Origin of the sequence: Flavobacterium commune (assembly GCF_001857965.1) — a bacterium.
Classification (GTDB): Bacteria; Bacteroidota; Bacteroidia; order Flavobacteriales; family Flavobacteriaceae; genus Flavobacterium; species Flavobacterium commune.
The window spans coordinates 1,384,116-1,441,786 of the sequence record NZ_CP017774.1 but is presented as its reverse complement, the minus strand read 5'-3'; the positions used below and the strand labels follow the sequence as shown (position 1 = coordinate 1,441,786).

Annotated in this window: 53 protein-coding genes (2 of these 53 cut by a window edge); 14 read left to right on the top strand and 39 right to left on the bottom strand. The window is 33.9% G+C overall.

The genetic code is table 11. From position 1 onward, the window contains the following. A protein-coding gene (locus BIW12_RS06045; RefSeq protein WP_232227184.1) for a glycoside hydrolase family 13 protein crosses the window boundary here: on the bottom strand, positions 1-938 show its 5' portion. The gene continues 751 nt to the left of window position 1, outside the view; only the first 938 of its 1,689 coding nucleotides appear in the window; its start codon is at positions 936-938; its stop codon lies beyond the left edge, outside the window. A gap of 441 nt (positions 939-1,379) precedes the next feature. Here BIW12_RS06045 and hflX point away from each other — a divergent pair, with 441 nt between their 5' ends. Further along, positions 1,380-2,606, top strand: a complete 1,227-nt coding sequence (gene hflX / locus BIW12_RS06040; protein ID WP_071184276.1) for a GTPase HflX — start codon at positions 1,380-1,382, stop codon at positions 2,604-2,606. Between the two features lie 73 nt (positions 2,607-2,679). On the opposite strand, the gene BIW12_RS06035 is transcribed toward hflX, so the two are convergent. The 11 genes from BIW12_RS06035 to BIW12_RS05985 all read right to left on the bottom strand — a co-directional run bounded on the left by BIW12_RS06035 (position 2,680) and on the right by BIW12_RS05985 (position 11,447). Continuing rightward, positions 2,680-3,531 (bottom strand): DUF3078 domain-containing protein, encoded by an 852-nt coding sequence (locus BIW12_RS06035; RefSeq protein ID WP_071184275.1) that lies wholly within the window; start codon positions 3,529-3,531, stop codon positions 2,680-2,682. A 78-nt stretch (positions 3,532-3,609) separates the two neighbouring features. Continuing rightward, a complete protein-coding gene (locus tag BIW12_RS06030) occupies positions 3,610-4,122 on the bottom strand; it encodes a DUF2480 family protein (RefSeq protein WP_071184274.1) in 513 nt (170 codons plus the stop codon). Between the two features lie 77 nt (positions 4,123-4,199). Continuing rightward, positions 4,200-4,523: an SUF system Fe-S cluster assembly protein gene (locus BIW12_RS06025; RefSeq protein ID WP_071184273.1), complete on the bottom strand. Its 324-nt coding sequence runs from the start codon at positions 4,521-4,523 to the stop codon at positions 4,200-4,202. 210 nt (positions 4,524-4,733) lie between these two features. After that, positions 4,734-5,081: a GxxExxY protein gene (locus tag BIW12_RS06020; RefSeq protein WP_232227158.1), complete on the bottom strand. Its 348-nt coding sequence runs from the start codon at positions 5,079-5,081 to the stop codon at positions 4,734-4,736. 43 nt (positions 5,082-5,124) lie between these two features. Then, positions 5,125-5,544, bottom strand: a complete 420-nt coding sequence (locus tag BIW12_RS06015) for a SufE family protein (RefSeq protein WP_071184272.1) — start codon at positions 5,542-5,544, stop codon at positions 5,125-5,127. Then, on the bottom strand, positions 5,534-5,971 hold the full coding sequence (locus BIW12_RS06010) for a hypothetical protein (RefSeq protein WP_071184271.1): 438 nt from the start codon (positions 5,969-5,971) through the stop codon (positions 5,534-5,536). The genes BIW12_RS06015 and BIW12_RS06010 overlap by 11 nt, the downstream gene beginning before the upstream one ends. Before the next feature lie 9 nt (positions 5,972-5,980). Then, complete coding sequence (locus tag BIW12_RS06005; protein ID WP_071184270.1) at positions 5,981-7,195, bottom strand: aminotransferase class V-fold PLP-dependent enzyme; 1,215 nt, start codon at positions 7,193-7,195, stop codon at positions 5,981-5,983. 228 nt (positions 7,196-7,423) lie between these two features. Further along, positions 7,424-8,740, bottom strand: a complete 1,317-nt coding sequence (gene sufD, locus BIW12_RS06000; RefSeq protein WP_071184269.1) for a Fe-S cluster assembly protein SufD — start codon at positions 8,738-8,740, stop codon at positions 7,424-7,426. A 77-nt stretch (positions 8,741-8,817) separates the two neighbouring features. After that, entirely contained in the window at positions 8,818-9,564 is a 747-nt protein-coding gene (gene sufC / locus BIW12_RS05995; protein ID WP_071184268.1) for a Fe-S cluster assembly ATPase SufC, read from the bottom strand. A gap of 34 nt (positions 9,565-9,598) precedes the next feature. Next, on the bottom strand, positions 9,599-11,047 hold the full coding sequence (gene sufB, locus BIW12_RS05990; RefSeq protein WP_071184267.1) for a Fe-S cluster assembly protein SufB: 1,449 nt from the start codon (positions 11,045-11,047) through the stop codon (positions 9,599-9,601). Between the two features lie 70 nt (positions 11,048-11,117). Beyond that, on the bottom strand, positions 11,118-11,447 hold the full coding sequence (locus BIW12_RS05985; protein ID WP_071184266.1) for a HesB/IscA family protein: 330 nt from the start codon (positions 11,445-11,447) through the stop codon (positions 11,118-11,120). Between the two features lie 175 nt (positions 11,448-11,622). On the opposite strand from BIW12_RS05985, the gene BIW12_RS05980 reads away from it, so the two are divergent. From BIW12_RS05980 to BIW12_RS05970, 3 genes are all read left to right on the top strand, one after another. Beyond that, positions 11,623-12,582: a YjgN family protein gene (locus tag BIW12_RS05980; protein ID WP_071184265.1), complete on the top strand. Its 960-nt coding sequence runs from the start codon at positions 11,623-11,625 to the stop codon at positions 12,580-12,582. A 4-nt stretch (positions 12,583-12,586) separates the two neighbouring features. Further along, the gene (locus BIW12_RS05975; protein WP_071184264.1) at positions 12,587-13,651 is read left to right on the top strand and encodes a M48 family metallopeptidase; all 1,065 of its coding nucleotides are present in this window, start codon (positions 12,587-12,589) and stop codon (positions 13,649-13,651) included. Positions 13,652-13,749: 98 nt separating this feature from the next. Further along, positions 13,750-14,622, top strand: coding sequence for an MBL fold metallo-hydrolase (locus BIW12_RS05970; RefSeq protein ID WP_071184263.1), 873 nt, complete (start codon positions 13,750-13,752; stop codon positions 14,620-14,622). A gap of 18 nt (positions 14,623-14,640) precedes the next feature. Here the strand turns inward: BIW12_RS05970 and BIW12_RS05965 are convergent, their stop codons facing one another. The 4 genes from BIW12_RS05965 to BIW12_RS05950 are packed head-to-tail and all read right to left on the bottom strand — an operon-like array spanning position 14,641 to position 19,509. Further along, entirely contained in the window at positions 14,641-17,043 is a 2,403-nt protein-coding gene (locus BIW12_RS05965) for a M20/M25/M40 family metallo-hydrolase (protein WP_083382055.1), read from the bottom strand. Positions 17,044-17,068: 25 nt separating this feature from the next. Continuing rightward, positions 17,069-17,419 carry a hypothetical protein gene (locus BIW12_RS05960; protein WP_071184262.1) on the bottom strand — a complete coding sequence of 117 codons (351 nt, stop codon included), beginning with the start codon at positions 17,417-17,419 and terminating at the stop codon, positions 17,069-17,071. Positions 17,420-17,425: 6 nt separating this feature from the next. Beyond that, the gene (locus tag BIW12_RS05955; protein WP_071184261.1) at positions 17,426-17,977 is read right to left on the bottom strand and encodes a YfiT family bacillithiol transferase; all 552 of its coding nucleotides are present in this window, start codon (positions 17,975-17,977) and stop codon (positions 17,426-17,428) included. A gap of 2 nt (positions 17,978-17,979) precedes the next feature. Then, positions 17,980-19,509 carry a carbon-nitrogen hydrolase family protein gene (locus tag BIW12_RS05950; RefSeq protein ID WP_071184260.1) on the bottom strand — a complete coding sequence of 510 codons (1,530 nt, stop codon included), beginning with the start codon at positions 19,507-19,509 and terminating at the stop codon, positions 17,980-17,982. A 196-nt stretch (positions 19,510-19,705) separates the two neighbouring features. Between BIW12_RS05950 and BIW12_RS05945 the strand changes: the two genes are divergently transcribed. Next, positions 19,706-20,041 carry a single-stranded DNA-binding protein gene (locus BIW12_RS05945; protein ID WP_071184259.1) on the top strand — a complete coding sequence of 112 codons (336 nt, stop codon included), beginning with the start codon at positions 19,706-19,708 and terminating at the stop codon, positions 20,039-20,041. Between the two features lie 143 nt (positions 20,042-20,184). Here BIW12_RS05945 and BIW12_RS05940 read toward each other — a convergent pair whose 3' ends face one another. Both BIW12_RS05940 and BIW12_RS05935 read right to left on the bottom strand, forming a co-directional pair. After that, positions 20,185-20,466, bottom strand: coding sequence for a TM2 domain-containing protein (locus BIW12_RS05940; protein ID WP_071186174.1), 282 nt, complete (start codon positions 20,464-20,466; stop codon positions 20,185-20,187). 81 nt (positions 20,467-20,547) lie between these two features. Further along, positions 20,548-21,495 (bottom strand): 2-hydroxyacid dehydrogenase, encoded by a 948-nt coding sequence (locus BIW12_RS05935; RefSeq protein ID WP_071184258.1) that lies wholly within the window; start codon positions 21,493-21,495, stop codon positions 20,548-20,550. 603 nt (positions 21,496-22,098) lie between these two features. Between BIW12_RS05935 and BIW12_RS05925 the strand changes: the two genes are divergently transcribed. After that, a complete protein-coding gene (locus BIW12_RS05925; protein WP_071186173.1) occupies positions 22,099-23,148 on the top strand; it encodes a glycoside hydrolase family 43 protein in 1,050 nt (349 codons plus the stop codon). Positions 23,149-23,231: 83 nt separating this feature from the next. Here BIW12_RS05925 and proC read toward each other — a convergent pair whose 3' ends face one another. The 9 genes from proC to BIW12_RS05880 form a co-directional block, all read right to left on the bottom strand. Beyond that, complete coding sequence (gene proC, locus BIW12_RS05920; protein WP_071184256.1) at positions 23,232-24,011, bottom strand: pyrroline-5-carboxylate reductase; 780 nt, start codon at positions 24,009-24,011, stop codon at positions 23,232-23,234. Positions 24,012-24,041: 30 nt separating this feature from the next. Next, entirely contained in the window at positions 24,042-25,394 is a 1,353-nt protein-coding gene (gene mgtE, locus BIW12_RS05915; protein ID WP_071184255.1) for a magnesium transporter, read from the bottom strand. Next, entirely contained in the window at positions 25,384-26,163 is a 780-nt protein-coding gene (gene rsmA / locus BIW12_RS05910) for a 16S rRNA (adenine(1518)-N(6)/adenine(1519)-N(6))-dimethyltransferase RsmA (protein WP_071184254.1), read from the bottom strand. The genes mgtE and rsmA overlap by 11 nt, the downstream gene beginning before the upstream one ends. Before the next feature lie 82 nt (positions 26,164-26,245). Continuing rightward, entirely contained in the window at positions 26,246-26,566 is a 321-nt protein-coding gene (locus BIW12_RS05905) for a hypothetical protein (RefSeq protein WP_071184253.1), read from the bottom strand. A 56-nt stretch (positions 26,567-26,622) separates the two neighbouring features. Then, entirely contained in the window at positions 26,623-26,934 is a 312-nt protein-coding gene (locus tag BIW12_RS05900) for a DUF4286 family protein (RefSeq protein WP_071184252.1), read from the bottom strand. Between the two features lie 127 nt (positions 26,935-27,061). Next, on the bottom strand, positions 27,062-28,840 hold the full coding sequence (locus BIW12_RS05895) for a tetratricopeptide repeat protein (RefSeq protein WP_071184251.1): 1,779 nt from the start codon (positions 28,838-28,840) through the stop codon (positions 27,062-27,064). 134 nt (positions 28,841-28,974) lie between these two features. Further along, complete coding sequence (serS, locus tag BIW12_RS05890) at positions 28,975-30,246, bottom strand: serine--tRNA ligase (protein WP_071184250.1); 1,272 nt, start codon at positions 30,244-30,246, stop codon at positions 28,975-28,977. A gap of 206 nt (positions 30,247-30,452) precedes the next feature. Further along, entirely contained in the window at positions 30,453-31,844 is a 1,392-nt protein-coding gene (locus tag BIW12_RS05885) for a sensor histidine kinase (RefSeq protein ID WP_071184249.1), read from the bottom strand. Positions 31,845-31,967: 123 nt separating this feature from the next. Next, positions 31,968-32,519 carry a DMP19 family protein gene (locus tag BIW12_RS05880; RefSeq protein WP_071184248.1) on the bottom strand — a complete coding sequence of 184 codons (552 nt, stop codon included), beginning with the start codon at positions 32,517-32,519 and terminating at the stop codon, positions 31,968-31,970. Positions 32,520-32,741: 222 nt separating this feature from the next. Here BIW12_RS05880 and BIW12_RS05875 point away from each other — a divergent pair, with 222 nt between their 5' ends. The 4 genes from BIW12_RS05875 (at position 32,742) to BIW12_RS05860 (ending at position 39,898) form a co-directional block, all read left to right on the top strand. Continuing rightward, positions 32,742-33,395, top strand: coding sequence for a hypothetical protein (locus tag BIW12_RS05875; RefSeq protein WP_071184247.1), 654 nt, complete (start codon positions 32,742-32,744; stop codon positions 33,393-33,395). After that, positions 33,388-36,762 (top strand): transcription-repair coupling factor, encoded by a 3,375-nt coding sequence (gene mfd / locus BIW12_RS05870; RefSeq protein WP_071184246.1) that lies wholly within the window; start codon positions 33,388-33,390, stop codon positions 36,760-36,762. Before BIW12_RS05875 ends, mfd begins: the two co-directional genes overlap by 8 nt. 150 nt (positions 36,763-36,912) lie before the next feature. Then, positions 36,913-38,997, top strand: coding sequence for an ATP-binding protein (locus BIW12_RS05865; RefSeq protein WP_071184245.1), 2,085 nt, complete (start codon positions 36,913-36,915; stop codon positions 38,995-38,997). A 28-nt stretch (positions 38,998-39,025) separates the two neighbouring features. Continuing rightward, on the top strand, positions 39,026-39,898 hold the full coding sequence (locus BIW12_RS05860; protein WP_157499491.1) for a hypothetical protein: 873 nt from the start codon (positions 39,026-39,028) through the stop codon (positions 39,896-39,898). 69 nt (positions 39,899-39,967) lie between these two features. On the opposite strand, the gene BIW12_RS05855 is transcribed toward BIW12_RS05860, so the two are convergent. The 3 genes from BIW12_RS05855 to BIW12_RS05845 form a co-directional block, all read right to left on the bottom strand. Continuing rightward, a complete protein-coding gene (locus BIW12_RS05855; RefSeq protein ID WP_071184243.1) occupies positions 39,968-40,624 on the bottom strand; it encodes an aspartate kinase in 657 nt (218 codons plus the stop codon). A gap of 118 nt (positions 40,625-40,742) precedes the next feature. Continuing rightward, a complete protein-coding gene (locus BIW12_RS05850; protein WP_071184242.1) occupies positions 40,743-41,102 on the bottom strand; it encodes a YraN family protein in 360 nt (119 codons plus the stop codon). A 137-nt stretch (positions 41,103-41,239) separates the two neighbouring features. Further along, a complete protein-coding gene (locus BIW12_RS05845) occupies positions 41,240-42,139 on the bottom strand; it encodes a S66 peptidase family protein (RefSeq protein WP_140485698.1) in 900 nt (299 codons plus the stop codon). Positions 42,140-42,373: 234 nt separating this feature from the next. Between BIW12_RS05845 and BIW12_RS05840 the strand changes: the two genes are divergently transcribed. Next, positions 42,374-43,477 carry an endonuclease/exonuclease/phosphatase family protein gene (locus tag BIW12_RS05840; protein ID WP_071184240.1) on the top strand — a complete coding sequence of 368 codons (1,104 nt, stop codon included), beginning with the start codon at positions 42,374-42,376 and terminating at the stop codon, positions 43,475-43,477. 215 nt (positions 43,478-43,692) lie between these two features. After that, positions 43,693-44,232 carry a 3-hydroxyanthranilate 3,4-dioxygenase gene (locus BIW12_RS05835; RefSeq protein WP_071184239.1) on the top strand — a complete coding sequence of 180 codons (540 nt, stop codon included), beginning with the start codon at positions 43,693-43,695 and terminating at the stop codon, positions 44,230-44,232. A gap of 150 nt (positions 44,233-44,382) precedes the next feature. On the opposite strand, the gene BIW12_RS05830 is transcribed toward BIW12_RS05835, so the two are convergent. After that, positions 44,383-45,015 carry a hypothetical protein gene (locus tag BIW12_RS05830; protein WP_071184238.1) on the bottom strand — a complete coding sequence of 211 codons (633 nt, stop codon included), beginning with the start codon at positions 45,013-45,015 and terminating at the stop codon, positions 44,383-44,385. Further along, the gene (locus BIW12_RS05825; RefSeq protein ID WP_071184237.1) at positions 45,008-48,073 is read right to left on the bottom strand and encodes an Eco57I restriction-modification methylase domain-containing protein; all 3,066 of its coding nucleotides are present in this window, start codon (positions 48,071-48,073) and stop codon (positions 45,008-45,010) included. The genes BIW12_RS05830 and BIW12_RS05825 overlap by 8 nt, the downstream gene beginning before the upstream one ends. Before the next feature lie 160 nt (positions 48,074-48,233). Between BIW12_RS05825 and amaB the strand changes: the two genes are divergently transcribed. Further along, positions 48,234-49,787 (top strand): L-piperidine-6-carboxylate dehydrogenase, encoded by a 1,554-nt coding sequence (gene amaB / locus BIW12_RS05820; RefSeq protein WP_071184236.1) that lies wholly within the window; start codon positions 48,234-48,236, stop codon positions 49,785-49,787. A 2-nt stretch (positions 49,788-49,789) separates the two neighbouring features. Here amaB and BIW12_RS05815 read toward each other — a convergent pair whose 3' ends face one another. The 7 genes from BIW12_RS05815 to BIW12_RS05785 all read right to left on the bottom strand — a co-directional run bounded on the left by BIW12_RS05815 (position 49,790) and on the right by BIW12_RS05785 (position 56,375). Beyond that, complete coding sequence (locus tag BIW12_RS05815) at positions 49,790-50,155, bottom strand: YegP family protein (RefSeq protein WP_071184235.1); 366 nt, start codon at positions 50,153-50,155, stop codon at positions 49,790-49,792. Between the two features lie 19 nt (positions 50,156-50,174). Further along, complete coding sequence (locus BIW12_RS05810) at positions 50,175-51,359, bottom strand: sensor histidine kinase (RefSeq protein ID WP_083382166.1); 1,185 nt, start codon at positions 51,357-51,359, stop codon at positions 50,175-50,177. 182 nt (positions 51,360-51,541) lie between these two features. After that, positions 51,542-52,045: an outer membrane beta-barrel protein gene (locus BIW12_RS05805; RefSeq protein WP_071184233.1), complete on the bottom strand. Its 504-nt coding sequence runs from the start codon at positions 52,043-52,045 to the stop codon at positions 51,542-51,544. Positions 52,046-52,329: 284 nt separating this feature from the next. Next, positions 52,330-52,980, bottom strand: coding sequence for a response regulator (locus BIW12_RS05800; RefSeq protein WP_071184232.1), 651 nt, complete (start codon positions 52,978-52,980; stop codon positions 52,330-52,332). 12 nt (positions 52,981-52,992) lie between these two features. Beyond that, the gene (locus BIW12_RS05795; protein WP_198033453.1) at positions 52,993-54,708 is read right to left on the bottom strand and encodes a sensor histidine kinase; all 1,716 of its coding nucleotides are present in this window, start codon (positions 54,706-54,708) and stop codon (positions 52,993-52,995) included. 416 nt (positions 54,709-55,124) lie between these two features. After that, the gene (locus BIW12_RS05790; RefSeq protein WP_071184230.1) at positions 55,125-55,622 is read right to left on the bottom strand and encodes a DUF6646 family protein; all 498 of its coding nucleotides are present in this window, start codon (positions 55,620-55,622) and stop codon (positions 55,125-55,127) included. A gap of 27 nt (positions 55,623-55,649) precedes the next feature. Then, positions 55,650-56,375 carry a metallophosphoesterase gene (locus tag BIW12_RS05785; protein WP_071184229.1) on the bottom strand — a complete coding sequence of 242 codons (726 nt, stop codon included), beginning with the start codon at positions 56,373-56,375 and terminating at the stop codon, positions 55,650-55,652. A 333-nt stretch (positions 56,376-56,708) separates the two neighbouring features. Here BIW12_RS05785 and BIW12_RS05780 point away from each other — a divergent pair, with 333 nt between their 5' ends. Then, a protein-coding gene (locus tag BIW12_RS05780; RefSeq protein ID WP_071184228.1) for a PAS domain-containing sensor histidine kinase crosses the window boundary here: on the top strand, positions 56,709-57,671 show its 5' portion. 120 nt of this gene lie beyond the right edge of the window; 963 of the gene's 1,083 nt are visible here — the first part of the coding sequence; it begins with the start codon at positions 56,709-56,711; its stop codon lies off the right edge, out of view.

The window sequence follows — 57,671 nt, the reverse complement described above, 5'->3', positions numbered from 1 at the left end:
TTTACTAAACCAAAATCTTTTACATGTTTTCCAATATCTACACTTTCAAAGTGATAAGCCATGTTTAATTCTTTACGGTTAGGATCAACAAAAAGCAACGCATCTTCCGGGGAACTTCCGGCACCTTCTGCAACGGTCATGATGTCGTATTTGCTAAAAACTTCCCGGTTCATTTCTTGCAAATATTCATGCAAATGTGGGCCTACACCATAATATTTGATGATGTTTTTTTCAAAACCTTTTGGGAGCTCTGGCCAGCTGGTGTCTTTAGAAGCAAATTGAAAAGCATCCATTCGGAATCCGTCGATTCCCTTGTCAAGCCAAAAACGCATAATGTCATAGACTTCGTTTCGCACTTTTGGGTTTTCCCAATTTAAGTCCGGTTGTTTTTGCGAAAAATAATGCAGGTAATAGGAATTAGTTTGGGCATCGTATTTCCAGGCATCACTGTTTACATCAAAAAAACTCCATCGGTAAGGCGGTTTTCCTTTTTCGGCAGGCCACCAATGGTAATAATCTCTATACGGATTGTCTCTGGAACTTCTGGATTGTTTGAACCATTCGTGTTCGTCACTACTATGATTGACTACTAAGTCCATGATAAGTTTGATGTTGCGTTTGTGCATTTCTTTTAGCAACAAATCAAAATCTTCCATGGTGCCAAAATCGGCCATGATTTCACGATAATTACTAATGTCGTAACCATTGTCGTCATTTGGTGAAGTATAAATTGGATTCAGCCATACCGCATCAATTCCCAGACTTTTAACATAATCCAGTTTGGAAATAATTCCTTTTAAATCGCCAATGCCGTCGCCATCGCTGTCCTTGAAACTTCTTGGGTAAATCTGGTACACTACGGCTTCTTTCCACCATTTAGAATCTGTCGCTGCCTTGTTTTCTTGTGCTGTGATTGGATTTGTTGACAACAATCCCATAAAAAGGATAGGAATTGCCATGCACTTTGGAAATTGTAATTTCATTTGGTTGGTTTTTAGTTTTCGTTTTTAATGAAAGCAACTCATCAAAAAGGCAAAAACGGGTTAGAGGTGTTTTATAGTTTCAAAAAAGTAAAGTTAGCGGCTTTATTCTTCTTGGTTTTTTGTTGTTGAAAAAAAGTAGAATGAAAATCGGTTTTTTAATAATAAAGTTAAGAAAATCAATGGTTTGAGATAGGGGTTTAGCTAAAAAAAGTAGTGCTTTTAGAATATAAAAAAGGTGCATTTGTATCTAATTTGAGTAATCTGTCTGTCGGCAGACAGCTTAGTTGTTTACAAAACAGCTTTTGATAGTTATAAGGGTTAACGATAAATTTTTATGAACACATAAATTCTATTCCTAACGGGCAAATCATTAAATTTGTAGCCTTATTTAGAGACATGTTAGAAAAAGAAGTAATAAATTTCGAAAAAACAGCCATCGTTGGTATTGTAACTCAAAATCAAAGCGAAGAGAAACTTAATGAATATCTTGATGAATTAGAGTTTTTAACCTTTACAGCAGGTGGTCAGGTGGTGAAACGTTTTTCGCAAAAAATGGACAAACCCAATCCTAAAACTTTTTTAGGTACAGGAAAAATAGACGAAATTCATCATTATGTAAAAGAAAACGGAATTTCGACCATCATATTTGATGACGAATTAACGCCTTCGCAACAAAAAAATATTTCCAAAATTATCGATTGTAAGATTCTCGACAGAACCAATCTTATCTTAGATATTTTTGCCCAAAGAGCCGAAACTTCTTACGCCAGAACCCAAGTTGAACTGGCGCAATGTATTTATTTGCTGCCAAGACTTTCAGGATTGTGGACACACTTAGAACGTCAAAAAGGGGGTATCGGGATGCGTGGTCCGGGGGAAACTGAGATTGAAACCGACCGTCGTATTGTGCGTGATCGAATTTCGTTGTTGAAAGATAAAATCAAAGCTATCGACAAGCAAATGGGGACTCAACGCAGCAATCGCGGTGCGATGGTTCGTGTGGCTTTAGTAGGTTATACCAATGTGGGAAAATCAACGTTGATGAACGCTATTGGGAAAAGTGATGTTTTTGTTGAAAATAAATTGTTTGCTACGTTAGACACGACTGTTCGAAAAGTGGTAATCAAGAATTTACCTTTCTTGCTTTCGGACACCGTAGGTTTTATCAGGAAATTGCCAACACAATTGGTAGATTCATTCAAGAGTACGCTTGATGAGGTTCGTGAAGCCGATTTATTATTGCATGTGGTGGATATTTCGCATCCGGATTTTGAAGATCATATTGCTTCGGTAAACCAAATTTTATTAGACATCAAAGCAGGGGACAAACCGGTAATTATGGTTTTTAATAAAATAGATGCTTACAGGCACTTGACTATTGATGAAGATGATTTAATGACCGAAAAAACTACTAAACATTATACATTGGAAGAGTGGAAATCGACCTGGATGAGTCGTGTAGGAGAGCAAAACGCCTTGTTTATTTCGGCTACCAATAAAGAGAATTTTGAAGAGTTTAGGGAAAGAGTTTACGAAGCCGTGCGCCAAATTCACATTACGCGTTTTCCTTATAATAAGTTCTTGTATCCCGATTATAAGGATGCAATGGAGAAAGAAGAATAGCATTTCTAAAATATAAATTGTATTAAATCCCTTTTGAATTTTCGAAAGGGATTTTTTTTGGATTAGTTCGAAATTAAAAACCATAATTAATGCCTAATCCAAATATCTCTCTTACCTGAACCGCTTTGATAGCATTGTGATCATAGATGGTTTGCAAAGCAATGTTTGCCGAAAGGTATTTGTTGATTTTCATTACCACATTCATTTGGTAATCGATATCAACATTTTGTGGGTCGTCTAAATAGTTCGAATATAAATTCAATCGATTTTCGATGGAAACATTGGTGATAGCATTGAATTTAAAATAGCCCGAAATGCTTGCTCCAAATTCTACACGGGAATTATCGCCTTGCAGGACTCCAAAAGAAGATCCCAGTTCGGTAAAATGTTTGTGAACCAAAATTAATTTTCCAGCTGCCGGAGCAATGTTGATGCTTACATTGTCGTCTTTTTTCCACAAAAAACCAGGTCCAAACTGGAAGTAAGCAGGCGAGAAAAAATGAGATATTTTTAAGTTGTTTTTGTCAACACCAGTATCCATTTGGGATCTAAAGTTAAAATACACGGAGTAATACCAATTTTTGACCGTCGATTTTTTACCCCAAAGTGAGTTTAATTCAAGGCGGTCATCGGTTTTTGCGGTGTTTTCGTTTCCTTTTATTTTACTTAGTCCGTAAGCCAGAATAAATTTGTTGTCCCAAACCACATCTCCTTTTTTGTAATTGAAATCGTAATTTAAATTAAAATTTCCTGCTACGTTAGAAGTTCCACCGCCAAGCCATTGTCTGTTATAGGCCGATTGACTTAATAATAATGACATATTGCCTTTTTTAGTCCAAAGTTTTGTAGTGTCTTTGATGGTTTCTTGGGCTTTTATCGAAAAAACAGAAAATGTAAACACAAAGAGTAGAAGCAGTTTTTTCATATTTGAAGTAGTTTTTGAATAGTAAATATAAAAAAAATGCTACTGGAAAAGTAGCATTTGATTTAATAAATATAGCATTTAAGCTTTTTTAGGTGCTTTGTATAGCGGAACTGCTGAACAGGCTTCTCCATACATAATACTTCTGGCAAATGGCTGCAAATTGTGTGCTGCCAAAACATAAGCACGCATAGGCACAGGTTTCTTAGAACAACCTTTAATAATCACCGATTTATTTTCATAAGTCGTATAATCCAGTTTAGGAAGTAATTCTTCATATAGTGCTGCATCCAAATCTTCGATACTTCCATTGATGATTTTCTTGGCAAAAGGAGCTAATTGTATAGCAACTAAAATGGATGCCCAGGCCGGAACTATAGCATCGGTACTGCAATAGATAGCGACATAATGATCCTGGTATTGCGACCAATCATGATTTTTTAGCTGTTCCCTAAAGTCTTTTTCTTTTAATAAAAATCCTTCGAGTAACCATTGCGAAATATCAATTTGCGTACGAATGCCCTTTGGATAGTAATCTTCTAAATCGAATACTTCCAAGGCACTATTAGCTACTTTGTTAATTATCTCTTCCATTTTAAAAGTTTATAGTTTTTAGTTTATAGTTTGAGGTTCTAAAACAGCCAACCATAAACCATAAACAAATTAACGGATTAAAGCATTCCTAGCTCTAGTTTAGCTTCTTCACTCATTAAATCTTTGCTCCAAGGTGGATCAAAAGTGATTTCTACTTCGGCACCTTTTACATGCTCAATCGATTTTATTTTTTCTTCAACTTCTCTCGGTAAACTCTCGGCTACCGGACAGTTTGGAGAAGTAAGCGTCATAAGGATCTTTACTTCGTAATCAGTGTTTACCATTACATCATAAATCAATCCCAGTTCGTAAATATCTACAGGAATTTCCGGATCGTAAATGGTTTTTAACTTCTTTACAATCGCTTCTCCTAATTCGTTGGTGTCTATTTCTTGTTCCATTTTATTTCGTTTTTTTGTTAAATTATATGACTTATTTTTTTAACATATAAGTCATATAAGTTTTTTGTTTTCTATTTTTAAGTTAAATATAAGTTCATATTAGCTTTTTGGCTTAGATGATTTATATGTTAAGTTTATTCTTCAAGTCTGCTGTAAAAATCATTCACCAATGTTTTTTGACCTTCATAGAAAATATTTTTTACATTAAAGTTAATAAGCAAACCAATTGGTGCGTTTAATAAGTTCATATAAGTTCATATAAGTTAGTAATTGTGCTTCATAAATCGGGTTGATTTCATTCACCGATTTTAATTCAACAACTAGCTTGTTTTCTATAAATAAATCACATCTGAGTTTAGATTCTAATTCATGTCCTTTGTACTTTAAAGGAATCAAAAGTTCTGAAGAATAATTAATTTTTCGTAATTCTAATTCTTTTTTAAAGCATTGGTGATATATACTTTCTAAAAGTCCTGGACCTAAACTTTTATGAACTTCAATAGCTGCGCCATTAACCTGATAAACTAAATCTTTGAGATAACTTTTTGTTACATTCATAATCTTAAAGAGTTTGCTTATATGACTTATATGTTTAAAAAACCTATCCTTTAGTATTGAATGCCAAAGCATACATTTTAATATTCTTAATCATAGATACCAGTCCGTTAGCTCTTGTAGGCGATAAATGTTCTTTTAAGCCTATTTCGTCAATAAACCCCATATCGGCATCAATAATGTCTTTTGGTGTTTGATTTGAAAAAACACGGATTAATATAGCAATTATTCCTTTGGTTAGTATGGCGTCACTATCGGCAGTGAAGACTATTTTGTCTTCGTTTTGTTCTCCTTGTAACCAAACTTTAGATTGACAACCTTTGATTAAATTTTCATCAACTTTGAATTCTTCTTTGATTAAAGGAAGATTTTTTCCTAACTCGATGATGTATTCATAACGTTGCATCCAATCGTCAAACATCGAGAACTCGTCAACAATTTCTTCTTGTATATCTTTAATTTTCATTATTCTGTTTTGCAAATGAATTTATTTTAGTCACTATTTTTTTTATTTCAACAGGAGGAAATCCGTGATCAAAACTTTGTGATTCATAGTTTCTTCCTTTGTAATTTATTTTCAAATTAGCTATCGCTGCACCATCATAGAAACGTTTTTCAGTAGGCGATTTTAAATTTTTGATTTCTTCTAAATCGACTTTCTTAAAAAGAGTAATTAGCTCTTTCCAGTCAGCATCTGAGATTTTAGTTTGGATAGTTTTTTCTTTTCTGTCTTTTTTTATAATTGCAATATGATTTTCAATTACTATTTCCTGATGAAATCCTCTGGAGTTTGCGGTGTAAATTAACTGAGCTGCTTCCAATTTTTTTTGTGCATCTCCATCACAGCCTTTGCTTAGAAAAATGGTCAGGAATAATAAAGATAGTAATTTCATATTTTAGCTTTAGGATAACATTAACTGCGCCTTTTTAACAGCATCAACTAAGGCATCAATTTCTTCTTTGGTGTTGTAAAAAGAGAATGAAGCTCTTATAGTACCCGGAATTCCGAAGAAATTCATAATGGGTTGCGCACAGTGGTGTCCTGTTCTTACTGCAATTCCTAGTTTATCAATAATACTACCAATATCATATGGATGAATCCCTTCTATATTAAACGAAATTACCGAAGTTTTATTCTTAGATGTTCCATAAATACGTAAGCCTTCAATCTCTGATAAACGTTCGGTTGCGTAAGCTAATAACTCCAATTCCTGTTTTTGAATATTTTCAAAACCGACAGAATTCATATAATCAATTGCTGTTCCCAGAACAATTCCTCCTGCAATATGAGGTGTTCCTGCTTCAAATTTATGAGGCAATTCGGCATAGGTTGTTTTCTCGAAACTAACTTCCTTAATCATTTCGCCACCACCCTGATAAGGAGGTAATTTGTTTAACCAGGCTTCTTTTCCATACAAAATTCCGGTTCCTGTTGGTCCGCACATTTTATGTCCCGAAAAAGCATAAAAATCGCAATCTAAAGCCTGAACATCCGGTTTTAAATGTGGTACCGATTGGGCTCCATCAATCAGGATTGCAGCACCTACTTCGTGTGCTTTATCAATCATGTATTTGATTGGGTTGATAGTTCCCAAAGCGTTTGAAATATGATTTACTGCGACAATTTTAGTTTTCTCTGAAAGTAATTTGTCGTATTCAGTCATAACCAACTCTCCTTCTTCATTCATTGGAATGACTTTTAGAGTAGCTCCGGTTTTCTCGCACAACATTTGCCAAGGCACTATATTACTATGGTGCTCTAAATGGGAAACAATTACTTCGTCACCTGGTTTTAAAATTGAAGCAAAACCATTGGCAACCAAATTGATTCCAAAAGTAGTTCCTGAAGTAAAAAGTACTTCATGGGCGTGTTTAGCATTAATGTGGTTTTGAACTTTGCCACGGGCAATTTCGTAAGCATCAGTTGCTAATTGGCTTAGTGTGTGAACGCCACGGTGAATATTAGCATTTATTTCCTGATAATATTTTGAAATGGCATCAATAACCACTTGAGGTTTTTGCGAAGTAGCTCCGTTATCGAAATATACTAATGGTTTTCCGTTTACTTTTTGATTAAGAATAGGAAAATCGGCTCTTATTTTTTGAATGTCTAGCATAACTATTTAGAAAAATTCTATTCTACAAAAGTACTAAAACTAAAATTGTTTTTTGCTTCAATTATTTGTTTTGATTGATTGTAGTATCAGTTTAACTTATTGAGTTAAAATTAATGGTTTTTTTACCGTTTTTATATTTTTCCCGACTGATATTTAATCAGAAAGGGCACAAAGCTTATTTAACTTTGTGCCCTTAGCGTAAACCTTATTTAACTTTGCGGTTAAAACTTATAAATCAAATCCTAGTTTCACACCTAATTTATTGGCGATGATAGTAGTGATTCGTTTTTTTAATTCCGGTATTTTGATGTTTTCGATAACTGCGTTAGAGAACGCATACATCAATAAAGCTTTGGCTTCTTTCTTAGGGATTCCGCGTTGTTGCATGTAGAACAAAGCGGTTTCGTCAAGTTGCCCTACGGTACAACCGTGCGAACATTTTACATCATCTGCAAAAATTTCCAATTGCGGTTTAGCGTTGATAGTCGCTTTATCGCTTAAAAGAATGTTGTTGCTTTTTTGGAACGCATTGGTTTTTTGAGCTTCTTTTTCTACATATACTTTTCCGTTGAAAACTCCTGTTGAGCGATCAGAGAAAATTCCTTTATAATCCTGGAAACTCTCACAATTAGGTTGTGCGTGATTTACCAAGGTATAATGGTCAACGTGTTGTTTTTCGCCAATAATGGTAATTCCGTTCAAAGTACTTGTCAACCTTTCACCATAATGGTAGAAATTCAGGTTGTTTCTTGTCAGGTTTCCACCAAAAGAAAAAGTATGAACATAAGCATGACTTTCCTTTTGTTGCGAAACATACGTATTGTCGATTAAGTTAGCTTCAAGGTCGTCATTTTGGATTTTGTAATAATCTACAATAGCACGTTTTTGAGCAAAAATTTCAGTAACTGAGTTGGTAAGAACCGGATTCCCGCTTAAACTTTGGTGACGCTCAATAATTTGTACATGAGAATTCTCACCTACAATTACTAAGTTTCTAGGCTGAACCATTAATGCTGATTCGTTTCCTGTTGAGAAATACATAATCTCAATAGGTTTGTCAGCAACCTTGCTTTTAGGGATATTAATGTAAGCTCCTTCATTGGCGAAAGCCGTATTTAATGAAGTCAGACTATCGTCTTTGCTTGCAATTTTGTTAAAATAGTTATCAATAACCATTTTGTATTTTGGTTTTGTCAATGCCGAAGACATTAAACAAACATCGATTCCATCGTGTGTTGTAGAAGATAGGTGAGAGCTGAAAATACCGTCAATAAAAACAACTTTATACGTATCGATTTCGTGGATAAAATATTTTTTTACCTGATTAAATTCAATAGCGCTATCTTTTTTAGGAAAAACGGTAAAGTCATTTTTTAGAATGGCATTTAGCGAAGTATATTTCCAAGCTTCTTCTTTTTTAGTTGGGAAGCCTTTTATCTCAAAGTTTTTTATTGCTGAAGTTCTAACATCATGCAGTTGTGAATGAACATCAACACGCTCTTCAAAAGCCATAAAAGACGATAGTAATTTTTCTTTTAATTCCATTTTTATAATGTTTATGGTTTATGGTTTTTTGTTTGTTGTTCTTGCCAGAACAACAAACTATAAACTATAAACAAATTTTAATTTTCTGCTTTAATCCAGTCGTATCCTTTTTCTTCTAGCTCATGTGCCAAATCAGCTCCGCCAGATTTTACAATTTTTCCATTGTATAATACGTGAACAAAGTCAGGAACGATATAGTCTAATAATCTTTGGTAGTGTGTAATTACGATGATAGCGTTTTTGTCGCTCTTCAATTTGTTTACTCCATTGGCAACAATTCTTAAAGCATCGATATCTAAACCAGAATCGGTTTCATCAAGGATAGCTAATTTAGGTTCTAACATCGCCATTTGGAAAATCTCGTTACGTTTTTTCTCTCCACCAGAGAAGCCTTCGTTAAGAGAACGAGATAAAAATTTACGGTCGATTTCTAATAATTCTGATTTTTCACGAATTACTTTCAGCATTTCGTTTGCTGGCATTTCTTCCTGACCGTTAGCTTTACGTGTTTCGTTGATAGCCGTTTTCATGAAGTTTGTTACTGAAACACCTGGAATTTCAACCGGGTATTGGAATGAAAGAAACACTCCTTTATGTGCTCTTTCTTCAGGAGCTAATTCTGAAATGTCTTCGTTTTCTAATAGGATTTCACCTTCGGTTACTTCATAATTTTCGTTTCCTGCAATAATTGCCGAAAGTGTACTTTTTCCGGCTCCATTTGGTCCCATTATTGCATGGATTTCTCCTGCTTTTACTTCTAAATCGATTCCTTTAAGAATTTCTTTATCACCTATTGAGGCGTGTAGATTTTTTATTGATAACATAAATGTTTTGTTTTGATATAAAGTCTTAAAAAGATTATCCTACTGATCCTTCTAATGAAATTTCTAATAATTTTTGTGCTTCTACGGCAAACTCCATCGGCAACTTGTTTAATACGTCTTTACTGAAACCGTTTACGATTAAGGCAATGGCTTTTTCTGTAGGTATTCCACGTTGGTTGCAATAGAAAACCTGGTCTTCACCAATTTTAGATGTGGTTGCTTCGTGTTCTATTTTAGCAGATGGATTTTTACTTTCGATATAAGGGAAAGTATGTGCTCCACAATTGTTACCCATTAATAATGAGTCACATTGAGAGAAGTTACGGGCGTTATCAGCTCTTGGGCTAATTTGCACCAATCCTCTATAACTGTTTTGCGATTTTCCGGCCGAAATACCTTTAGAAATAATGGTCGATTTAGTGTTTTTACCCAAATGAATCATTTTAGTTCCTGTATCGGCTTGTTGGAAATTATTAGTAACAGCAATCGAATAGAATTCACCTATTGAGTTGTCTCCTTTTAAAATAACAGAAGGATATTTCCAGGTTATCGCAGATCCTGTTTCAACCTGTGTCCAGGAAATTTTAGCGTTAGTTTCGCAAAATCCTCTTTTGGTCACAAAATTGAAAACTCCACCTTTACCTTCTTTATTTCCAGGGTACCAGTTTTGCACGGTAGAATATTTAATTTCGGCATCGTCCAAGGCAATTAATTCTACCACAGCAGCGTGTAATTGATTCTCGTCGCGGGTTGGAGCTGTACATCCTTCTAAGTAAGAAACATAGCTTCCTTCGTCAGCAATTAACAGTGTTCTTTCGAATTGTCCTGTTCCCGCCTGATTGATACGGAAATAGGTAGAAAGTTCCATTGGACATTTTACGCCTTTTGGAATATAACAGAAAGAACCATCTGAGAAAACAGCTGAATTCAACGCTGCATAAAAGTTGTCTCTTTGCGGGACAACAGTTCCTAAATATTTACGAACTAATTCAGGATGTTCTTTGATGGCTTCAGAAATACTCATAAAGATTATTCCTTTTTCGCCTAATGTTTTCTTGAATGTTGTAGCTACCGAAACCGAGTCAACTACGATATCCATGGCTACATTATTCAATTTTTTTTGCTCATCAATAGAGATACCCAGCTTTTTGTACATCTCCAGTAATTCTGGATCTACATCATCTAGGGTTTTGTTTGGGTCTGCTTTTTTTGGAGCTGAGTAATAAGATATGGCTTGAAAGTCCGGTTTTTGATATTTAACGTTTGCCCATTCTGGCTCAATCATCTCCTCCCATGCCCTGAAAGCTTCGATTCGCCAATCGGTCATCCATTGTGGTTCGTCTTTTTTCTGTGAGATGGCACGAACAATGTCTTCATTTAACCCAATAGGAAACGTCTCCGATTCTAATTCGGTGTAAAATCCGTATTCGTATTCTTTGTTTTCGAGTTCGATTTTTAAATCGTCTTCTGTATATTTACTCATTTTTTTTATTTAAAGATTGGAAAATTTAAAGATTAAAAAGTCCTTAAATAGTTTTTAAATTCTAAAAGATTTAAAGAGAAAAACTTTCTCCGCATCCACAAGTTCTGGTAGCATTTGGGTTGTTGAAAACAAATCCTTTTCCGTTTAATCCACCTGAAAACTCAAGAATAGTTCCAGCCAGATATAAGAAAGATTTTTTTTCTACAGCAATAGTTATATCATTGTCTATGAAAATCTTATCATCTTCACCTTTGTTTTTGTCGAACTTTAAATCATAGGATAAGCCCGAGCATCCGCCGCTTTTAACACCTACTCTTACATAATCTGTGGCGGCATCAAAACCATCTTCTGTCATCAAGTCGATGATTTTCTTTTTGGCAGTATCAGAAACCTTTATCATTGTGTGTTGATTTTGTCTAAATTAACTGCAAAGATAAGGCATAAAAACCGTATTCTACAACAGATAACATTTTTATAACTAATAAGGAAATAGATAATAGTTATTTTTTTCGTTTAGTAAAAAAAATAGTATATTTTTATAATCTATTTTTTAATCAGAAAAACAATAAATAATTATGGAAGAATCTTTAGAAAAAAGAGTGGAATACTCGTTAAATTACAATGGTAAAGGGAGTGATTTCTTTGGAATTATAATGGTAAATTGGTTGTTAACCGTAATAACTTTAGGGTTTTATTATCCTTGGGCAAAAGCCAAACAACTGCAATATATTTATAATTCAACTTCTCTCAATGAGGATTCATTTGCTTTTCATGGTACAGGAAAAGAAATGTTTAAGGGGTTTTTAAAAGCAATTTTGATATTTTCGATATTGTATGGAGTGCTTATTTTTTGTGTTCTTCAACAAATGCCGGGAACAGGGGTGTTAATATTTTATATAGGTTTAGTAGCTATTTTACCTATCGCAATTCACGGTTCGTATCGTTATAGAATGTCCCGTAGTTCATGGAGAGGTATTCGTTTTGGGTATAGAGGAGACAGAAAAGAATTTACATTGTTATTTTTTAAATGGATTTTCTTTACTATTATAACCTTAGGAGTTTATGGGCCATGGATGGCTATGAATATGCGAAACTATTTATTGGGAAATGTTCGTTTTGGCGATGTTGAATTTCAATATGATGGCGATGGCGGAGAGTATTTTGCACTTAACATTAAAGGTTATTTATTAACGATTGTTACTTTGGGTGTTTATTCTTTTTGGTGGCAAAAAGAGTTGTTTGAATACTATGTAAATAATTTAAGTTTAAAAAGAGGCGATGCTAAAATTTATCTTAATTCTAAAGCAACAGCGGGTGGATTTTTCCAATTGATTGTAACTAATATTTTGTTGTTAGTCTTTACTTTAGGCTTAGGTTACGCCTGGGTAGCAACCCGAACTATAAAATTTATTCTTGAAAATATTGAAGCCGAAGGAAATATTAATTTAGATGCCTTAACGCAAACCGAAGAAAATTATAAAGATGCTACTGGCGAAGATTTAAGCGATTTCCTGAATCTGGATACCATAATGTAATGTTATGAACAATACAACAACTGCTGTTTTTTATGACGGAAATTCGTCTGTTCCACAACAGATAGTATTGTCATTGAACAGTTTTAACAGAACCTTAGAATTTCAATTAGCCAATGGTTCAACTTGCAAATGGCTTATTCAGGAAGTAACTTTTGATAAGCGAGCGACAGGATTGCATTTAGAACACGGATTGGATGTTTTACAGCATATCAAAATCAAAGATGCCCATTTTATTGATTTAATTCAAAATTTTAGAAAAGCAAATGGACATATTGGCTGGTATCAAAAATTGATTGATTTAGGATTTGCTACCCATTTTGGGATAGCTGTGGTTATTATGGCGCTTATTGGTTTGTGTTATGTGTATATTATTCCCTGGGCGGCAGAACAATCGGTGAGTTTAATTCCTGAAGAGTATGATAACGAATTAGGTACTTCGGCCTGGGCAGGAAATCAATATTTTATGGATGTTGATTCTGAGAAAACAAAATTACTGAATGATTTTGCAAAGGAATTGAAACTTCAAAACACCAAAAAGCTCAAATTTACGGTTGTAAACTCAAATGAAATTAATGCTTTTGCCTTACCCGATGGAAGTATTGTAGTTTTTACTGGTATTCTTAAAGAAATGAAAAATTACGATGAACTCGTGGGCTTATTAGGTCATGAAGCTTCTCATGTGAATAACCGTCATTCAATGAAAATGCTTTGTCGCAGTTTATCAGGTTATTTGTTTATTTCGGTAATTTTAGGAGATGCTAACGGAATTATGGCAACCATAGGCGACAATGTAAACAGTTTGCAATCCTTATCTTTTTCAAGAGAATTTGAACATCAGGCCGATGCAGATGGTTTTAAAATATTGTTGGAAAACAAAGTCAATCCTAAGGGAATGTCTAATTTATTCAAGCGATTACAACAACAATCGTATGCCATTCCGGAATTTTTGAGTTCGCATCCGGTGACCGAAAACCGAATAGATTTTATTGATAAAATGATTAAAGACAAAAAATTTCAAACAGTAGCGCATCCGCAACTAGAACGTTTGTTTGTTCAATTAAAGCAATAAAACGTTTAACTTACTTTTGTTATAAAAAAGCATACTAATTCAACAATGAAACTACAATTATTTAGTAGTTTTATTGTTGAATTTTTATTTTACACTGCATGAATCTTTATCCCATAGAAACAGGAAATTTTAAATTAGACGGAGGCGCTATGTTTGGCGTAGTTCCTAAAACTATTTGGAACAAAACCAATCCTGCTGATGCCAATAATTTAATTGATATTGCTGCCCGTTGTTTATTAATCGAAGACGGAAATCGTCTGATTTTGATTGATACCGGAATGGGGAATAAGCAATCGGAGAAGTTTTTTGGGTATTATTCACTTTGGGGAACACATTCTATGGATCAATCGTTGGCGCAATTTGGTTTCCATCGCGATGATATTACCGATGTGTTTTTGACCCATCTGCATTTTGATCATTGTGGAGGTGCTGTCCAATGGAATAAAGATAAAACAGGTTACGAACCCGCTTTTAAAAACGCTAAATTTTGGACAAACGAAAATCATTGGAAATGGGCAACCGAACCCAATTCCCGTGAAAAAGCGTCTTTTCTGTCCGAAAATATTTTGCCAATGCAGGAAAGCGGTCAGCTCAATTTCATCAAAAGAAATGAAACCGATTTTTTGGAAAAATCCGAATTGGATTTTGGAATTTTCTTTGTCGATGGACATACCGAAAAACAGATGATTCCGTATATTCAATACAAGGGAAAAACCATCGTTTTTTGTGCCGATTTATTACCAACAGCAGGGCATATTCCTATTCCGTATGTGATGGGATACGATACCAGACCACTTTTGACAATGGATGAAAAAACAAAATTCATGAATGCCGCCGCTGATAATAATTACTATTTGTTTATGGAACATGATGCCCATAATCCAATAATCACTGTGCAACATACCGAAAAAGGAGTGCGAATCAGTGAAGTTTTTTCTTGTGAGGATATTTTAAAAAGTAATATTTTATAGTAACTGCATCAAAATAAATTATTCAATTTTTGTACTATCGACCGGAGGAGTAACCGTTTCAGTGGGATTTGGAATTATTGATTTTTGCTCAGTAACCTTTACAGCTTCCTGAATGATTCCGGGACTTGGTTTAATGGTTTTTTTAATTGCCACGGCATCATTAAGTACAAATGGGGTTGGCATCATCCAGTCGGCTCTTTTGCGGATATTGAATAATGGATTTTGCATTAAATCAAAGGAACTTTCCAGTAGTTTCATGTCAAATACAGTAGCTGCATTGATGTTAAATTCCAAAAGTAGCGGTTCATTATCGACTACATAATAGCTGAGTAATTTTTTTCCTTCTCTTTTGAATATTTTTCCGTTTTGTTGTAAATGCGAAACACCATTTGTCTTGATATTGTAAATATCCATTTTTTCATTGGCAAAAATATCGTAACGATTGACTTTTCGATTAGGCGAAATACGAATTTTTAAATAGCGTAGATTATCAGCAATACTATCGGTTAGAAATTCGATGGTAGGTTGGGGAATCCTTTGTAATGGTGCCTGAGCTGCAAAGGTAAATTGCGAATCGTATTTGCTGAAAAGCGGAATATCACTGATGCCTTTGGGGGTTTTTGGGTCTTCACCCAAGTAGCTTTTGGTCCAGGAATCCAGATTTTTATCATAAGTTAACCATTGCGCTTGGTTGGTATCGGCATCATAAAGATAAACCAGACTGTTGGATTTTGCTTTTCCTTTTTCGTAATCAGCATTGGAATGTGCTTTGGCAAAAAAGCCAATGGAAGCCAGTAAGAAAAGGATAGACCAGGTTCCCTTTTGGACATAATTGCCTAAAGTAGGCAAGAGTAATCCAAAGGATAAGACAGTTAAAATAGCACTACCAAATAGTATTTTAAGTCCTAATCCTATTGGGAACATTTGGATAAAAGGAGCAATAATCAATAAGGCAGGAATACTAAAAATGAGGTTGAAAACAGGGCTGTATTTTTGCGTGAGAATATAAAAACCAAACATAAAAATGCCAAAATAAACCGGAATAATTAAAAATCCTGCTCCTTGTAAACTAAAAGCAATGCCGGTATTGATAAGTAGCCAAATGAATAATGGTGCTACAAAATGATTGGCTGTGATTTTATTGGGAGTAAAGAAGTGATAAAACGCAAAACTGATGGCAATACTCAATAAGACAAAAGCGGCAATGTAAGCGTGTCCGTTGTAAGTGAAGCCATTTAGTAAATCGTTGTATTGCGGATAGATTTGTAATAATGCCTTCCAACCTAGAAATGTAATTAATGCTGCTGAAAACAGCGAACCCAATAACGGAACAAATCCCTGAAGTATTTTTTGGATGGTTAGAATTCTTTTGGCAATTCCTAAGAAAATAAAGAAAAAGAAAAGACCAAAAGCGATGATTAGCATTGGAATTACCCAACTAAAAGGATAACTGATAAAACTAAAAGGAATCGAAAAATAAACATAATCTTCAACGGATTTAGTGGTATTCAAATTAGAATTAGAGAAGTGATTCAGTAAAGGCATCAGGTAAGAACCTTGATGAGTTAGCGAATTGGGGTCTAAATGATTGTAGTCGTCCTGGGCGGTGTGGTAGTTGTAATGTCCATCGATAAAAGCAAAATTAAATCCCTGAATATTGCTTTGTTCTCTGAAAATAGTCAAATCAGTATCGTTAGGCAGCATTTTGTATATGCTGTACATTAGCGAATTGGATACCGGAAAAGTAGGATTTGCAGCAGCGAAATTTTGAACCATTCCAGCATTTCCATTGTTGGTTTCCATCAACATATAACTAGGTCCGGAGCTTCCACGTGCTTCAAAGTTAAGTACTAAACCCACGTCTTTTGCCCATTGGTGTTGGGTTGCAAAAAGTGCAGCACCGTTGAGTCCTAATTCTTCGGCATCGGTAAACAGAATAATGATGTCGTTTTGATGTGGTGTTTTATTGTGTAAAAAAGTACGAACTCCCTCCAGTATGGTTGCAATTCCGGCAGCATCGTCACTTGCGCCGGGTGATGCCGAATGTGGAGCACTGTCATAATGCGACAATAATAGCAAAGCTTTAGTGTTTTTACTTCCTTCAATCCGGGCGATTATGTTTTTGGATTTTACTAAATTTCCCCAATCGGTTAGGGTAAATCCTTGCTGAATACTTGGTTTTAAGCCTAATTTAGTCAGTTCGGTTTGCAGATAATTGGCAACCTGATTGTGATTTTCTGAGCCTACATAGTGAGGTTTTTGGCTAATATTTTTTACATGAGTTAAGGCTCTTTTGGTCGAAAATTCCGTTAGTGCTTCTTCGTTAGTAAAAGTCCATCGGGGCATTATACTGAGATAAATAAAACTGAGAACAGCTATAAAAAAAAGGGTATAGATTATCGAGGTTAGGTCTTTTTTCATTTTAAGTAGGTTTGGGGTAGGGCAACTAATTGTCTTTTTTTACAAGAATATATAAATCATTTTCTAATAACATATAACCTTGGTCATACAGAAAATAGTATGTGTTTCCTGTTTTAGTTTTTAAAATATTGGTAAAAAAATCAAAATCGAAACCTTTACTTAATAATTTGCTTTTAGTAGTTTTTGATTTTCCATCGGTGTTCAGCTCGCTAAGAATGCGGTAATTCTTGCGCAATTTATTGTTGATGTTGCGCATGAAGTTGTTACTGTCCTTGTTCATTTTGTTGTTGTAGGCATTGCGACAGCCATCGCTGCAAAACTTCTTGTCTTCGCGACCTATAATTTTTTCGCCACATTCTAAACAGTTCTTTACCATAATTTTTTAAAATTGTCCCTTGTAAAACAAGGCTTGTTCAATATGTGCTAAATGATGATTACAATGCCAGGCATACACGCCAATAACTTCTTCTAAACATGAGGTTTTATGGGTTGCCGGATGGATAAATTGTCTTTTTAATTCTTTTTCGCTAAATGATTTTAATAGCAAAACCCATCGGGCATGTACTCCTTTGATTATTTGAAGGGAAGCCGTTAAGTCATCAGAAACGCCATCAATGAGTTCTGCCCATCGATCCTCTTCATACGGTTTAATGATTGGTTTTTCTTCAGTTAATGCCAATTTAAAACGGACAAAACTATTGATATGACTATCGGCACAATGGTGTACTACTTGTTTTATTTTCCAGCCGTTGGGTCTATAAATCCAATTTAATTCGTTTACCGAAAGGTTTTTGGTCAGTTCATTTATTTTGGAAGGAAAATTTTCAATAGTTTCAATCCATGTATCTAAGTAATCTGGGGTTATAGAATTAGGTTTTTGAAATTCTCCTATTGGAAATCGTAAGCTTTCTATATCATGCAATTGATGCTCCATATTTAATTTTTTAGTTTTTTAATTCGATATAAATCATGACGACGGTCTTTTAAGATTTTTACACTTCCGTGTTCATGTAATTCTTTTAAAAGATCTAAATCGACATCTACAATTAGCGTCATTTCGGTATTTGGTGTTGTTTCGGCTTTGATTCCATTGCTTGGGAAAGCAAAATCGGCGGGTGTAAATACAGCGGTTTGTGCATATTGAATGTCCATGTTGTTTACTTTTGGCAAGTTGCCTACACAGCCTGCAATGGCCACATAACATTCGTTTTCTATGGCTCTGGCCTGGGCACAATGTTTTACCCGAGTGTAGCCGTTTTGAGTATCGGTCAGGAAAGGAACAAAGAGAATGTTCATGCCTTCATCGGCCATTAATCGGGAAAGTTCGGGGAATTCCACATCATAACAAATCATAATTCCTATTTTTCCGCAATCGGTGTCAAAAGTCTGAATGGTATTTCCGCCTGTTATTCCCCAGTGAAAAACCTCGTTTGGGGTAATGTGGATTTTGGTGTAGGTTTCATAAGTACCGTCTCTTTTGCATAAAAAACCACTATTATAGAGGACTCCGTCAACTAAATTAGGCATGCTTCCGCTAATAATATTGATATTATATGAAATGGCTAATTCCTGAAAACGTTTCCTTATAGGTTCGGCGTATTTAGCCAGTTCCCGAATGGCATCGGCTTCAGACAAATGATTGTAATCGGCCATTAAAGGCGCAATAAACAATTCGGGGAAAACAGCAAAATCGCTGCCATAACCCGAAACAGCATCAATAAAAAATTCAGATTGTTCAAACAACGCTTCCAGATTTTTCAAAGGACGCATCTGCCATTGAATCAACCCCAATCGGATGACTGTTTTTTCGGTATTAATAATTGTAGGACTTTCAATGTAATAGATGTTATTCCATTCTAATAAAACAGCAAATTCTTTAGATTTTCTATCGCCTTCCAGATAGTTTTTCATCACCCGCATTACGTGAAAATCATTACTTAATTGAAAAGACAGTACGGGATCATGAATCTCTTTTCTTTTTACTTTGTCAATATAAGTTTTGGGATTGATTTCATGTGCATAGTTGGCGTAATTCGGAATTCTGCCTGCAAATACAATGGATTTTAGATTTAGTTGTTCGCAAATTTCTTTTCGGGCATCGTACAAACGGCGTCCTAAACGTAATCCACGGTATTTTGGTACTACAAAAACATCAATACCATACAAAATCTCACCTTTAGCAGTATGGGTAGAAAAGGTATAGTTGCCTGTAATTTTAGCATAATCGTGGTTTTGATCCACTAAATCTTCGTGTACAATTAGGGATAATGCGGCACCAACTACAATGTCATCAACTAAAATAACCAGCTGACCTTCGGGAAATATTTTGAGTAATTTTTTAATATCGGCTTCTCTCCAATAATCGTCAACCATTTCCGGATAAGATTCAATCATCGAATTTTTCAATTCTTTGTAGTCTTGAATTTTCAGATTTCGTAGTTCGACTTTGTTGATTTCTGCTTGCATAAAAGAATTGATTTGCTGAAAGATACGAAAAAAAGTATCCGTTTACAAACGTTTACAAATATTTATAACCGAAAGTAAATAGATACTAACCGAATAAATGTTTGCCCTGGTTGCAACTTTGTATCGTCGAAAAGCAATAAAAGCAATGACAATTTTTAAATCAAATTTATTCATTAACAATTAAATTTTATACGCCATGAATGCATTAAGAAACAAAGTACAGTTGATAGGTCATTTAGGAAATGAACCTGAAATCAAAAATTTTGACGGAGGTAAAAAGTTAGCCAATTTTACATTGGCAACTAACGAAATTTACAAAAACGATAAAGGAGAAAAAGTTGAGGAGACCCAATGGCATCGATTAATTGCCTGGGGAAAAACTGCCGAAATTATCGAAAAATACGTTACTAAAGGACGAGAAATTGCCATAGAAGGCAAATTGACTCATCGTACTTATGAAGATAAAAACGGCGAAAAACGTTATGTGACCGAAGTGGTGGTTTCTGATTTACTCTTATTAGGAAAACCATAAGCTGAGATTTGACTAGTTGTTTTTTATGTAAAAAAACAAAAGCCGAGAGTTAAAAAAAATTCCGCAAAGTTGAATGGCTTTGCGGAATTGTATTTTATAGAATAATGTATTTTAAACAGCTTTTTATTGGTTCGGATTTTTATTTAAAACCAGGGTTTTCGTCCTAATTGGTATGTTCTGTAAAATTCATCCTCTGATTTGGTCAAATAGATAATTCCTTCTATAAGTCCTAAAAGACCGGTTAATGCTCCAAAACTGATTAGACTTAGAAAAAGCCAGATGACTCCTTCTTTAGTGTAACCCAACAGAAATTTATGAATTCCCAAAGGCCCCAGAATAATAGCTAATAAACCTGCAGCCAGCCTTTTATTATCTTCTTCAAAAGGTTGTGGTTGATTCCAGTGTTCGTGTTTTGAATTTTCCATAATCATAGTATTTTGCTGATTATCAATCATTAAATTTATGAAATTTTATCTAAATACTAAAATAACACAAGCTGATTTACTTTAATTAAAGTATAAATTCTTGATTTTATCCACAATTACTTGTGCTAATCGCTCGTGACTTTCAAATGTCCAGCCAGCCACATGAGGCGACAATAACACATTATCGGCTTCTAATAAATACTGAAAAGCTTCGGGTGTAGTTTTGTCCTGAAATAAGGTCTCAAAAGACAATTTTTCATATTCTAAAACATCCAGTCCGGCACCTAAAACTTTTCCGGATTGCAAAGCAGCAACCAAATCAGCCGTTACAATGTTTTTCCCCCGAGAGGTGTTAAAAATCCAAAACGGCTTGGCAAAAGCATTTATAAAAGACGCATTAACCATTTTGTCGGTATCGGGAGTCCATGGAATATGTAAACTTAATACATCTGCTTTTTGTTGTAAATCGGCTAAAGAAACCTGCTTTGCATTGGCATCGGCCACATTTTCCTGAATATCATAACAAAGCACTTCGACATCAAAACCTCTGAGTTTTTTAGCAAACCATTTTCCCATATTTCCATAACCAATAATTCCCACGGTTTTTCCGTCTAATTCATGACCGCGATTGCTTTCTCTGTTCCAGTATCCGGAACGTATTTCTCTGTCGGCACGATTTAAATTATTAAAAAGCGACAAAATCATTCCTAAGGTGTGTTCGGCTACTGCATTTCGATTCCCTTCGGGAGCGGCAATTAAACGAATATTTTTAGCAAGAGCATAATCGCAATCGATACTTTCTAATCCGGCTCCTACACGCGCTATAAACTGCAAATTAGTTGCTTTGTCTAAAAAAGTTTTATCAATTTTAAATCGGCTACGAATGACAATTCCATGATAATCCTGAATTTTATTTTCGATTTCTTCTTTTGACGAAGTAAAGTCTTCGTGATTGATAAAACCCAATTGCTGTAATTGGCTCATCATTATTGGGTTATTACTATCTATGTGCAGAATTTTAATATCCATAAGTATTTTTATGTTGAGCTTTCAAAAATACTAAAAAAATAGGGGATTCATTTGTGTCTAAAAATGAGTATCCCGTAGCAACAAAAAACCATTTCTAAATTAAAACTAATTCAGAAATGGCTTGCTGTTGGATGACCCAAACTTAAAGTAGTGTTTTTTACATACGCTCTTTTTTTACTGATACAATTTTTCGTTAATATCTCGCCATCGTTTCGTCTCCGAATAAAAAACGGGAAATCTTGTCGTAAATCATGTTGAATAACTTTTTCATAATAAGGTATATTTAATGTTAGTTTTAACTTAAACCATTGATTAAGAAAAGTCAAGTAGCGATAGACTGGGTTTGCTTCTATAAAATTACATTTATTTTTACTTTTAGAAAAGCAACTAATTAAATATTCGATATAAAGCATTTTTATTAGATAAAATGCTTGATTTTTAGTCATTTGAATTATTTTATTTACAAAAATAGTGTTGAAAATCAATTGTTTAAGATTTTTAATCAAAATTTACAAAAACAAACAGCAAATCAACATTATTGCTATCTTTGTTAAAAATGTATATTTTACATTTAAAATGACAACTACCCAATTTTTATTAAAAATGAACAAGAATCTGAACTTTTTACGGCTGACTTTTCTGTTGGCTTTTATAGTCATTGGAATGACGGCGCATTCGCAAAAACTGAAAAAAAACCAATTTGAAAATCCTTTGGCTTTGCAACGGGCAGATCCGTTTGTAACCAAAACAGCCGATGGGACTTATTATTTTATTGCAACTGCTCCGGAGTACGACCGCATTGAAATACGCAGTTCTAAAACCATTAACGGAATTAAAGAGGCGAAGCCAGTTGTGGTATGGCGTAAACATGATAAAGGGGTTATGGGAAATCATATTTGGGCTCCTGAGTTGCATCGAATTGATGGCAAGTGGTATATTTATTTTGCTGCAGGTTCAGCAGAAGACAAATGGAAAATTCGCATTTATGCTTTATCAAATCCATCAGAAGACCCTACAAAAGGAGAGTGGAAAGAGGAAGGACAGATTGTGACTAAAAAAGATGTGTTTGCTTTAGATGCAACTACTTTTGAGCATAACGGACAACGTTACCTTATTTGGGTAGATAGAGGTCCGGGAAATGTAGTAAACACCAGTTTGTATATTGCAAAAATGACCAGCCCAACTACAGTAGATGAAAAACAGGTGGTAATTAGTCAGCCCGATTACGATTGGGAAATGCACACTTACAAAGTAAATGAAGGACCAGCTGTATTGATTAGAAATGGAAAAGTGTTTTTAACATTCTCTGCTAGTGCAACTGATGCGACTTATTGTTTGGGTTTGCTTTGGGCAAAAGAAGGAGCCGATTTACTCGATCCAGCTTCCTGGAACAAACTTGATAAACCAGTTTTCTTTACCAACGAAAAATTCAAACGCTATGGTCCGGGACACAACAGCTTTACAGTTGCCGAGGATGGAAAAACCGATATCATGATTTACCACGCTCGTGATTATGAAAAAATCAAAGGAGACGCCTTATCAGACCCAAACCGCCACACCCACGCCAGAGTTTTAAAATGGACTAAAGACGGCATGCCTGATTTTGGTCAGGAAATCGATGATAACGATATGGCTTTGAAAACGAAGAAATAATATTTGCCTTTTAGTTAATTACACGAAAAAAGGGCTTCTCAAAATTATCGAGAAGCCCTTTTTGTATTATCTGCAGGAATGAATTACACTCCTTTAATTTTCTTTACTGCCGCCTTAATTCCGCGGATTAATGAAGAACTGAATCCGTGTGATTCCATTTCGCTTAATCCTGTAATGGTGCAACCTTGTGGAGTGGTAACTCTGTCGATTAATTGTTCCGGGTGGATTTGTTCTTCCATCACCATTTCGGCGGCTCCTTTTACAGTTTGTGCCGAAATAGCCAATGCCGTTTTCCAGTCAAATCCGATTTCGATACCTGCCTGCATGGAAGCTCTGATGTAACGCAAAGCAAAAGCAGTTCCGCTGGCAGCTAAAACTGTTGCCGCATCCATTAATTTTTCGTCAATAACCGGTGCTGTTCCTAATTCTTTGAAGATGGTTACTAGTTTTTGACCTTGTTCTGCATGTTTTTCGTTAAAAGAAATACAGGTTGCCGAAGCTCCGTATTGTGCAGCAATGTTGGGCATAATTCGAATAGCCTGATGACCTTCGCCAATTTTATTTTGCAAGGCTTCAATAGATAATCCGCTTACTCCCGATGCAATTATTTTATTCGAAATAACAGGAAGAATTTCTGCTAAAACGGTGTCCACCTGATACGGTTTAATCGTTAAAATAATAACATCAGCCTCCTGAATATTGTGTTTGTTATCTGAAGAAACGCTTACGCCTAATTTTTCTAAATAGAGAATACTGGCTATGTTTCTTCTGGTTACTGTAACCTGGTGTTCACTGGCATTTTTTGCCATTCCTAATGCAATAGCTGCTCCTAAGTTACCTCCTCCAATGATATGTACTTTCATGTTGTTTGTATTTTTTTATCTTCTAAAATATTAAAAACCTAAAATCATTTTGGCAATCGAAAAATAAATCAGGATTCCGCAAATATCATTGCTAGTGGTGATAAACGGCCCTGTTGCCAAAGCAGGGTCAATCCCAAATTTATCCAATAATAAAGGGATAAAAGTCCCTATCAATGAAGCTATTACAATCACCGAAATCAAGGCTGTGGTTACTATAAGTCCCACAATAACTTCTACATTAAGTAAAAAATGACTTCCTATGAATAATATACTGGCCAGAATAATACCGTTGAGTAAACTCAACGAAATTTCTTTTATTAATCGGTTAAACAAAGAGCCGCTCAGAGTGTCATTAGCCAAACCCTGTACAATAATTGCCGAGGATTGAACTCCTACATTTCCTGCCATCGCCGCAATAAGTGGTGTAAAAAAGAAAAGATTGCCATGTTCTAACATCGCTCCTTCAAACAATCCCAAGACTCTTACTGTTATAAAACCACCGAGTAATGCTAAAACTAACCAAGGCAAACGTGCTTTGGTTAACTCCATGATACTGTCATCGGCTTCAACGTCCTGAGAGATACCTGCCGCTAACTGGTAATCCTGGTCGGCTTCGTCCTTAATTACATCTACGATATCATCAATGGTGATTCGTCCTACCAAACGTCCCAATTCGTCCACTACCGGAATGGCCTCTAAATCGTATTTCTGCATGATACGGGCTACTTCAACGTCTTCGGCATCTACGTTGACATAATTCAGCTTTCGGATATAGACATCGCTAATAGCTGTCTTGGTCGAAGTAGTTAATAAATCTTTCAGAGAAAGGCGTCCTTTTAATCGACCTTCGTCATCTACTACATAGATGGAATGCACACGGGAGATGTTTTCGGCCTGAATGCGCATTTCTTTTACACAGGTTAGTACATTCCAATTTTCATTGACCTTTACTAATTCTTTGTGCATGATTCCACCCGCAGTGTCTTCTTTATAACGAAGCAAATCGACAATGTCTTTGGCGTGTTCAACGTCTTGTAATTCCGATATTACTTCGGCTTTAATCTCTTGCGAAAGTTCGGCAATAATATCGGCAGCGTCGTTGGTTTCAAGTTCATCTAGCTCCTCTGCGATTTCTTTTGGCGAAAGCCTACTCAATATATTTTCACGCAAATCATCTTCCAGTTCCAGAAGAATTTCTGCCGTTTTATCACTGTCTAATACCTTAAAGATATAAGTTGCATCGTCAAAATCAAGCTCATCCAGAATTTCGGCAATATCAGCATGGTGAATATCATTCAACAAAGTTTCCAGTTTTAGGTCACTTTTGTTTTGAATGAGTTCCTTTACTTGTTGAATTAATTCCTTGCTGATTTTAAACTCCATCGGCTTCTATTTTTTGGGTAAGTGCTATAAATTCTGCTACGCTAAGTTGTTCCGGACGAAGATCTAATACTTTATCCTCTCTGAGATTATCGGACAAATTTAGAGTTTTTAAACTATTTCGCAAGATTTTCCTGCGTTGCTGAAATGCTGTTTTTACTACAGTAAACAACAATTTTTCGCCACAAGGCAGGCTGTAATCTTCTTTTCTACGCATACGCATCACTCCTGATTTTACCTTGGGAGGCGGATTAAAAACATTTTCGTCAACAGTAAATAAATATTCGGTATCGTAAAAAGCCTGAGCCAGTACCGATAAAATACCGTAAGCTTTACTCCCTTTTTTCTCGCAAATTCGTTCCGCTACTTCTTTTTGGAACATCCCTGAAAATTCAGGAATTTGATCTCTGAATTCCAATACCCTAAAAACAATTTGAGTCGAAATATTATATGGAAAATTCCCGATAATGGCAAATTGCTTATTCTCGAAAACTTCATTGATATTGTATTTCAGGAAATCCTGAGAAATAATTCTACCATGCAATTTTGGATAATTCGCTTCCAAATAAGTCACCGATTCGGTATCAATTTCAATTACGTAAGTATTGATGGGTTTATCCAACATATATTTGGTCAAAACCCCCATTCCCGGTCCTATTTCCAACACATCATCATATCCTTCTAAGCTTAGTGTATCAGCAATATCTTTGGCAATACTCTCGTCTTTTAAAAAATGTTGTCCGAGGTGTTTTTTGGCTTTTACTTTATCCATATTGTTGTTGCGAGTCACGAAGCAATCTCGCCTGTTTTAAGTTTATTTTGCCACGAAGGCACAAAGGCGCTAAGTGTTTTTTTTATATCCAAGGTGTTTTATTTTTGACAGTAACTGTTTCTATAGTATGAATACTCCAAACCAACAATCCTGGTTTTCCTATTTTTAATAATCTTTCATCTGAAATATTATTTTTTACCGCCCAGAGAATCCATTTTTTTACTAAAAAAGCCCAAGAAATCCATCCAAGAATAAATGCAATTAATAAATTTCTTTGTAAAGAGAAATCAGCAAATTCTAACAACCCAAAAAAAGTAAGCCCCATAATTATAATTACAGGTAAATTCACAGTAAGTTGCCCTTTTACTAGAATATCAAAATCGGAAAGTGGTTTATTACTCATTAGATGTTATTTTGTATGTTTTAACTGCAGACTGCAACTGCATTCTGAACACTAAATTAATGTTCCGAAATTACTTGTAACTCAGTTCTAAAAGTCAGCATTTTTTCACCAAAAAGCTTTTGTCCTTCTGCCTGAAGCACTGCATCATCTTCCTGATAGAATTTCTCTAAAGTCGCTAAACTATCTGTGGTAAATTGAGCCGAATAAGTCACTCCTCCCATTTCTTCTTCTACTAAAACACGAACTAATTTAGCATTAGTAAATTTGCCTGTGGCTAGCATTTCAGGAATGTGTTTGTGCTGCATCCAGATCATCCATTGGTCATGAACGCTTTCGTGTATATTAATTGTAATGTTATAAATTATCATTTTAAAAGTATTAAGATTGGAGAGTTAAGTATTTAGACAATAAAAGTCAATCAATATCAAAATCTCTAGTGCAATCTGTTTTCGGTTATATTCTCTATTCTGAAATCTAAAATCTGCTATCTAAAATTTACAGATTTTTATCTCCTCTTAACTCCCTGAATTTCTTTCTGGCTTCGACAAAATAAATACTATCCTGATGATTGAAAATCAACTTTTCGTATAATGGTTTTGCCTTTTCGGGTTCGTTTAACTTCTTGCTATAAATTTCTGCCGAAAAAAACAGCGCTTCATCAATGTAAATTCCATCACTATGATGGTCAATTATCGATTGGTATTGGCTTAAAGCCAAATTATATTCGGCTGTTTTTTCATAAACTTTCCCCAGTCGCAACTGCGTTACTGCTTCGATTTCTTGTCCTTTAAAAGTTTTTAAAACCAACTGGAACTGCGCAATCGCTTCCTGATTCCTATTTTGATACAACAAATAATCGCCTTTGGCAAAAGCCTTCAAAGCCGTCTGTGTCGAATCGGCTACTGTGTTATCATTTATAAGTAAAAAATATTCTAGGGCATCATTAGCAATCAACTGCGTATTTGCCGATTTCAATTCCTTAAACTGTTTTAATGCCCAAGGAAAATCACCTTTAAAATAACTCGTTTTGGCCGCTTTCAAACTCGCTTCATGAGCCACCACATCGTTTTTCAAATCCATTTCAATTTGCGAATAATACAACAACGCCTGATTGAATTTTTCTTCAAAAAGCAAAATATCCGCTAATTCCATTTTGGCCTGAGCCACTTCGTAATCATTGAGCTGCAACTCCAAAGCTTTCTTTACAATCGCTCTTCCCTGCTCCGGTTTTTTCAAATTGAAAGCCACAAAATGCGCCTGAATCAGCTGCAAAGATAAGGTAAAAGGACTTATTTCAAATTGTTTCAGCAAAGCCTCAATTTCCGTATTGATGATTGCGTAATCTTTTTCGGTTGCTTTAGCGATCTTTAATTCCAATAAATACGAATGTGCCTGAACCAACAACCCTAAATCCTTAGTATTTTCAATTACAAAATCCAGTATTTCTTTGGCTACTTCCTGATTTTCTTCTTCAATGGCCAGATTTGCCAAATTCAAAATAGTAGAAAGCGATTCGGGATTGCGTTTGTAGATGGCTTTTTCCTGAATAAAGGCTTTTGAAAACTCTTTTTGTTGGATATAAAACCAACTCAAATAACGACTCCAGAACAAATCCTGACTTTTTTGAACCTTTAAAACCAAAGCTTTTCGCAAAGCATTGCTAAAACTCACATCGGCTTCATCAGTCATAAAACGCGACAATTGATTCTGAATCACAATTGAAGTTTGAGGATTTGCATAGGCTTCGTCCAGAAAGGTGTTAATCATCATTTCGAAATTACCTAATTGTCCGTATAGCAATCCTTGTTGGTAATTGAAATTAAAATTAGGCTGGATTTCAGTAGCGGTTTTATAAGCTTTTAATGCGTATTCTAATTGTACTTTTCGTTCAAAAGAATTAGCAATTCCGTACACTTCATTGGGATTTTTACGGATGCGCTCTATTGCCTCATCATAATAACTTTTGGCTTTAGCATCATTCTTTTGCAGTTGGTAGTTATATCCTAATTCAACTAAAAGACTGCCTTGATTGTATTTTGCGAGACGGTTTTGGATGGCTTTTTCGGCAACATCATATTGTTGCAATTGCTGGTAACAATCTACTGTTCGAAGAAAGTATTGCATGTTTTGAGGGATGTTTTCCAATAATTCCTCATAACTGATTTTGGCTTTTTCAAAATCGCCTTTGTCGTAGTAATACTGTGCTAATTGTTCGTTCTGACCAATCGCAAACAGCGAGAATAACAAAGTGATATAAAGAAAGAGCTTTTTCATAACCGGATAAGGTTTGAAATTAAATTTGAAAAATTTCCTTTTTTCTTTAAACCATTAAGAAATTAAGAACATTAAACTTAATGGTTCTTAATTTCTTAATGGTTGTAGATAATTCTTTCTGTTTTTAAACAGAACTAATTGATAATATCAAATCCGCAATACGGACGTAAAACTTCCGGAATTACAATTCCTTCCGGAGTTTGGTAATTTTCAAGAATTCCCGCAAGTACTCTAGGCAAAGCCAATGAACTTCCGTTTAGAGTGTGTGCCAATTGGTTTTTTCCTTCTTTGTCCTTGAAACGCAATTTCAAACGATTTGCCTGGAAAGTCTCAAAATTAGACACGGAAGAAATTTCTAACCAACGGTCTTGGGCTGTAGAAAACACCTCAAAATCATAGGTCAAAGCCGAAGTGAAACCCATATCGCCACCACAAAGACGCAAAATTCGGTATGGTAATTTCAATTCGTCCAGGATTTCTTTTACATGTTCTACCATTCCGTCTAAAGCCTCATAAGACTTTTCAGGATGTTCGATACGTACAATTTCCACTTTGTCAAATTGGTGCAAACGATTCAATCCACGTACGTGAGCACCATAAGAACCCGCCTCACGACGGAAACATGGCGTGTAAGCTGTAGTTAAAATTGGCAACTCATTTTCGTTTAAGATTACATCTCTAAACAAATTGGTTACCGGAACCTCAGCCGTTGGGATTAAATATAAATTATCGGTTGCATCATGATACATTTGCCCTTCTTTGTCCGGCAATTGCCCTGTTCCATAACCTGAAGCTTCGTTTACCAAATGTGGTACCTGAACTTCATTGTAACCTGCAGCCGTATTCTTGTCCAGGAAATAATTGATTAAGGCACGTTGCAAACGAGCTCCTTTTCCTTTATAAACCGGGAAACCTGCTCCTGTGATTTTATTTCCTAATTCGAAATCGATGATGTCGTATTTTTTTACTAATTCCCAGTGTGGCTGTGCTCCTTCGTGTAAAACAGGCACTTCACCAGCTTCAAAAACGTTTAAATTTTCTTCCGGTGTTTTTCCTTCCGGAACAATATCAGCAGGAAGATTAGGTAATGTATATAGTTTTTCTGTTAACTCAGCAGCAATAGCATCGGCAGTTTCAGCTAATTGTTTGCTTTTTTCTTTATTGCTAACCGTTTTTTCTTTTAAGATGGCTGCTTTAGATTTCTCACCCGCTTTCATCAATTCGCCTATGTCTTTGGACAATTTATTAGATTCAGCTAAAATGTTGTCTAACTCTACTTGCGCAGCACGACGACGCTCATCAAGTTGTACCACTTCTTCCACAACACTTTTGGCATCCAAATTTCTTTTTGCCAAAGCCTTGATCACTTTTTCCTGATTCTCTCTAATAAATGCAATTTGTAACATAGTTTGATTTTTATAACTATTAAATTTCTAATAACGGTAGCAAATTTAAGGAAATGTTTGAGACTTATAAGGCAAACTTTTAAGGAAATGTTTTGTGAAAAGTTATTTTGCAAAGTCCCGCAAAGTGAACATTAAGATTCGCTAAGTTTTATTTCAAAATCCTTTGCGAGCCTTAGTGTGTTTTCCTTTAGAATCTCTGTGAAATTCTATAAATTATCGGGGATGCTGAACATGAAATCACTTCCTTTTCCCGGCTGACTATTGACCCAAATTTGACCGCCATGTTTTTCGACAAAATCCTTACATAGCATCAATCCTAATCCGGTTCCTGTTTCGTCATTGGTTCCTGATGTGGTGTTTCGATTATTTATTGCAAACAGCTGTGCTATTTTATCGGGAGCAATTCCAATGCCGTTGTCTCTGACAGAAAATACAAGCTGACCATTTTCTTTTTTCATCGAAAGTACCACATCGCCGTTGGTATTGGTAAATTTGATAGCATTTGAAATCAGATTTCTAAAAATAGTTTCCAGCATATTCCTGTCGGCTACCAGATGTTGTTTTTCTTCAAATTCAGAACGTATTGAGATGTTTTTGCTTTTGGCAATATTGGACAGCAAACTGATAGTTTTGTCGGTTACGGAATGTATTTCGAGTTCTTTGGGACTGAATTCGATGCTGCCGGTTTGTGATTGTGCCCAGGTTAACAGATTGTCTAATAATGAAAAAGCGCTTTTTGACGATTGATTGATGAGTTGGATAAATTCATTTGTTTCTTTATTGTCTAATTGATTGTCATTTTCCAATAACAATTCTGACAGTCCAATAATTCCGTTAAACGGCCCTCTTAAATCATGTGCAATGATGGAAAAAAATTTGTCTTTGTCGTCTAATAATTTCTTGATTTGTATTTCTTTTTCTTCCTGTAACAAAAGCAAATAACCTACTCCGCTAATCATCATCATTAGAAATATAATCAGGAATATGATTTTTTGTGTGGGATCGACTGAGTACAGCGTTGTTGAGGTTTTAAAAAGCGGGTAAATCGTTCTGAAAACCAATACTACTAACAATATGACGTAATTAAAACCCAGTATTTTTTTAAATAAACTGCTTCGTGCTGCTGTTAAAAATCGTAAAGAGGGCACAATTAATAGTGTGAAAATAACGAAGGATGCCAATGAAACACGGATATTAGCAGGGGCTTCAAACCAAACGGTACTGTAAAAAAGTAAAAGGGTAATGGCAAATAATATAGACTGTATTCGATAGACTTTTTTAGAACTGTCTTTCACCATCATCAACATGGCAACGGATTCAAGATAGTAACTGGTAAAAATCAAAGTATTGGTAATAACAATGTTGATTGGGTTAATGTTAACGGTGTCTGTTCGAAGAAAAAAAGCCAGCCATGCAAAAGCCTGAAAAATTTTAGAACAACCAAATACTAATAAATGTGTTTTGTTATCCTTGCTGAAAAGTGCAAATCGAAAAGTGAAAACTAAAGTGGCTAAAGCAAAATTTCCCCAAAATAATAATCCCATTGTATTGCGAATATCCAATACAAATAATTTCGAAAATTGATTGAGGATCTCCATAAACTATCTACGCCTTCTATTTTTTTAGATTAAGCAAAGTGCTTGTAGTTCAGGCAAAAATAGACTTATTTTGATATGATTTTTAAAAAATGTTACAATTTAAGCATCACTAAGTCAATTTAGTTATTCTCTTTTTATCTCGCGGCCTACAAATTCTTCTAAAGCAGCAAACATTTCGTCAACCGAAAGCACTTCGGTATCGGGATGGGATTTTAAAAAAGCAGCGTTCAGTTCCACCAGATTTTCTTTTCCCGAAATTTCTGGGCTAAAAAATGTGTCGTTGTTTAAAGCGTCTTTAATTGGGTTTATGCCTTCGAGTTTCCCTTTTAAAAATTTAGCCAATTTAACACTGCTCATCAAACGGACTTTTTTAGCCTGTGCCTGAAATAATTCCAAATGTTTTTCGGCACCAATTAACTGCAAACCTTCTTCAATCAGTTCGTTCAGTTCTTTATTCCAGCCCGAATTATACACAAATTGCGCAAAATTTCCCTGACTGTATTGGGTGTAATAATAATCTAAATAATAGCTCATTAAAGCATCTTCGTGAATCAAATCATCATCAATTTTTTCCTCACGCATCAGGTTAATTACCGAAATATTCGAGTTGATGATGTCTTGAGGATTTTCGCTATTGGCTGCGTTTTCTGAAATAATGATTCTTCCGAATTCCATAGATTTTGGGTTTAATTTGCCGTGTTGTTTTTTAAAACTGTAAAGTTAGATTCTTTTTGCAATTTATATAATTCTGATGTTCGGAATAGTTCAATTATTTATTCAAATTTATAGTTTCAGTCTGTGTTCATCTGTAAAATCTGTTTCATCTGTGTTCCAATTATTTTTAGTGACTTTTAATATTAATTTACTTTGTAACTTTGCGGTTCAATCAAAATAACGATGAAATACAAACTATCATACTTTCTTTGTTTACTTATCTTATTTACTGCTTGTAATAAAGAAGCGAATCAACAAAGGATTGCCGAAAATGCTAAAGATGCCAAAAAGAAAGAACTCGTTTTTAATAACATAAAAAAAGGCTGGGATTTTTATGACGAGCCTATTAATGAGGCTACTGAGGAAAGTATAAATACCTGGCTTGATTTGCGTGCATTTATGCAGGAATTAGGTCAGAAACCTAAGAAAACAATTAGTGCTTATCAGCAAAAAGCAGCTGCTATTTCTAAGAAAGCAATGGCTTTGAATAATAGTATTCCGGAGTTGTTTAATAAACCTCAGATAAAAAGTCGGGTTTCGGTCTTGATTACCAAGGTACGTTTGCTAGATATGTTCATTCATTTGGATAATATTCCCGATAAAAAAGTGGTGCAATTAGTGGGTGAAATCAACAAAGAATTAGCCACTTTGCAACGCCAAATGGATATTTTGACTGAGAAAAGTAAGATTCCGGTGGAAGAAGGTGAAGACGAAATGAGAAGAATGTTATTGGATTCGGCACGTGCAATACCTAATGGTCCAATGATGCCCAATCAATCCGTTATTCCGCAAGGTACAAGAACAATAATTAATCCAAACGACGCCAGAGTTGAGTAAATCTGCCTTATATACCCTCTACGAAACTTCGCCTAAAACGCAACAAATTGTTGCTTCGTTGCAGGAAAAAAATACAGCAAAACTACATCTTAGCGGTTTGCTGGGTTCGGCAGTTTCTTTTGTGATTCGTTCGGCGTTTAAAAAAGCCGAATTGCCTTTTTTAGTTATTTTAAATAACAAAGAAGAAGCGGCTTACTATTTGAATGATTTGGAACAAATGATAGGTGAGCAGGATGTGTTGTTTTATCCGGCTTCGTTTCGTCGTCCGTACCAAATTGAAGAAACCGATAATGCCAATGTCTTGCTTCGTGCCGAAGTATTAAACCGCATTAATTCCCGTAAAAAACCGGCTGTAATTGTCAGTTATCCCGAAGCGCTTTTCGAAAAAGTGGTAACGCGTCGCGATTTGGATAAAAACACTTTGAAAGTACATGTTGGGGATAAAATTTCGATTGATTTTATCAATGAAGTTTTATTCGAATACGAATTCAAAAGAGTCGATTTTATTACCGAACCGGGCGAATTTTCGGTTCGTGGAGGAATTGTAGATGTATTTTCTTTTTCGAATGATAATCCGTACCGAATTGAGTTTTTTGGTGATGAGGTCGAAAGTATCCGAACTTTTGATGTGGCTACACAGCTGTCGATTGAACAGAAAAAGAAAATCACCATTATTCCCAATGTGGAGAACAAGGTTTTTCAGGAAAACCGTGAGAGTTTCCTGGATTATATTTCGGAGCAAACGGTGATTTTTATTCAGAATACCGAGGATTTATTATCGCAATTAGACAAACAATTTGCCCGTGCTGAAGAAGCTTTCGAGAAATTGTCTAAGGATATTAAACACGCCACTCCGGAGCAATTATTCCTGAATCAGCAGGCGTTTGTAAAACGCGCTTTGGATTTTTCTATTGTAGAATTGGCTTCAAAAGCCATTTTCAGAACTACTAAAAAATTTGAATTCCATATTCAGCCACAACCCTCGTTCAACAAACAGTTTGATTTATTATTGAATAATCTGAGTGAGAATCATTTTAACGGTTATAAAAATTATTTGTTCTGTTCGAATGAAGCGCAGGCAAAGCGTTTTCATGATATTTTTGAAACTTTGGATGAAGCCAATTCGGAGAATATCCGCAAGCAATACAATACCATAGTTTTGCCTTTATATCAGGGGTTTATTGACGAAGAAAACCAAGTTTCCTGCTACACCGACCACCAGATTTTTGAGCGTTATCATAAATTCAGCATCAAAAATGGTTATTCGAAAAAACAAAATATCACGCTGAAAGAATTGACCACGCTTTCGGTGGGCGATTATGTAACGCACATTGACCACGGAATTGGGAAATTTGGCGGATTGCAAAAAATCCAGGTTGAAGGAAAAACGCAGGAAACCATTAAGCTCGTTTATGCCGATAATGATATTGTGTATGTGAGTATCCATTCGCTGCACAAAATTTCGAAATACAATGGAAAAGACGGGACGCCTCCAAAAATATATAAATTAGGTTCGAATGCCTGGAAGGTTTTAAAACAAAAAACCAAGGCCAGAGTCAAACATATTGCCTTCAATTTGATTCAATTGTATGCCAAAAGACGATTGGAAAAAGGCTTTCAGTATGCACCGGACAGTTATTTGCAAAACGAATTGGAAAGTTCGTTTATCTACGAAGATACGCCGGACCAGACCAAATCGACTCAGGAAGTAAAGGCCGATATGGAAAGCGACCGCCCGATGGATCGATTGGTTTGTGGGGATGTAGGTTTTGGAAAAACCGAAGTTGCCATTCGTGCTGCTTTCAAGGCTGTGGATAATAGCAAACAGGTAGCGGTTTTGGTACCAACGACCATCTTAGCTTACCAACATTTTCGTACTTTTTCGGAACGATTAAAAGACATGCCGGTAACTATAGGTTATTTGAATCGTTTTAGAACTGCCAAGCAAAAGACGGAAACTTTAAAAGATTTAGCTGAAGGAAAACTCGATATCGTAATTGGGACACACCAATTGGTCAACAAAAATGTAGTTTTTAAAGATTTAGGATTGTTGATTGTAGATGAGGAGCAAAAGTTTGGTGTGAACGTAAAAGACAAACTAAAAACCATTGCGGCGAATGTGGATACCTTGACTTTGACGGCAACGCCAATTCCAAGAACCTTACAGTTTTCGTTAATGGCAGCGCGAGATTTATCGGTAATTACAACGCCCCCGCCTAACCGTTATCCTATTGAAACCAATGTGGTTGGTTTTAACGAAGAAGTGATTCGCGATGCGATTTCGTATGAAATTCAGCGTAACGGACAGGTATATTTTATCAATAACCGAATTGAAAATATAAAAGAAGTGGCTGGAATGATTCAGCGTTTGGTACCTAATGCCAAAGTTGGAATCGGTCACGGACAAATGGACGGTAAGAAACTCGAAGAACTGATGTTGGCTTTCATGAACGGGGAATTTGATGTTTTGGTGGCTACAACTATTATCGAAAGTGGATTGGACGTACCTAATGCGAACACGATTTTCATTAATAACGCTAATAATTTTGGACTGTCTGATTTACACCAGATGCGTGGGCGTGTGGGACGAAGTAATAAAAAAGCGTTTTGCTATTTTATCTGCCCTCCTTATTCGTCAATGACAGAAGAAGCCCGAAAACGTATTCAGGCTTTGGAGCAATTTAGCGAGCTGGGCAGTGGATTTAATATTGCGATGAAAGATTTGGAGATTCGTGGTGCCGGGGATTTATTGGGTGGTGAACAATCTGGTTTCATCAATGAAATTGGTTTTGATACCTATCAAAAAATTATGAATGAGGCTATCGAAGAATTGAAGGAAAACGAATTTAAAGACTTGTATCCGGCAGAAAATGATATTGAAACCAAAGAATATGTAAAAGACCTGCAAATTGATACCGATTTTGAATTGTTGTTTTCGGATGAATACATCAATAATATTTCGGAACGTTTGAATTTGTATAACGAATTGAGTGCGATTAAAAACGAAGAGGAATTAGTGGTTTTCCAAAATAAACTGATTGACCGTTTTGGACCTTTGCCTCCGCGAGCCAATGCATTAATGAATAGTATCCGTATCAAATGGGTGGCAACGAGAGTTGGAATTGAAAAATTGGTGATGAAACAAGGAAAAATGATTGGTTATTTTGTGTCTGATCAGCAGTCTGATTTTTACCAGTCCAACCGTTTTCATAAGGTGTTGCAGTTTGTTCAAAAACATCCTTCGCTTTGTAAAATGAAAGAAAAACAAACCGCTAACGGTTTGCGCTTATTATTAACTTTTGACAACGTAAAATCAACCCGAAGAGCCTTGGAATTGATGGAGATGTTGGGTGGAAAAGAAGCTTAAAAGAAGTGCTTTTTGGTCTTAATTACAAAGATTTTTGTGATATTTTAATAATTATAGTGTAGAATATCGAATACTTTGTAAACAGGTTAAAAAATTAATTTATTTTTATTAATTTAATTTTTTAACCTGATATAGTCAGCATTTAAATTTATGATATTAAAAAAATCGTCCCCAAAAATACTTTTTTTAATAGTTTCCTCTAGTATTGTTTTTTTGCTGCTATATGCTGTGCTGTTTTATTATATCAACCAAACAGAAAAAGAAGCCTATCGTAATTCGGTTGAATTGTTTGAGAGCAAAGTCAGTCAGTTGTTAATTTTGGAATCAAAACCTATTTTAACAGCCATAAACAATGATACCAATTGGGATGAGTTTGTAGATTTTACAGTAACTAAAGATAGTGTTTGGTATCATGAAACCATTAGTAATGAGCTGGCTATTTACGGAGCTGATTATCTAGGGGCTTATGATAAACACAAGCAATTTATCATTCGCACTCCAACTCAAACCATTAAAACCCTGGATTTTATTCCTAAAGAAGCCATGCTTTATTTGGATAAAGTGGGTATTGGTAAATTTTACCTTCAAATTCCGGAAGGTATTGTAGAGGTAACCGGGGCCACGATTCACGCTTCGGATGACCCACTTAAAACCAAAACTAAAACTTCGGGTTATTTCTTTGCTGCGCGATTGATTAATGCTAAATTCATTAAGAATTTAGAGAATATTACCTCTTCAGCTATCAAAATTATCGATGCCGAAGAAGCTGTTGCTGAACAAAGACATGTGGTAAGTTCGGTTTTTCCGCTGAAAGATTCTAAGGGGAAATTAATAGGCAGACTTCTTTTTGAAAGAAAATTTGAAGTTTATTTTGAAAACACAATCAATATTCTGTATGCCATCATTGTTGTTTTTATTCTCTATTTGATAATAAGTTTGTTTTATACTCAAAAATTAGTTTACAGACCGCTTTATTTGGTTCGGAAAGCTCTTGAAAAAAGCAGTAAAAGTGCCATTAACGAACTTAAAAAAACAAGTGGTGAGTTTAGTTATATTGGAAATTTATTTGAAGAAAACAACAGTCAAAAATTGGATTTGATAAAGGCAAAAATTAAAGCTGAAGAAGGTGATTTGCTAAAAGCTTCCTTTCTGGCTAATTTGTCGCATGAGATAAGAACACCTATGAATGCCATTAATGGTTTTACAGAGCTTATTCTGAATACCGAACTCAGCAAGGAGGAAACTGTTGAGTACCTTAATGTGATACAAAATAACGGTAAAAATCTGGTGTCTATTATTGATGATTTGATAGAAATGTCTAAGATCGATTCCAATCAAATTGCGCCTAATTTTAGCGAAATCAATTTAGAATCCTGTATTGTTGAGCTTTATAAAACAATTAAGGTAACTATTCCTAAGAACAAGAATATAAAATTCAAATTGATAAAAAGTTCCGTTGCCGCCGCTTATAATATTGTTACGGACGAAATTAAACTGAAACAGATTATTATTAATTTACTTACTAATGCTATCAAATATACAGATGAAGGTTTGGTGACTTTTAGTTATGAAATTGATGAAAATGAAAATCGAATCCATTTTACCATTCAGGATACCGGCTCCGGAATTGATGAAGATTATCATAAACACGTTTTTGATCGTTTCAAGCGGGTGGAAAATGATAAGTCAATACAAGTGGGCGGTTTAGGACTGGGGCTTTCTATTTCAAAGGCCTACATAGAAATTCTGGGAGGAACCATTAGCTTAGAATCTGAAGTGGGTGTGGGATCTACTTTTTATTTTTCAATTCCGTTGCAATATGCTAAAGTAGCGCATATAGTGGTCAAGCCAATTAGGGAGAAAGAAGTTGTAAAATCAGAAAATAAAGTGATTCTGATTGCAGAAGATGATAATATCAATTTCTTGTTGTTTCAAAAAATGATGCAAAAAATGTCCTACACCATTATCAGAGCTCATGATGGTCAGGAGGCCGTTGATATTTGTATCAATAATTCAGATATTGATTTAGTGCTGATGGATATTAAAATGCCGGTTATGAATGGTTTTGAAGCCATTGAACAAATAAGACCCATTCGTCCGGAACTGCCTATTATAGCGCAAACAGCTTATTCTTCTTCGGAAGATAAGGTTAAAATTAAGAAAGCCGGATTTGATGATTATATAACAAAACCACTGAACCGGGAACGTTTGTTTGAACTTATAAATACGTATTAGTTAAATAAATTGTATGAAAACAAATTGCATGAAAACAAATTGCAGAATTGGGTTAGTTTTAATGCTAGGATTATTTTCTTTAATAGGATTTTCGCAAGAAACACAACAACAAAACGATACGATTGTTAAGGATAAAAAACTTTTTTTAAATATTGATATTATCAATCGCTATCTCTGGCGCGGACAGTGTTGGGGAGGGAATTATACGGCCATTCAGCCTACTGTTGAATATGAAGTTGTTCCAAAGTTAAGTTTAGGATTTTGGGGAACTACTAATTTTAAAAACGAATATTTTTATCCCGATGGCGAGTCTTTATACAAAGGATATCAGGAAATTGATTTTTATATTAGCTATCAAATTAATGATTTTTTGCAGTTCCAAATTTGGGATTATTATTGGCCTTCGGTAAGCCGGGTAGAAGGAGTAAGCAATAAACTTTTTGATTACGGCCCTACGAGTTCCCAAACAGTAGATGCCATGCTGTGTTTTGATTTTTCTGAGGGTTTTCAATATCCTTTTAATGCCACCATAAGTACCTTAATTGGTGGAAATGATTATCGTTATGATAGCAATGACAATCCTAAACGAAATTACACCACTTATTTAGAACTGGGATATACTTTTAATTTATTCGAAAATTCATCTTGTAAAACACTTCAAAATATTGCATTGGTACCGGTAGCAGGTGTTGTACTGAATAACAAGGCAGAGTATTATAATTTTGCCGATTATGATAGGCCTTCCTGGGTAAATCTGGGAGCAAAAGCCACTAAGGAATTTGATTTAGGCAAAGGAATTACAATGCCATTGTCATTAAATTATGTTCATAATGCCGCAACAGCAAATACCGATTTTTTTGGTAAGGATTTTTTAGTGGCCGGAATTAGTTTTGCGTATTAATAGAAAATTGACATAAAAAAAGCAGGCAATTGAATCAAAATGCCTGCTTTTTGTCTATTTATATCGAAATTAATTCTTCAAATCTTTGATTACTTTGAAAGCAACATCTACTTGTTCTTCGCTAACCAGGATCGTGAATTCATTTGAAGTAGAAATTACTTCGTTGATGATGATTCCTTCCCAAGCCAAACGTTGGAAAATGAAATAATATATCCCTGGAATTACAATGTTTTCTTTTGGTAATTTAACCGTAATAGAAGCCAGATTATCTAGTTTCTGAATCAATTTTTCGTTTGAAAAGTGTTTGTCAACCAGTTTGTTGACCGTGTTGCTTACTACGATGTTGATTTCGTTTACTCCTCTTGACGAAGTGTAAAAAACATCCGGAAAACCGTTGATGTCCGAAATTAATTCTGCCTGTTTGTTTAAAACAGTTTCTGAAACAGCAAAAGTATAATCGGTCAAGGCTGAGCGAACAGTAATTTCACCTATGTTTTTGATTACTTTGTTGATTTTGTGGTTTAATCGAAAGTCCAATTCTTCTGTTAGTCTTTTTAAAGACATTACAACAGCACCCTGTTTTACTTCTTTTCCAAATTCGCTCTCTAATTCCGACATGATGTTTCTGGAAAGAGAGGTTAAATTGATGATCCCAAGTGACAAAGCATTTAATAAAAATGGTTTTGTTTTGATGTAATTTTCGACAATTGAAGAAACAGTTTTCATAATTATATAGGTGTTTATACTTAGTTTTTAATCTGATTTACTTAGATAAATCGTTAAAAATTTAGGCAAAGATAATTAAAAAAACAATTTGTTACAAAAATAACATAAAAAATTATCGTTAAAAGTGATAAAAAGCATCTGTAAGGTGTTCAATTACAAAAGATTTATCGCTTTTTTGGATGGCAATGATGTCAAAACGAACATTAATATCGAGGTTTTTTTCAACTACGTAGTTGTCTATGGCTTTCGTAAGTAGTTTTATTTTTTTTGATTTTACAAAGTCCTGAGGCAGACCAAATTCAATCGAAGAACGGGTTTTTACTTCGATAATAGCGAGTGTGTCTTCTTTTTGGGCAATGATGTCCACTTCGGCTTTTTGAAAAGTCCAATTGGTTTCTAAAATGGTGTAGCCGTCTTTTTGTAAAAAATCAACAGCCAATTCTTCTCCCAGTTTTCCTAATTCGTTGTGTTCGGCCATTGTTGTCTTGGTTTAACATATAAGTCATATAAGTTTTTTGCTCTTATCTGTTCTGTTAGAAGCTAGTTAAAACACAGCTCATATAAGTTAAGTTGAAGTTGAATGCTAACTTATATGACTTATATGTTGAAAGATAATTAATCTTCAAATTTCAATGTGCTTTTTTCCGGAGTAACTTCCATAGAAACTGTACTTCCTAAAATTAAAGCTCTGTTGTCCTGAATGTGTCCTGCCGGGAAATTATAAATAACAGGAATATGGTATTTTTTAGTCACATCTTCAATAATTTGGACAGCATTTTTTCCCCAGGGAATTTCGTTGTCTTTCATTTTTGTCATTGAACCTACCACAATTCCTCTGATGCTTTCCAGACAGCCATTGCGTTTTAAGTTCATCATCATACGATCAATATGATACAGGTATTCGTCTAAATCTTCAATGAATAAAATTTTATCGTTACAATCAATCGCTGATGGAGAACCAAACAAACTGTACAAAATAGACAGATTTCCTCCAACCAATTCCCCTTTGGCAGAGCCAATACGATTCATTGGGTCAGAAGGAATTTCGTAACTCAAAGCTTCGTTAAACAAAGCTTGTCTCAGGGTTTCAATAGCCTCTTTGGTTGCTCTTGGGGCAGTAACAGGCATAATACCGTGAATGGTTTTATAACCTAAAGTATTCAAATGATTGTGCAAAACGGTAATGTCGCTAAAGCCCACAATCCATTTTGGGTTTTGTTTGAATTTGGTAAAATCCAATGTATCAATGATTCTAACCGTTCCATAACCGCCTTTTACACACCAAATGGCTTTGATGTTGGGGTTGTCCAGTTGTGCTTGAAAATCGGCAGTTCTTTCTTCGTCGGTTCCAGCCAGTTGATTGTTATCTAATCCAATGCTTTTACCAAGAACGACTTCAAGTCCCCAGCTACGCATTAAATCAATAGCGGGTTGCAGGTGGTTATCAGTATATTTTCTGGCGGTGGCTACAATGGCAATAGTGTCTCCTTTTTGTAAAGCGGCTGGTGTAATCATTTGTTTTTGGGCTTGACTGTTGAAAGATTGAAAAATAATAATCAGGAATACGCTAATGGTTCGGTTTAAAACTAAAAATCGAGGAGTAGGCATAGTGGTGTTTTTCCTGAATAAATAAAAATTGAGAATGCTTTTGCGAAGCATCAAAACAAAGATAACTAAATTCAAAAATAATTGGTTCCTAATTGTATAAAATGGATTAAATTTACTACAGTCCTTAAAATAGAGTTGGTTATGCGAATACTGAGATTGTTTTTTGTGCTTGCTTTTCTGTTTTTGTTTCGAACAGGCTTTTCACAGCAAAAAAGCTATCGGATTCATACACTGGCTTTTTATAATTTCGAAAATCTTTTTGATACTATAAATGATCCAAGTACAAATGATGATGAGTGGACTCCAAAAGGAGAACAACGCTGGACTTCTAAAAAATACCATCAAAAATTAGAAAATCTCGCCAGGGTGGTACTCGAAATAGGTAAACCGGAAAACGCCAATTCTCCCACATTTATTGCTGGTTCCGAAATAGAAAATCGGGGTGTGCTGGAAGATTTAGTGCAACAACCTAAAATGGCAATGCAGGATTATGGAATCATTCATTTTGATTCACCCGATAAAAGAGGAATTGATGTGGCTTTGTTGTTCCAAAAGAAATATTTCAAGCCTACTTCTTATGCCAATATTCCGCTTTATATTTATAAAAAAGAACTTCAAAATCAGGAATTAGTTTCCGCTTCAGGAGAAGATGATGATGAACTGGTTCAGAACAGTTATGATAACCGGGTTTTTACACGTGATCAACTTTTAATTACCGGTTTTTTAGAAGGCGAAGAGATTCATATCATTGTCAATCACTGGCCATCACGTGCAGGAGGGGAGAAAAAATCAAGTCCGTTTCGGGAAGCGGCTGGAATCTTGAACCGTAAAATAATCGATTCGTTACAAAGAATAAATCCCGATGCTAAGGTGATTACACTGGGCGATTTGAATGATGGTCCCTTTAATAACAGTATCAAGAAAGCGCTTGGAGCCAAAGCAAAAAAGCAGGAAGTTCCTGAATTCGGAATCTATAATCCATTCGAAGAAATGGCTAAAAAAGGCCTGGGAACTATTGCTTTTAGAGATTCTTGGGATATTTTCGATCAAATTTTGCTTACTCAATCATTAATAAAAAGTGATTTTTCGACTTATCAATATTGGAAAGCAGGCATTTTCAACAAAAGCTATTTAATTCAAAATTCCGGGCAATACAAAGGTTATCCCAAACGACATTCGGCTACCGAAGTGGGTTTTAGTGATCACTTTCCCGTTTATATTTATCTGATTAAAGAGGCTAAATGACGTTTTTCAGCTTGTTACACAAAGATTCGCAAAGAAAACGCTAAGTTTCGCAAAGATTTTTTAAAATGAATGCAGATGAAGTTGTTTTTAAGAATTTATTTCAATTTGTTTCTTTGTGTGTCTCTGCGGTTTTCTTTGCGAATCTTCGTGAAACCAAAATTGAAACCAAAATTCTTTTTTTCGTACCTTAGCTTTTCTTAAAAAAACAACTCAAAATGGCAATTTCAAGACCTTTTAACCTGGCCAAATGGATTGATGAAAATCGTCAATTGTTAAAACCACCTGTTGGCAACAAGAATTTGTATGTGGATTCAGGGGATTATATTGTGATGATTGTTGCGGGTCCAAATGCCCGAAAAGATTTTCATTACAATGAAACCGAAGAGTTGTTTTATCAGTTGGAAGGTTTTATTGAAGTTCATATTCAGGAAGACAATGAGCGTAAAGTGATACAGCTAAACGCTGGCGATATGTATCTGCATGCTGCGAAAGTTCCTCATTCTCCCGTTCGTTCCGAAGGTTCCATCGGTTTGGTTATCGAACGAAAAAGAGCCAAACAAGGTTTTACAGATGGTTTATTATGGTATTGCGACAACTGCAATCACAAATTGCACGAAGTCTATTTTGAACTCAACGATATCGAAAAAGATTTCTTGCCCCATTTTGAGAATTTTTACAATTCAGAAAAATTACGAATTTGCGAAAAATGTGGAACTGTTATGGAAGCAGATTCAAGATTCACAGCTAAAAAATAATTTTTTTCAGGAGCCATCCCGATAGCTATCGGGACCCGTTATCCGCTATATCTTTTATCTCGTTTTAAGAACGAGACAAAAGGATGCTGATCCTACTGGGGCTAAAGGAAATTAATAAATAAGAATTTTAATTAAAATTTCTTTAAAAAATTATTTTGAAATAATTTTCATAGAAAAATCTAACATCAAATGGTAAAGTGTAAATTCTTTTTTTGATTTTGTAATATGGGTTGAGATGTAGGAATAATCGAAATTATCAACGAATTTATGTGGATTCAATAATTTGAAAAATTTACAGTTTTCATTAATATCGATTTCTTTAACAACAAAGCCAATCATTGCATTTGCTTCTTGATAAGTGTGATATTTTTCTTCAACAAATCTATTTATACCATCATTTATATATTTATCATTTAGAGTATTTTTATTCTCTGGATTTATTACACCGTCTAATCTTTTACATTCAATAAAATAATAGGGTTTAAAATCGCCCTTCATTGTTTTTATCATATTAAGCACTCTAATATCAACTCTACCTGTTTCTGTTTGAATTTCTTTGTCGAATTTGAATTCAACTATATCTAATTCTTGCTTTAACTTATGATTATCAAGATACAAATCTGAAATAAATAAATCTCTTATGTCATTTTCATTGTTGTTAACTGTAATATTTGAAGTTATTATTCTTAAATAACATTTATAAATTGAATTTAGAATGAATTTTAAGTCCTTTTCTTGATATTCATATTTAAACTTAAATTTAGAAGCATCAACTTTACTCATTACCTATTTTTTTTGGGTTATGTAATGCGTCTATAAATTCTGCTAAATCTAAATATGATAATGCAGGATGCCAAGATTTGTATTGATTTGGTTTTGCAATGTAAAAGAAATCTTCTTCAAACCCTTTCACATCTTTTTGCATAAACAAATTATTACTTAAATTCTCAAAACTTAAATTTGAAATATTTTTCAATAATTCTTTATCTCCCTCTTTTTTCCAAAGGATCTTCTTTTTTTCTTTTGAAGCTTGAGGAATAACTTTAAATTTCATCAATATTGTGTGATTAGAATATAATATCTCTACTTCAAAATATTTATTATCGGAATTAAATCTATTCCCAAAATGATTTATAAATACTTGTGCATAATCTTCAAGTACACTTTCTTTATATGCTATTTTCTTTGAAACATTTTTCTTTTTAACATCGGTACCTTTGAGTAATGGGATGGTTACGGTATTATTATAATTAACTAAATCCTTTTCAGTTATAGATAAATCATATAAATTATAAATTGCATTATTGATTTTATTTTTTAAAACTGCAATTTCATTTTTTATTTCCTGCTTTCTGAAGGTTTCAAATGTTATTTCATTCTCTTCAATAATCAGTTTAGAAATCTGATTAATTTTAGTTTTAAATTCAATATTGTTAGACTCAATCAAAGGAACTGAAAATTTATCATCTTTATCATGTGATTGTTCTCTTTCAATTCCAATCGAAGAGTTTGTTAAAACTAAAAAATAACTAAAAAGTTCAGAGTTAAATAATGCTAAAAGTATATTTATTATGGAAAATCCTTTTTCATCCAATGGTTTAATACCGGTTATAGCATCTGTATATATTACATCATCATAAGATATAGCGGATTTAGCCATAAATGAATTGCTTATCCCTTTGCCAACTAATAAAACGGGATTCTTAAACAATTCCAGTTTTCTCTGTCTATGGACAAATTCATAGTCTGAAAGAAAATTATTTGAATAACTTATGTCAAATGGCTTTAATCCTTTGTTTTTTGAATCTATTGAATATTTAATTTTTTGATGTTCTACTATTGGATTTTTATCTCCTCCACCTATGCTTATTCCTTTACCAAAAATAAAATGAGAAGGATCTGAAATATAATCATAAATGGATTTGTTTGTTTTTAATCTTTTTATAAAGTGGTAATCTAAAATATTACCATAGACCAGGACTTTCCAAATCCAATCTTCGTCTATAAAATAGCTTTGTAGCAACTCTTTGTAATCATATTTTTCAATAACCATTAATTTAAAGGTTTCAAAGAATAGATTTGGTTTTAAAGAAATATGAGTTATGATATTTTTTCTGTTTTCTTCAATATTATCAGATTTACTAAAAAATAGAATAGTTGCAGGCGCGACAGCTTTGTCATTAGATTTATCAAATACTTGATGTCTTACAGAAGACAATTCAAACACTTGACTGATTTTAAATCTACTTAAAAAGTATTTTCTAAAAACTCCTTTTTTTTCTTTCTTTCGGCTTATCTTATATAGTATTTTACTAGTAATTATGAAAGCACATTGTTCAAAATTAAAATCAGAAACTCTAACAAGGAATGCTTCCGCAATTTCTCTATTTTCGATTTCTAAATTACTTTGTTCTTCAATTTTTCTACTCTCAATGTATTTTTCAAATAATTGTTTTTCTTTATTGTGTTTAGTTGCCCAAGGTGGGTTTCCTAGGATAAACTGAAAATGGTTGTTCTTTAAAGTAATGTTATAGTCTCCATTTTTATTAAAAAAATCATCTGCAAAAAAATTAGAATTTATTAAAATAGGGAATTTAAAACCAACAATACTTCTAGGTGTTAAGTAATCTAATAAAGTAATGTAAAGAGAAAAAATAGCTACATTTATTGCGTTTTCATCTTTATCAATACCAAAAATATTGTCTTGAAGTAATTTTTTTAAAGTGTTTTTATATTTTTCATAAGATTCGTCAGTATGAAAATCAGGATTTATTCTTTGATATTGAGTAATAATCTGTCTCAGTGTTTCCACAAGAAAAATTCCTGAACCACACGAAGGATCTAAAACTTTACAATTATATTCACTAGGATTATCTTGAAAATATTTTGTTACTGTTTGTTGTTGGATATAATCTACTAAAAAAAGAGGTGTGTAATATGCTCCTTGTGTAGCTTGGTTTTCTACTCCAATGAATTTTTCATAGACATTACTGATAAATTCTATTGGAATAATTGAAAAATCATAAATATCAAATAGAGATACTTGAGTAATTCCATTTTTTAAATTATCGCCTTTAAGTAGACTAATAATTAACTCTAAATGATTGTCATTTACAAAATCATTTTCATGAATTAGTATATTGTTGATTTCATATTTTAATGGAAATAAATTTCCATTAAAATCATTTCTAACTTGTTTGAAAAAATTATATGCTTTTTCGCTTTCTGATAGAAGATTGTAAAAATCCTCTTTTTGCAAAATTTTATAGCTTTTAAGCTCAACTTTTCGATCAATTAAGTATCTGATAAAAATAACTCGACCTATTAATGAATTGGCTATTTTAGGATGTAAATTACCTTTGTCTTTTGATGTAAGTAAATTTCTTGCATCTTCGATGTTTTTTAATAAAAAATAATCTACTCTGTTTTTGTTTTCAAATTTTGACTTGTATTTCTCCCAAGTTTCACCAGTAATTATTTTGAAATATTCAAAATCTAAAATATCATTTGATTCAGCTAAAGTTTCTAACTCTTTATTTCCTTCAAGTAATTTAAATCCATTTTTTACAATCCATTGATTATTTTGTTTAATAATAATGGCAGGAGATTGGTTGAAGTTCCAAATTTGTTTTTGTAGTATTTCTAAATTTTCTGGATTCTCGAAAAATAAAATTAAGGGTTCATTATTGATACAAAAACAGGCGTCTGGCTTTATCTTAATCAAAGATTCTTTAACTCTATTTGCGAAATTTTTTATTTTATCCTCTTCAATATCAGAAAAATAAATTAACCCGTCTTTTTCAAGTAAGTCTAATTTTTCTAATATTAATTTTAAGCTCATAATTGTATTTTTCTAAACAACAAACTTAAACAATATAATACTTTTTTTAAAAAAAATAAAAAGAATTTAAGGATATATTTTAACCAAAAGTATAATGTTTGTTTTATAACTATCTTTGATTACATATACCAAAATAGAGTAAATAGAAAAGCCCTCATATATGACAACAATAGCAACACAATTCGGAATACAATCCGCTTTAATCCAATTAGGAATCCATGATGTAAACGAAGGAACATCAACAGGAACGAACTCTTTTTCAACAGGAGCAATCCTGGAAAGTTATTCGCCAGTGGATGGTCAATTGATTGCAAAAGTAAAAACCACTTCGGCAGCCGATTACGAAAAAGTAATGCAAGCGGCTACCGAAGCTTTCCAGTCTTTTAGATTAATTCCGGCTCCACAACGTGGAGAAATCGTGCGTCAGTTTGGGGAGAAATTACGTCAGAATAAAGAAGCTTTAGGCAAATTGGTTTCTTACGAAATGGGGAAATCCTTGCAGGAAGGCTATGGCGAGGTTCAGGAAATGATTGATATTTGCGATTTTGCCGTTGGACTTTCCCGACAATTGCACGGTTTGACCATGCACTCTGAAAGACCCAATCATCGAATGTATGAACAATACCATTCTTTAGGCGTGGTTGGAATTATTTCGGCATTTAATTTTCCGGTTGCAGTTTGGTCCTGGAATGCTGCATTGGCTTTAGTTTGTGGTGATGTTTGTGTTTGGAAACCTTCTGAGAAAACGCCACTTTGCGGTATCGCCTGTCAAAATATTTTGGCGCAGGTTTTACAAGAAAATAAATTATCGGAAGGAATTTCGTGCTTAATCAATGGCGATTATAAATTGGGTGAGTTATTGACTAAGGATTCCCGAGTTCCTTTGATTTCTGCTACCGGTTCTACCCGAATGGGGAAAATTGTGGCGCAAACCGTTGCTGCCCGTTTAGGGAAATCCTTGTTGGAATTAGGTGGAAACAATGCCATTATTGTTACTCCGGATGCCGATATTAAAATGACCATTATTGGAGCTGTTTTTGGCGCAGTAGGAACAGCCGGGCAGCGTTGTACTTCGACCCGTCGTTTGATTATTCACGAAAGTGTTTATGATAAGGTCTCAACTGCTTTGGTTGCTGCTTACCAACAATTGCGTATAGGGAATCCTTTGGACGAAAAAAATCATGTTGGGCCGTTAATTGATACAGATGCTGTCGAAAAATACAATAAGGCCTTAGAAAAAGCAGTTTCCGAAGGAGCCAAAATTCTGGTAAATGGTGCAGTGCTTTCAGGTGATGGTTACGAAAGTGGATGTTATGTACAGCCTGCTATTGTTGAAGCTGAAAATTCATTTGAAATTGTGCAATGCGAAACTTTTGCTCCTATTTTGTATTTGCTAAAATATTCAGGAACTGTAGAAAATGCTATCGCTATTCAAAACAGCGTGACACAGGGATTGTCATCTGCTATTATGACGACCAATTTGCGTGAAGCTGAATTATTTCTGTCGGCTTCGGGTTCTGATTGCGGAATTGCTAATGTGAATATTGGAACTTCAGGTGCTGAAATTGGTGGTGCTTTTGGTGGTGAAAAAGAAACCGGAGGCGGCCGGGAATCAGGTTCAGATTCCTGGAAAGTTTATATGCGAAGACAAACGAATACGATTAATTACGGTAGTACGTTGCCTTTGGCACAAGGAATAAAATTTGATTTGTAAAATTAAATCACAGTTTTTAGAGCTGTTTTTATTGATTTTTTTGAATAATTTTCAATAGGAGCATTAGGCGATACAATTTTCACAAGTTGAATTGCGTATTCGCGAGTGGCTTTGTCTTCGAATATTTTGCTTGTGCCTAAAATTTGTCCGTTTGATGATTTGAGGTTGAAATAGCATTCATTGTCAGTAGTTCTTTTTCTGTAGAATTTGGAATCATCCTGAGCATTTCGCTTTATGGATTCGATTACTTTTAAGCACATGGCTTTGTTTTTATAAGCTGATTTTTCCAAAATTACATCTTCATTGTCATTTAGAAATTCATATTTGAATTCGCCATTAGTATTTTTGCTAATTACAAATTTTCCCATTTTGAGTTAATTAAATTGATTAATCATTAAAAGTAATTTTGAAGGTAGTTCCTTCATTTACTTTGCTTTCCACACTAATTTGTCCATTCATGGATTCGATTTGGTTTTTTGTGATATACAAACCGATACCATTTGCATTTTCGTGCTTGTGAAAAGTTTTGTACATGCCAAACAATGAATTTCCGTGTTTTTCTATATCAATACCCAAACCATTGTCTTTGATGGTTAAAACCTTCTTCTGATTTTCTATGAAAAACTCAAACTTGAGTACAGGGAATCGGTCGGGATGAGCATATTTGACAGCATTGGTGCTGAAGTTTAATAAAATACTTTCAAGATAAGCAGCGTTAAAATTGACAGTACTTCCTTTTGGAATTTTGTTTATGATGGTAACGTTATTTTCAAGTCCGTAGTTATTAATTATAGCGTTATTTTTCTCCAGGAAGCTATTCAAATCCAAAGGTTCTTTAATAACGTTTAAGTTGTTTTGTATGTTCACAATTTGAGATAAACGATGGATAGTCTCATTCAAATTGTTTGAAACAGTTCGTAAATGGTTGAGGTATTCTTTGCTTGTTTGTGGGTTTTCTTCACTGTCAATAATATCCAGAAGCATTTTGAAGTTTCCGGCATGTGTGTTTAAATTATGGGCAGTGATATGAGAGAAATTCAATAAACGACTATTGTGTTCGCTGTATCGTTTTATGGTTTGTATTAAGTCTGTTTCTTTTTGGTTTTTTGTGGTTACAGTATCGGTTGTTAAACTGTTGAAAGTAGGATTTAATTCGTTGTTTTTAATAGCGGTAGCACTAAAAAAAGTGGTGTAAAAAACAGTTGTACCTTTGGTGTTTCTTTTTGTTTTAATATAAACTTTAAATAAGTGCAATCCTCCTTTGGGCAGTTGACATCTAAATTCTATTTCTGATTTTTGTTCCTTTTCTTTGAGTTGTAGAAACAAACGAAGTACTTTAATTTTATCCTCTTTGTGAATTCTGTTGTAAACTATAGGCAATATTGTGCCTGAGATAAGATTATTGGGCAATTCGAATAGTTTATATACTGATTTGTCTATTGCTAATTTATGAAAATGATTGTCAGCCGATATTTTGAATATGAACATTTCTTCTGATAAATCTTTAAATAATTTTTCCTGAAAATCATTTGGATTTTTAGAATCATAGCTATTGTGAAAATGTGATCTCATACTATTGTTAGTTTTAGTAAAATCAGGAAATAATTCGGTTTTAAAATAAAATCTCTCAGGCATAGGTTTTGCAAAAGCTGTTTTTAATAACGGTTGTCTAAAAGAAAAGACAGTAACCAACGGATTTTTAGAATGTAATTTGCTTTTTTAGGCTGCATTTTTAACAGATTGTTTTGTGAACCTTAGAATTTGTATGTAATTCCAATTTTCCCACCACTGGTTGCATTTCCGCCACCTAATTCTAAATTAATACCTAAGTTATCATTGAAAAAGTAGCGTCCTCCAATTTGTGCTCCAAGTCCAATATCTGAAGCATCATTTGCCTTGTAAGCCTCATTTTCATAATTCCAGATGTAATAATTAAGCCCCAATCCTGCATAAAAATCCCATTTGCTTGAAATTTCCAGTACACGGTTAAAATGATAATTACCATTAATACCAATACCTGTTACTGAAGATTTATATTTAGAATTTCCAAAATGTTCGCTTTTTGAGCGATAGGATAATTCTCCTCCTAAAGTAATATCTTCATGGATGCCATAATCGAGACCAACATAAACAGGTGTTCCCCATCCTGAGGTTCCTAAACCTGCATTTAATTGGATGTGTCCTTTTGTTAATCTTCCTTGCGCTAAGGTGCTAAGAGTAATGAAGCTGAATGTTAATAATAGGATGCTTTTTTTCATGATTTTAATACGTTTAATTTTGTTTCATAATCCAAACTTCGACTTTTTTACAAATCAATTAATTGCGTATAATCGCATACAATTAGTTGGTTGTTTTTTGAGTACATTGAGTTTGATAGTACAAATATAAACGCAGTAAAATCAACGCTTTGTAGTGGATTTAGTAATGATAAGTAGAATTATTTCTACAAGGAGTTAAAAAAAAAACAGCTATCAAATTATTGATAACTATTTTGGGTTTTTGAAACGAAGACTAAAATTTTGATGAAGAAAAAAAGGTTTTATTATTTTTCATCATCATTATACAAACGAAAAAGTTCGATAAGAGCTGCCAGATTATCGATTTCTAATTTTTCAAAAATTCGGTTTTTAAATGTACTGACAGTTGTTTTTTTGATGTTTAAAAGATCGGATATTTCCAGGTTTCCAAGGCCTTTAATCAGCATTCTGGCTACTTCTAATTCCCGATTGGATAATTGTTCAATAGGATTGATGGGTGATTTAGTGATATAAGAATCTAAAATTCGGTCTTTTACGTTTTGAGTTAAGTATTTTCCGGATAAAATCATGCTTGTTAAAGCTTGTTTCATTTCATCTTCGGAACTGCCTTTGTTCAGATAACCTGAAGCACCAGAGTTTAAATAACGCAAAGCATAAATATCTTCATTGTAGGCAGTGAAAATTAAAATTTTAATTTCGGGTTGAATGGTTTTAATATCCTTGATAATATTGATGCTGTTTCCTTCGGGGAAATTAATGTCTAAAATCAAAAGATCAATTTTAGTTTCGTTTAAAATTTTGAAAGTATCTTTAAAGTTTCCTGACTTGTAAATTTTAGGACTTAAAAACAATTCGTTAATAAGCATCGAAATTCCTTGTCTTACAATACTGTGATCATCAGTAATTAAAAAGCTGTAATTGTTTGATAATTTCATAATGTTTTTAATTTAAACCTTGCTCAATATTAAATTGAATTTTACAGTTGTTCCTTTACCTTTTTGGCTTTGAACGCTGATTTCTCCATCAAACAATTCAACTATTTCTTTGCATAAATTTAATCCCAGACCCACACCTAAATCATTTACTTTTCCGGAAACCGTTCCCTGATAGTAGGATTCAAAAATATTTTCTAAATCATTTGGGTTAATACCCATTCCATCATCGGTTACTTCAACCTGAAGATTCATTTCATAATCGGAGCTGTTTTGGTTATTAATATTAACAATTATGTTGCCATTTTCGGTAAACTTGTTTGCGTTACCAATTATGTTGTAGAATAATTGATGAATTTTAGTCACATCAGTATATACTTCACAATCCGAATCGAGATTAGAAAGAATTTTTATTTTATTTCCTTTGACTTCTGCCAGAGCTGTCATGGATGAAATGATTTGGTATATTTCGGTTTTGAAAAAAAGATTTTTGTTTTTTAGCTCTAATTTCTTGTCTTCTTCTTTAGAATATTCTAAAATTTGATTGGATAACAGCAGCAATGAGTTCGTTGTAAATTCTATAGATTTAAAAGTATCTTTAAGTTCTTTTTCTTTGATTAAAGAACGCACTTTTCGGCTGTACATTGATATGATATTGAGTGGCGATCGTATCTCGTGACTAATCATACCGATGATTCGGTTTTTGAAAATCAAACTCTGACGAATTTGATTTTGAGCAGCTATTAATCTTTTTTCATATTCAAAAGTAAGATGGGTAAAACTTAGCAGAATAAGAGATACTATGAACATGATTACAATCAGGAACAGCAAGGAATAATTTCGGATAATTTTATTCGATTGGTATTGATTAATGATATTGTTTTCACTGCCCGTTTGAAGCAGGTCGGCCGAGTTTTTATAGTCCGAAATTACGGTTTGACTTATTTTTAATAATTCATTATTGAGTGTAATTAATTGGGCATCTTTGCTTTCTAATTCCAAAAATGTTTTCTTTAAATTAAGAAATTCATTTTGGTAATAGTTGTTGGTTTTATTAAAAACTGTTTTTAACTGATCTTCGATACTTCCGGTAATTACCTTGTCTTTGTATTTCATTGTCACAACTGTATTGAGTTGTTCTTTTTGAACATTAAGTCTTCCTGCAAAAGCGTCTCCCAGTCTGGCCAGTAAACCTTTTCTGGAAATACTATCGACTTTGATGTAAGAATCGGTTTTAACGCTGTCCAGTATTTTTTTAGATTCGAATTTTGTCAATTTAAAAAGATTCGAATTCTCATCATGATTTTTATTTGTTTGGTTGTTGATAATAGAATCAATAGTCGCTTTTAAGGCTACAATCTGAGTTTGTGTTTGGTCTTTTTTTGAAATTATTTTTTTATAAACACCTTTTTCATTGCCCAGAATTTGTAAACTGTCTAATAAACGATTGACGTTGTTTAATGAAGAAGAATATTTTTGAAAGTTATTTTCATCTTTATCATTAAGATAATTGCCAAAATGTTCCTGCGATTTAATTAAAGAATTGTTTACAAGGTACGTGTAGTTAATTATCTTTTTTGAAGAAGCAATATCTTCAATAGTATTGGATAATTTGGTTTCATTTTTTGTTTCGTTATACCAGATGATGATTGCTGTAATTTGCAATAAAATAACACAAGCCAATAAGGTATAATGAATGATTTTTCTATGTTCAAATTTTAATTTTTTCAAATAGAAAGTACGTGATGCAGAAGGTGTTTTGATCAAAGCTTATTTAATATTAAAAAGAATTATTAAGAAATAGCGGTTGTTTTTTAACGGCAATTTTTAAAAAATAGAACTTATTAATTGTTTCTCATTTGGTAGTTATTTAGTAGTAATTAAGCATTTGTCAGACAAAAAAGTTTAACTAAACAAGAGATCCATATTAAATAATTAAAAGGAAAGTTTTAAAAGTAGATTTGGGCAAATCTTTAAATTTATAAAAAAGATTTTTTCTTTTTATACGGTACAAAATTAGGTTTATTCTTTACAAACGATGTAAAACATTATAAAAACCAGTGTAGAATTAATTCTACACGAGTTTTTTTAAGAGATTAGTGTTGGTATTTTGACCGGAAAAAAATTAGTGTGTTGCAATAAGGAGTTTATAAATTGAAAGAAGCTCCAATATTAAATACAAACTGATTATTTAATCGTTCAAATCCGCTGGCTTCTGGTTTGTATTTAGCAATAGGAACGCCTATTTCGCTAACAATCCCAAAACCATCCGTAAAGAAATAACGGATACCCAAATGCGCTCCAAAATTTCGAATTCCTAAATCCAGTCCAGGGTAGATATCAACTTTTTCGTCTATGTTAAACACATTGCCCAGATTAGCATTAAAACGGGCTTTGATGTCAATTCGATCCCCAAAATCAGGTTTTTCTCCCAGATTGTTTTTGCTTACAGACAATAGGTAAGAAGTTACTACTCCAACAGAAATATTCTCTCCCAGTCCATAATCGTTTGAAAGACGAATTCCCGAACCTCCGTTTTGAATATTGGCGGCAATGTCAAATTTAATATCTCCTTTTCCTTTATAGGCTTGCGCATTAATTAGGCAGCTAAAAGCTAATAAGACTAAGCTAAATGTCTTTTTCATAAGAATGTTTTTTTTATGCAAATGTACTTAATTTCTTCCTTTTTCCTCAAAATATAATTGATGTAATGGTTCACTTTGCCAGAATTCTTTGGTGTCAATGTCCATAATGGTTAGTGGGCCTTTGAAAGCGGCTCCTGTATCGATATTCCAAATACAGGCTTTGTTTACGGGAATTGTTTTTCCAATTCGGGAAACAGGTGTGTGACCAATGTAAATTTCGTTATATATGCTAAGTCTTTTAGGGTATAATAAATTAGTAGTACTCATGTTTTCGTCTAAGGCCAAAGCCGTTTCCCATAAGGTTCTGTCCCAATAAAATAATCTCGGGAAGTATTCATAATTAACTCCGTTCATATTGGTAAATCCTGCATGAATAAATAGTCTTTGTTGGTCGTCGAGGTAATAATCTTTTAGCGATTGTAAAAATTCAATATGGATTTGTTTGATTTCTTTGCTTACTTTCTCATAGGCTATTACTGTCGCTTCGCCACCATGATCGTACCATAAAAGATTATCAGTACTGTCTTTTAACCAGTGCAATAACAGTTCATCATGATTTCCTCTAATGAAAACACAGTCGTTTTTTGTATTTAAATCAATTAAATAATTGAGTACTTGTGGCGATTGACTCCAGCCATCAACATAATCCCCCAGAAAGATGAGTTTGTCTTTTTCGGTAACTTTAGCTCTTTCCATAATTTGATGCAAGGCACGTAAACCTCCATGAATGTCTCCTATTACTAATGTTCTCATTTTTTTGAAATCTGCATTTATTCCGTAATTTAATAAAAAATGTTTTAAGAAAGAGAAAGCAAAGGATTTTTTAATGTATCAGTTTGTAAAAAAATGTGGAATGGATAAAAAAACAGGATAAGATATTATTTATATTTTTTTAAAAAAACTATTTGTTTTTGTAGAATTTCATATACTTTTTTGTAGTTTTATACTGTATTTTAGTATTTGCATAGAAATATTTTTAAGTCTAGAATATGTTAAGGATTTTGCCTGGTACAGTTTTGCCGTGGGTTAAAAAATAAAATATTTCAGGGAAGATTTATATAAATTAAGTTTAAGTGGTATTTACAAATGAAAAAAGAACTCTCTGATTACAAACATGCTCTAGATGAATCAGCTATTGTTGCCATTACTGATCAAAAAGGTATAATAATACATGCAAATGATAATTTTTGCAAAATTTCTAAGTTCAATAGAGAAGAATTAATAGGTAAGGATCATAGGATTATTAATTCTGGTTTTCATTCTAAAGATTTTATTAAAAATATATGGACTACTATAGCCAAAGGGAAGATTTGGAAAGGAGAATTAAAAAATAAGGCTAAAGATGGAACTACTTATTGGGTAGATACTACTATTGTCCCTTTTTTAAATGATAAAGGCAAGCCATATCAATATATTGCAATTCGTTCGGATATTACGGATAGAAAAAAAGCAGAAGAAAATCTGATTAGATATTCTTCTGCTTTAGAAATAATGAACAAACAGTTGGTTGATTTTTGTAACATTGTTTCACATAATTTAAGAGCACCATTAACTAATATCGCAATGTTAGTAGATTTCATCGAGCAGAGCAAAAATGAAGAGGAGCGAAAGGAAATTCAAGTAAAAATAAAACCGGTAATTAATCATTTATTGGAAGTTTTTAATGAATTAGTAGAATCTATTCAAGTGCAGCAGGATGCCGGAATTAAAATTGATGAGATTATTGTTGAAGAAATTTTAGAAAAGAATTTGAACTTATTTGTAACTCAAATTAAAAAATATGAGGTTACTGTTAAAACAGAATTAGTAGGTGTTTCTAAAATATATTTTCCGCAAAAGTATATTGATAGTGTGTTAACTAATTTGATTAGCAATGCTTTAAAATATAGGTCCCCGGATAGAAAATTAGTTCTTGAAATTAAAGCGAAACAAGAAGAAGACAATTTTTTATTAACGGTTAGCGATAATGGTCTGGGTATTGATTTGGAAATGCATAATCATCATATTTTTAAGATTCGTAAAACCTTTCACAAGCATAAGGATGCAAAG

Coding starts and splice junctions, on each gene's coding strand:
- BIW12_RS05970 (WP_071184263.1), top strand. CDS start 13,750: ATGAATCTTTATCCCATAGAAACAGGAAATTTTAAATTAGACGGAGGC.
- BIW12_RS05880 (WP_071184248.1), bottom strand. CDS start 32,519: ATGGAATTCGGAAGAATCATTATTTCAGAAAACGCAGCCAATAGCGAA.
- BIW12_RS06010 (WP_071184271.1), bottom strand. CDS start 5,971: ATGAAATTACTATCTTTATTATTCCTGACCATTTTTCTAAGCAAAGGC.
- amaB (WP_071184236.1), top strand. CDS start 48,234: ATGACAACAATAGCAACACAATTCGGAATACAATCCGCTTTAATCCAA.
- BIW12_RS05935 (WP_071184258.1), bottom strand. CDS start 21,495: ATGGATATTAAAATTCTGCACATAGATAGTAATAACCCAATAATGATG.
- BIW12_RS05830 (WP_071184238.1), bottom strand. CDS start 45,015: ATGAGTAAAGTTGATGCTTCTAAATTTAAGTTTAAATATGAATATCAA.
- BIW12_RS05905 (WP_071184253.1), bottom strand. CDS start 26,566: ATGAGTAATAAACCACTTTCCGATTTTGATATTCTAGTAAAAGGGCAA.
- BIW12_RS05885 (WP_071184249.1), bottom strand. CDS start 31,844: ATGGAGATCCTCAATCAATTTTCGAAATTATTTGTATTGGATATTCGC.
- BIW12_RS05900 (WP_071184252.1), bottom strand. CDS start 26,934: ATGATAATTTATAACATTACAATTAATATACACGAAAGCGTTCATGAC.
- proC (WP_071184256.1), bottom strand. CDS start 24,011: ATGAAAGTACATATCATTGGAGGAGGTAACTTAGGAGCAGCTATTGCA.
- BIW12_RS05860 (WP_157499491.1), top strand. CDS start 39,026: ATGAAAACAAATTGCAGAATTGGGTTAGTTTTAATGCTAGGATTATTT.
- BIW12_RS06005 (WP_071184270.1), bottom strand. CDS start 7,195: ATGCTAGACATTCAAAAAATAAGAGCCGATTTTCCTATTCTTAATCAA.
- BIW12_RS06035 (WP_071184275.1), bottom strand. CDS start 3,531: ATGAAAAAACTGCTTCTACTCTTTGTGTTTACATTTTCTGTTTTTTCG.
- BIW12_RS05835 (WP_071184239.1), top strand. CDS start 43,693: ATGGCAATTTCAAGACCTTTTAACCTGGCCAAATGGATTGATGAAAAT.
- BIW12_RS05865 (WP_071184245.1), top strand. CDS start 36,913: ATGATATTAAAAAAATCGTCCCCAAAAATACTTTTTTTAATAGTTTCC.
- BIW12_RS05925 (WP_071186173.1), top strand. CDS start 22,099: ATGAACAAGAATCTGAACTTTTTACGGCTGACTTTTCTGTTGGCTTTT.
- sufB (WP_071184267.1), bottom strand. CDS start 11,047: ATGAGTAAATATACAGAAGACGATTTAAAAATCGAACTCGAAAACAAA.
- BIW12_RS06025 (WP_071184273.1), bottom strand. CDS start 4,523: ATGGAACAAGAAATAGACACCAACGAATTAGGAGAAGCGATTGTAAAG.
- mgtE (WP_071184255.1), bottom strand. CDS start 25,394: ATGGAGTTTAAAATCAGCAAGGAATTAATTCAACAAGTAAAGGAACTC.
- BIW12_RS06020 (WP_232227158.1), bottom strand. CDS start 5,081: ATGAATGTAACAAAAAGTTATCTCAAAGATTTAGTTTATCAGGTTAAT.
- BIW12_RS05785 (WP_071184229.1), bottom strand. CDS start 56,375: ATGAGAACATTAGTAATAGGAGACATTCATGGAGGTTTACGTGCCTTG.
- BIW12_RS05805 (WP_071184233.1), bottom strand. CDS start 52,045: ATGAAAAAAAGCATCCTATTATTAACATTCAGCTTCATTACTCTTAGC.
- hflX (WP_071184276.1), top strand. CDS start 1,380: ATGTTAGAAAAAGAAGTAATAAATTTCGAAAAAACAGCCATCGTTGGT.
- BIW12_RS05980 (WP_071184265.1), top strand. CDS start 11,623: ATGGAAGAATCTTTAGAAAAAAGAGTGGAATACTCGTTAAATTACAAT.
- BIW12_RS05840 (WP_071184240.1), top strand. CDS start 42,374: ATGCGAATACTGAGATTGTTTTTTGTGCTTGCTTTTCTGTTTTTGTTT.
- BIW12_RS06015 (WP_071184272.1), bottom strand. CDS start 5,544: ATGAAAATTAAAGATATACAAGAAGAAATTGTTGACGAGTTCTCGATG.
- BIW12_RS05850 (WP_071184242.1), bottom strand. CDS start 41,102: ATGGCCGAACACAACGAATTAGGAAAACTGGGAGAAGAATTGGCTGTT.
- BIW12_RS05895 (WP_071184251.1), bottom strand. CDS start 28,840: ATGAAAAAGCTCTTTCTTTATATCACTTTGTTATTCTCGCTGTTTGCG.
- BIW12_RS05985 (WP_071184266.1), bottom strand. CDS start 11,447: ATGATAAAGGTTTCTGATACTGCCAAAAAGAAAATCATCGACTTGATG.
- BIW12_RS05790 (WP_071184230.1), bottom strand. CDS start 55,622: ATGAAAAAGACATTTAGCTTAGTCTTATTAGCTTTTAGCTGCCTAATT.
- BIW12_RS05845 (WP_140485698.1), bottom strand. CDS start 42,139: ATGATTACACCAGCCGCTTTACAAAAAGGAGACACTATTGCCATTGTA.
- BIW12_RS05825 (WP_071184237.1), bottom strand. CDS start 48,073: ATGAGCTTAAAATTAATATTAGAAAAATTAGACTTACTTGAAAAAGAC.
- BIW12_RS05855 (WP_071184243.1), bottom strand. CDS start 40,624: ATGAAAACTGTTTCTTCAATTGTCGAAAATTACATCAAAACAAAACCA.
- BIW12_RS05940 (WP_071186174.1), bottom strand. CDS start 20,466: ATGGAAAATTCAAAACACGAACACTGGAATCAACCACAACCTTTTGAA.
- BIW12_RS05950 (WP_071184260.1), bottom strand. CDS start 19,509: ATGCAAGCAGAAATCAACAAAGTCGAACTACGAAATCTGAAAATTCAA.
- BIW12_RS05815 (WP_071184235.1), bottom strand. CDS start 50,155: ATGGGAAAATTTGTAATTAGCAAAAATACTAATGGCGAATTCAAATAT.
- BIW12_RS05945 (WP_071184259.1), top strand. CDS start 19,706: ATGAATGCATTAAGAAACAAAGTACAGTTGATAGGTCATTTAGGAAAT.
- BIW12_RS05955 (WP_071184261.1), bottom strand. CDS start 17,977: ATGGAGCATCAATTGCATGATATAGAAAGCTTACGATTTCCAATAGGA.
- BIW12_RS05810 (WP_083382166.1), bottom strand. CDS start 51,359: ATGAGATCACATTTTCACAATAGCTATGATTCTAAAAATCCAAATGAT.
- BIW12_RS06030 (WP_071184274.1), bottom strand. CDS start 4,122: ATGGAAGAGATAATTAACAAAGTAGCTAATAGTGCCTTGGAAGTATTC.
- BIW12_RS05975 (WP_071184264.1), top strand. CDS start 12,587: ATGAACAATACAACAACTGCTGTTTTTTATGACGGAAATTCGTCTGTT.
- sufD (WP_071184269.1), bottom strand. CDS start 8,740: ATGGAATTAAAAGAAAAATTACTATCGTCTTTTATGGCTTTTGAAGAG.
- BIW12_RS05800 (WP_071184232.1), bottom strand. CDS start 52,980: ATGAAATTATCAAACAATTACAGCTTTTTAATTACTGATGATCACAGT.
- sufC (WP_071184268.1), bottom strand. CDS start 9,564: ATGTTATCAATAAAAAATCTACACGCCTCAATAGGTGATAAAGAAATT.
- serS (WP_071184250.1), bottom strand. CDS start 30,246: ATGTTACAAATTGCATTTATTAGAGAGAATCAGGAAAAAGTGATCAAG.
- BIW12_RS05960 (WP_071184262.1), bottom strand. CDS start 17,419: ATGGTAAAGAACTGTTTAGAATGTGGCGAAAAAATTATAGGTCGCGAA.
- rsmA (WP_071184254.1), bottom strand. CDS start 26,163: ATGGATAAAGTAAAAGCCAAAAAACACCTCGGACAACATTTTTTAAAA.
- BIW12_RS05965 (WP_083382055.1), bottom strand. CDS start 17,043: ATGAAAAAAGACCTAACCTCGATAATCTATACCCTTTTTTTTATAGCT.
- BIW12_RS05875 (WP_071184247.1), top strand. CDS start 32,742: ATGAAATACAAACTATCATACTTTCTTTGTTTACTTATCTTATTTACT.